The 57,093-nt window shown below is 69.1% G+C and carries 50 protein-coding genes (2 of these 50 cut by a window edge); 26 read left to right on the top strand and 24 right to left on the bottom strand.

The genetic code is table 11. From position 1 onward, the window contains the following. Positions 1-4,479 carry the 5' portion of a DNA translocase FtsK gene (locus HWX14_RS36665; protein WP_244130384.1) on the bottom strand. It extends 57 nt beyond the left edge of the window, so the window shows 4,479 of its 4,536 coding nt (coding positions 1-4,479); its start codon is at positions 4,477-4,479; its stop codon lies beyond the left edge, outside the window. A gap of 177 nt (positions 4,480-4,656) precedes the next feature. Beyond that, positions 4,657-5,202 carry an META domain-containing protein gene (locus HWX14_RS30735; protein WP_175886006.1) on the bottom strand — a complete coding sequence of 182 codons (546 nt, stop codon included), beginning with the start codon at positions 5,200-5,202 and terminating at the stop codon, positions 4,657-4,659. A 216-nt stretch (positions 5,203-5,418) separates the two neighbouring features. On the opposite strand from HWX14_RS30735, the gene purT reads away from it, so the two are divergent. The 4 genes from purT to HWX14_RS30715 all read left to right on the top strand — a co-directional run bounded on the left by purT (position 5,419) and on the right by HWX14_RS30715 (position 9,251). Next, positions 5,419-6,633 (top strand): formate-dependent phosphoribosylglycinamide formyltransferase, encoded by a 1,215-nt coding sequence (gene purT / locus HWX14_RS30730; RefSeq protein ID WP_175886005.1) that lies wholly within the window; start codon positions 5,419-5,421, stop codon positions 6,631-6,633. Between the two features lie 20 nt (positions 6,634-6,653). Then, a complete protein-coding gene (locus HWX14_RS30725) occupies positions 6,654-6,839 on the top strand; it encodes a DUF6726 family protein (RefSeq protein ID WP_006497052.1) in 186 nt (61 codons plus the stop codon). Positions 6,840-6,921: 82 nt separating this feature from the next. Further along, a complete protein-coding gene (locus tag HWX14_RS30720; RefSeq protein WP_175886004.1) occupies positions 6,922-7,302 on the top strand; it encodes an MliC family protein in 381 nt (126 codons plus the stop codon). 389 nt (positions 7,303-7,691) lie between these two features. Beyond that, positions 7,692-9,251, top strand: a complete 1,560-nt coding sequence (locus HWX14_RS30715) for a DEAD/DEAH box helicase (protein ID WP_175886003.1) — start codon at positions 7,692-7,694, stop codon at positions 9,249-9,251. A 259-nt stretch (positions 9,252-9,510) separates the two neighbouring features. On the opposite strand, the gene gluQRS is transcribed toward HWX14_RS30715, so the two are convergent. Both gluQRS and HWX14_RS30705 read right to left on the bottom strand, forming a co-directional pair. Then, complete coding sequence (gene gluQRS, locus HWX14_RS30710) at positions 9,511-10,407, bottom strand: tRNA glutamyl-Q(34) synthetase GluQRS (protein ID WP_175886002.1); 897 nt, start codon at positions 10,405-10,407, stop codon at positions 9,511-9,513. Positions 10,408-10,432: 25 nt separating this feature from the next. Continuing rightward, positions 10,433-11,287 carry a sulfurtransferase gene (locus HWX14_RS30705; RefSeq protein WP_175886001.1) on the bottom strand — a complete coding sequence of 285 codons (855 nt, stop codon included), beginning with the start codon at positions 11,285-11,287 and terminating at the stop codon, positions 10,433-10,435. Between the two features lie 215 nt (positions 11,288-11,502). Here HWX14_RS30705 and dnaE point away from each other — a divergent pair, with 215 nt between their 5' ends. The 3 genes from dnaE (at position 11,503) to HWX14_RS30690 (ending at position 17,770) form a co-directional block, all read left to right on the top strand. After that, entirely contained in the window at positions 11,503-15,036 is a 3,534-nt protein-coding gene (gene dnaE, locus HWX14_RS30700) for a DNA polymerase III subunit alpha (RefSeq protein ID WP_175886000.1), read from the top strand. Between the two features lie 310 nt (positions 15,037-15,346). After that, positions 15,347-16,438 (top strand): glycosyltransferase family 9 protein, encoded by a 1,092-nt coding sequence (locus tag HWX14_RS30695; RefSeq protein WP_175886163.1) that lies wholly within the window; start codon positions 15,347-15,349, stop codon positions 16,436-16,438. A gap of 153 nt (positions 16,439-16,591) precedes the next feature. After that, a complete protein-coding gene (locus HWX14_RS30690; RefSeq protein WP_175885999.1) occupies positions 16,592-17,770 on the top strand; it encodes a glycosyltransferase family 9 protein in 1,179 nt (392 codons plus the stop codon). A 139-nt stretch (positions 17,771-17,909) separates the two neighbouring features. Here HWX14_RS30690 and HWX14_RS30685 read toward each other — a convergent pair whose 3' ends face one another. The 3 genes from HWX14_RS30685 to HWX14_RS30675 all read right to left on the bottom strand — a co-directional run bounded on the left by HWX14_RS30685 (position 17,910) and on the right by HWX14_RS30675 (position 21,036). Then, positions 17,910-19,190, bottom strand: a complete 1,281-nt coding sequence (locus HWX14_RS30685) for an O-antigen ligase family protein (protein ID WP_175885998.1) — start codon at positions 19,188-19,190, stop codon at positions 17,910-17,912. Positions 19,191-19,328: 138 nt separating this feature from the next. Beyond that, entirely contained in the window at positions 19,329-20,171 is an 843-nt protein-coding gene (locus HWX14_RS30680; protein ID WP_175885997.1) for a glycosyltransferase, read from the bottom strand. A gap of 112 nt (positions 20,172-20,283) precedes the next feature. Further along, entirely contained in the window at positions 20,284-21,036 is a 753-nt protein-coding gene (locus HWX14_RS30675; RefSeq protein WP_175885996.1) for a glycosyltransferase family 2 protein, read from the bottom strand. A gap of 225 nt (positions 21,037-21,261) precedes the next feature. Here HWX14_RS30675 and msbA point away from each other — a divergent pair, with 225 nt between their 5' ends. After that, positions 21,262-23,013, top strand: a complete 1,752-nt coding sequence (msbA, locus tag HWX14_RS30670) for a lipid A export permease/ATP-binding protein MsbA (RefSeq protein ID WP_175886162.1) — start codon at positions 21,262-21,264, stop codon at positions 23,011-23,013. A gap of 93 nt (positions 23,014-23,106) precedes the next feature. After that, complete coding sequence (locus tag HWX14_RS30665) at positions 23,107-23,496, top strand: RcnB family protein (RefSeq protein ID WP_175885995.1); 390 nt, start codon at positions 23,107-23,109, stop codon at positions 23,494-23,496. Positions 23,497-23,576: 80 nt separating this feature from the next. Here the strand turns inward: HWX14_RS30665 and HWX14_RS30660 are convergent, their stop codons facing one another. From HWX14_RS30660 to HWX14_RS30645, 4 genes are all read right to left on the bottom strand, one after another. Next, positions 23,577-24,146 (bottom strand): FUSC family protein, encoded by a 570-nt coding sequence (locus HWX14_RS30660; protein WP_175885994.1) that lies wholly within the window; start codon positions 24,144-24,146, stop codon positions 23,577-23,579. Positions 24,147-24,187: 41 nt separating this feature from the next. Then, on the bottom strand, positions 24,188-25,447 hold the full coding sequence (locus HWX14_RS30655; RefSeq protein ID WP_175885993.1) for an MFS transporter: 1,260 nt from the start codon (positions 25,445-25,447) through the stop codon (positions 24,188-24,190). Further along, the gene (locus HWX14_RS30650) at positions 25,444-26,415 is read right to left on the bottom strand and encodes a PRC-barrel domain-containing protein (protein WP_175885992.1); all 972 of its coding nucleotides are present in this window, start codon (positions 26,413-26,415) and stop codon (positions 25,444-25,446) included. Before HWX14_RS30650 ends, HWX14_RS30655 begins: the two co-directional genes overlap by 4 nt. 393 nt (positions 26,416-26,808) lie before the next feature. After that, complete coding sequence (locus tag HWX14_RS30645) at positions 26,809-27,144, bottom strand: 50S ribosome-binding protein YggL (protein WP_069618124.1); 336 nt, start codon at positions 27,142-27,144, stop codon at positions 26,809-26,811. A gap of 391 nt (positions 27,145-27,535) precedes the next feature. Between HWX14_RS30645 and HWX14_RS30640 the strand changes: the two genes are divergently transcribed. Continuing rightward, positions 27,536-27,916: a DUF1493 family protein gene (locus HWX14_RS30640; protein WP_175885991.1), complete on the top strand. Its 381-nt coding sequence runs from the start codon at positions 27,536-27,538 to the stop codon at positions 27,914-27,916. A gap of 79 nt (positions 27,917-27,995) precedes the next feature. On the opposite strand, the gene rng is transcribed toward HWX14_RS30640, so the two are convergent. From rng to upp, 9 genes are all read right to left on the bottom strand, one after another. Then, the gene (rng, locus tag HWX14_RS30635; RefSeq protein ID WP_126362651.1) at positions 27,996-29,465 is read right to left on the bottom strand and encodes a ribonuclease G; all 1,470 of its coding nucleotides are present in this window, start codon (positions 29,463-29,465) and stop codon (positions 27,996-27,998) included. An 8-nt stretch (positions 29,466-29,473) separates the two neighbouring features. Then, positions 29,474-30,106 carry a Maf family protein gene (locus HWX14_RS30630; protein ID WP_175885990.1) on the bottom strand — a complete coding sequence of 211 codons (633 nt, stop codon included), beginning with the start codon at positions 30,104-30,106 and terminating at the stop codon, positions 29,474-29,476. A gap of 51 nt (positions 30,107-30,157) precedes the next feature. Next, positions 30,158-30,628, bottom strand: a complete 471-nt coding sequence (rlmH, locus tag HWX14_RS30625; RefSeq protein WP_034208007.1) for a 23S rRNA (pseudouridine(1915)-N(3))-methyltransferase RlmH — start codon at positions 30,626-30,628, stop codon at positions 30,158-30,160. Between the two features lie 18 nt (positions 30,629-30,646). After that, positions 30,647-31,093: a ribosome silencing factor gene (rsfS, locus tag HWX14_RS30620; protein ID WP_175885989.1), complete on the bottom strand. Its 447-nt coding sequence runs from the start codon at positions 31,091-31,093 to the stop codon at positions 30,647-30,649. Between the two features lie 4 nt (positions 31,094-31,097). Next, the gene (locus HWX14_RS30615) at positions 31,098-31,823 is read right to left on the bottom strand and encodes a nicotinate-nucleotide adenylyltransferase (RefSeq protein ID WP_175886161.1); all 726 of its coding nucleotides are present in this window, start codon (positions 31,821-31,823) and stop codon (positions 31,098-31,100) included. Positions 31,824-31,837: 14 nt separating this feature from the next. Continuing rightward, on the bottom strand, positions 31,838-32,761 hold the full coding sequence (gene hemF, locus HWX14_RS30610; RefSeq protein ID WP_175885988.1) for an oxygen-dependent coproporphyrinogen oxidase: 924 nt from the start codon (positions 32,759-32,761) through the stop codon (positions 31,838-31,840). A 118-nt stretch (positions 32,762-32,879) separates the two neighbouring features. Then, positions 32,880-34,160: a phosphoribosylamine--glycine ligase gene (gene purD / locus HWX14_RS30605; RefSeq protein WP_175885987.1), complete on the bottom strand. Its 1,281-nt coding sequence runs from the start codon at positions 34,158-34,160 to the stop codon at positions 32,880-32,882. 105 nt (positions 34,161-34,265) lie between these two features. Beyond that, positions 34,266-34,994 carry a YebC/PmpR family DNA-binding transcriptional regulator gene (locus HWX14_RS30600; RefSeq protein WP_006478227.1) on the bottom strand — a complete coding sequence of 243 codons (729 nt, stop codon included), beginning with the start codon at positions 34,992-34,994 and terminating at the stop codon, positions 34,266-34,268. A 228-nt stretch (positions 34,995-35,222) separates the two neighbouring features. After that, complete coding sequence (gene upp, locus HWX14_RS30595; RefSeq protein ID WP_006478229.1) at positions 35,223-35,873, bottom strand: uracil phosphoribosyltransferase; 651 nt, start codon at positions 35,871-35,873, stop codon at positions 35,223-35,225. Positions 35,874-36,081: 208 nt separating this feature from the next. Here upp and HWX14_RS30590 point away from each other — a divergent pair, with 208 nt between their 5' ends. Beyond that, on the top strand, positions 36,082-36,861 hold the full coding sequence (locus tag HWX14_RS30590) for an SDR family oxidoreductase (RefSeq protein WP_175885986.1): 780 nt from the start codon (positions 36,082-36,084) through the stop codon (positions 36,859-36,861). A 52-nt stretch (positions 36,862-36,913) separates the two neighbouring features. After that, positions 36,914-37,306 carry a methylglyoxal synthase gene (locus tag HWX14_RS30585; protein ID WP_006478230.1) on the top strand — a complete coding sequence of 131 codons (393 nt, stop codon included), beginning with the start codon at positions 36,914-36,916 and terminating at the stop codon, positions 37,304-37,306. A gap of 116 nt (positions 37,307-37,422) precedes the next feature. Here the strand turns inward: HWX14_RS30585 and HWX14_RS30580 are convergent, their stop codons facing one another. Next, entirely contained in the window at positions 37,423-37,914 is a 492-nt protein-coding gene (locus tag HWX14_RS30580) for a T6SS effector amidase Tae4 family protein (RefSeq protein ID WP_175885985.1), read from the bottom strand. Continuing rightward, positions 37,905-38,258 (bottom strand): Rap1a/Tai family immunity protein, encoded by a 354-nt coding sequence (locus tag HWX14_RS30575; RefSeq protein ID WP_175885984.1) that lies wholly within the window; start codon positions 38,256-38,258, stop codon positions 37,905-37,907. Before HWX14_RS30575 ends, HWX14_RS30580 begins: the two co-directional genes overlap by 10 nt. Before the next feature lie 451 nt (positions 38,259-38,709). Here HWX14_RS30575 and HWX14_RS30570 point away from each other — a divergent pair, with 451 nt between their 5' ends. From HWX14_RS30570 to HWX14_RS30505, 14 genes are all read left to right on the top strand, one after another. Further along, the gene (locus HWX14_RS30570) at positions 38,710-39,684 is read left to right on the top strand and encodes a quinone oxidoreductase (protein ID WP_175885983.1); all 975 of its coding nucleotides are present in this window, start codon (positions 38,710-38,712) and stop codon (positions 39,682-39,684) included. A 304-nt stretch (positions 39,685-39,988) separates the two neighbouring features. Continuing rightward, entirely contained in the window at positions 39,989-40,081 is a 93-nt protein-coding gene (kdpF, locus tag HWX14_RS30565; RefSeq protein ID WP_006752209.1) for a K(+)-transporting ATPase subunit F, read from the top strand. After that, entirely contained in the window at positions 40,078-41,883 is a 1,806-nt protein-coding gene (gene kdpA / locus HWX14_RS30560) for a potassium-transporting ATPase subunit KdpA (RefSeq protein WP_175885982.1), read from the top strand. Before kdpF ends, kdpA begins: the two co-directional genes overlap by 4 nt. A gap of 54 nt (positions 41,884-41,937) precedes the next feature. After that, positions 41,938-44,022, top strand: coding sequence for a potassium-transporting ATPase subunit KdpB (gene kdpB, locus HWX14_RS30555; RefSeq protein ID WP_175885981.1), 2,085 nt, complete (start codon positions 41,938-41,940; stop codon positions 44,020-44,022). A gap of 25 nt (positions 44,023-44,047) precedes the next feature. Continuing rightward, positions 44,048-44,629: a potassium-transporting ATPase subunit KdpC gene (gene kdpC, locus HWX14_RS30550; protein WP_175885980.1), complete on the top strand. Its 582-nt coding sequence runs from the start codon at positions 44,048-44,050 to the stop codon at positions 44,627-44,629. A 149-nt stretch (positions 44,630-44,778) separates the two neighbouring features. Beyond that, positions 44,779-47,622, top strand: a complete 2,844-nt coding sequence (locus tag HWX14_RS30545; RefSeq protein ID WP_175885979.1) for a DUF4118 domain-containing protein — start codon at positions 44,779-44,781, stop codon at positions 47,620-47,622. Further along, entirely contained in the window at positions 47,615-48,313 is a 699-nt protein-coding gene (gene kdpE, locus HWX14_RS30540) for a two-component system response regulator KdpE (RefSeq protein WP_175885978.1), read from the top strand. The genes HWX14_RS30545 and kdpE overlap by 8 nt, the downstream gene beginning before the upstream one ends. Positions 48,314-48,465: 152 nt before the next feature. Next, positions 48,466-48,747 (top strand): DUF333 domain-containing protein, encoded by a 282-nt coding sequence (locus tag HWX14_RS30535; RefSeq protein WP_175885977.1) that lies wholly within the window; start codon positions 48,466-48,468, stop codon positions 48,745-48,747. A gap of 153 nt (positions 48,748-48,900) precedes the next feature. Beyond that, complete coding sequence (gene sugE / locus HWX14_RS30530; protein WP_124554853.1) at positions 48,901-49,221, top strand: quaternary ammonium compound efflux SMR transporter SugE; 321 nt, start codon at positions 48,901-48,903, stop codon at positions 49,219-49,221. Between the two features lie 217 nt (positions 49,222-49,438). After that, positions 49,439-50,056 (top strand): DUF4126 domain-containing protein, encoded by a 618-nt coding sequence (locus HWX14_RS30525; RefSeq protein WP_089468041.1) that lies wholly within the window; start codon positions 49,439-49,441, stop codon positions 50,054-50,056. Then, positions 50,053-52,668 (top strand): FtsX-like permease family protein, encoded by a 2,616-nt coding sequence (locus HWX14_RS30520; RefSeq protein WP_175885976.1) that lies wholly within the window; start codon positions 50,053-50,055, stop codon positions 52,666-52,668. The genes HWX14_RS30525 and HWX14_RS30520 overlap by 4 nt, the downstream gene beginning before the upstream one ends. A 44-nt stretch (positions 52,669-52,712) precedes the next feature. Then, positions 52,713-53,123, top strand: a complete 411-nt coding sequence (locus tag HWX14_RS30515; protein ID WP_006488211.1) for a group II truncated hemoglobin — start codon at positions 52,713-52,715, stop codon at positions 53,121-53,123. A gap of 103 nt (positions 53,124-53,226) precedes the next feature. Further along, positions 53,227-53,958, top strand: a complete 732-nt coding sequence (locus HWX14_RS30510; protein ID WP_175885975.1) for an alanyl-tRNA editing protein — start codon at positions 53,227-53,229, stop codon at positions 53,956-53,958. After that, positions 53,955-54,572, top strand: coding sequence for a DUF924 family protein (locus HWX14_RS30505; protein ID WP_175885974.1), 618 nt, complete (start codon positions 53,955-53,957; stop codon positions 54,570-54,572). The genes HWX14_RS30510 and HWX14_RS30505 overlap by 4 nt, the downstream gene beginning before the upstream one ends. 166 nt (positions 54,573-54,738) lie before the next feature. Here the strand turns inward: HWX14_RS30505 and HWX14_RS30500 are convergent, their stop codons facing one another. Next, positions 54,739-56,631 carry a glycosyl transferase gene (locus tag HWX14_RS30500; RefSeq protein ID WP_175885973.1) on the bottom strand — a complete coding sequence of 631 codons (1,893 nt, stop codon included), beginning with the start codon at positions 56,629-56,631 and terminating at the stop codon, positions 54,739-54,741. A gap of 228 nt (positions 56,632-56,859) precedes the next feature. Next, a protein-coding gene (locus HWX14_RS30495) for an SDR family oxidoreductase (RefSeq protein ID WP_175885972.1) crosses the window boundary here: on the bottom strand, positions 56,860-57,093 show its 3' end. The gene runs 528 nt beyond the window's last position; only the last 234 of its 762 coding nucleotides appear in the window; the start codon falls outside the window, past its right edge — the gene reads right to left on this strand; its stop codon occupies positions 56,860-56,862.

Below are 57,093 nucleotides of genomic sequence, written 5' to 3'. Positions count from 1 at the left end.
CACGAGGCCGGCCGCTTCCATCTGCTCGACGAGCCGCGCCGCGCGGTTGTAGCCGATGCGCAACTGCCGCTGCACCGACGAGATCGACGCGCGCCGCGTGCGCACGACGAACGCGACGGCTTCGTCGTACAAGGGATCGGCTTCCGCATCCGGCGCATCGCCGAACAGGTCCTGCGTCGCGCCGTCGGCGGCCGGGCCATCGAGAATCCCTTCCTCGTACTGCGGCTCGCCGAACTGCTTCAGGTACTCGACGATCCGGTGCACTTCCTCGTCGGCGACGAACGCGCCGTGCACGCGCTGCGGATAACCGGTGCCCGGCGGCAGGAACAGCATGTCGCCCATCCCGAGCAGCGACTCGGCGCCCATCTGGTCGAGGATCGTGCGCGAGTCGATCTTCGACGACACCTGGAACGCGACGCGCGTCGGGATGTTCGCCTTGATGAGGCCCGTGATCACGTCGACGGACGGCCGCTGCGTCGCGAGGATCAGGTGGATGCCGGCCGCGCGCGCCTTCTGCGCGAGGCGGGCGATCAACTCCTCGATCTTCTTGCCGGCGACCATCATCAGGTCGGCCAGCTCGTCGATCACGACGACGATCAGCGGCAGTTTCGACAATGGCTCCGGATCCTCGGGCGTCAGCGAGAACGGGTTGCCGATCTTCTTTTCCTTCGCTTCCGCGTCGCGGATCTTCTGGTTGAAGCCCGCGAGGTTGCGCACGCCGACGGCCGACATCAGCCGGTAGCGCTTCTCCATTTCGCCGACGCACCAGTTCAGCGCGTTCGCCGCGAGCTTCATGTCGGTGACGACCGGCGCGAGCAGGTGCGGGATGCCTTCGTAGACCGACAGCTCCAGCATCTTCGGGTCGATCATGATGAGCCGCACGTCTTCCGGCGTCGCCTTGTACAGCAGCGACAGGATCATCGCGTTGATCGCGACCGACTTGCCCGAACCGGTCGTGCCGGCCACGAGCATGTGCGGCGCCTTCGCGAGATCGGTCACGACCGGATGGCCGGTGATGTCCTTGCCCATCGCGATCGTCAGTTGCGACGGCGAATGCTGGTACTGGCGCGATTCGAGGATCTCCGACAGGCGGATCATCTGACGCTTCGCGTTCGGCAGTTCGAGGCCCATGCAGGTCTTGCCGGGGATCGTCTCGACGACGCGGATCGACGTGAGGCCGAGGCCGCGCGACAAGTCCTTCATCAATCCGACGATCTGGCTGCCGCGCACGCCGAGCGCGGGTTCGATCTCGAAGCGCGTGATCACGGGGCCGGCCGATGCGCCCACCACCGTCACCGGCACCTTGAATTCCTGCAGCCGCTGTTCGATCACCTGCGCGGTTTGCGCGAGGTGTTCCTCGGTGATCGTTTCGACGTCGTCGGACGCGGGCTCGAGCAGGTCGAGCGTCGGCAGTTCGACGTTGAACGACGCGGGCGCGTGGAATTCGAACGCGTTCGGGCGCGGCTGGCGGGCGGGGGTGTCGGCTACGGCGGGTTCGGCTGCCTCGATGGGCTCCGTGGCCGGTGCGCCGATCGGCGGGATAGCGGGCGACAGCGGTGCGGAAACGATGGTTGCCGGCGTCGGTGCCAGAGTTGCGCCGGGGACGGGGGTAGCCGGCGGTGTCGCGGTCGGCGGCGTTGTGATCACGTCATCCGACGTGGACCAGTTTGCCGACGAGACGGCAGGGGCGGGTTGTGTCGTGAACGTCTGGATTGCGACTGCGGCAGGGACGGGCGCGATCGACGGAGCCTGCGTCGCGGCGGTCGCGCCGATGGACGTGGGCGATCCGGCTGCAGCGGCAGGCGAGCCTGCGATCGAATGGGCCGGAGTCGCGGCGGCCGTGGTCGTCGGCGCGATCACGCCGAAGGACGGCGACGCCGGGGCGGACGCGGTCGGCGACTCGGGCAGGCTGATCGCCGGCTGCGGAGCGACTGCGCCCGATGAGCCGGATGTCGCGAAGGTCGTCGTACCGGTCGACGTGGTCGCCGTGCCGGTTGGATGCGTCGATGCCGGCGCGGCAGACGGTGCAGCGATGGGCGCGGACGTGAAAGTCGCGAGTGTCGCGGTGGCGGGCGCCGGCGTTGCGGGTGCAGTCGAGCCGAACGTCGAACCCGACGCGCCGGTCGTCGAAGGCGTCACGGCGTACGCATCGGTCGATGCGGGCGTCGAAGCGCGGGACAGCGAACCGTAAGTCATGCCTGTGACACCCGATGCCGACGCGGCGGAAGTAACGGGCGATGCCGATGCAGCCGGTTGCGACGGCGAAGCGGACCCGGTGCCGGTTACGCCGACCGACGAAACGGCAGGGGCGACGGGTGCGACGCTCGACGCGGAGGCGGGTGCTTGTGCAGCCGAACCATGATCCGTGCCGGCCAGCGGCGTCGCAGCGGCGGTCGAAACCGTCGATGCTGCGGCAAACGGCTGAACCGCCGGCGACTTCGGCAATTCCGCGGCGACGGCCGTCGGTGTCGCTGCGGGCGGCATCGTCGGCGCTGTCCAATACGTGGCGGATGTCGCGCCTCGATCCACGTCCGACAGCGGTGCCGCGTCGATCGGCTTGGCAGCGTCCGGTGCGGGATTCGATACAGCCGGTGCGGACGTTGCCGCGATCGACGTGGTCCCCGAAAGTGCGTGTGCCGACGTTCCGGCGATCGACGAAGAGGGCAGGGCAGCGAACGGAACGATGCCATCGGCCGGCTTCACGCCGGCGTGTGCATCGGCAGCCGGTTGAGGCAAGTGGGTCGGTGCAGCGCGATCGATCGCAGGCGCCGGTTGCGCATCGTCCTTGTCGTCGAGATCGACGAACCCGGTCGGCTTGCTGGTGCCGAGGTCGCGAACCGCTGCATCGCCTGCTTGAGCGAATGCTGAATGAGCGGATCCCGATCCCGCGGTGTGTGCCGGCGACGCGGCGATCGCATTTTCGCTCGACACGTCGAGCGCAGAAACCCGCGGGCTGACGACGTCTTCCCAAGGCGCGAGGTCGATGGGTGCGTCGATCGGCGGCGCGGCGGGCGCTTCGTCGACGTGATGGGTCTCGTCGTCGGTGCGATGCGCGAATGCGGCATCGTCGATGCCGGTATTCGACCGTGCGTTCGGTTCGGCGTCATCGAATGCAGGCGCGGACAAATCGCCCACCGAAGCCTGCGCGATGCCGGATTCCGCCGGCATGAAGGCGTCGAGCACGATCGGCGCGGCATCGTCGTAAGCGGGCGCGGCATCGTGTCCGGCCGGAACATGGGTGTCCTGGGCTGCGATGCCATGCGCCGCGGAGACGAACGCGTTCGACGTCGCTGCCGATGCCGGCGCGGCCACGCTGCCTGCTGCCGCGGCTACGCCGGCGACGCCGGCGACGGTGGCGGCTGCGGCCGCCGCGTGCGTCGCATCGCCCGACGGCGCGCCGCCGAGCGTCGCCCATTGCGCGGTGCTGGCCTCGATCGAGCGCAGCGTGTCGTGAACGCTCGGCGCCGGCGTAATCGGCGCAGCCGGCTTCTCGTTCCACGCATAGAGCGGCGCGCGCGCCGGCGCGGGCGGCGCCGGGCGGCGTCGTGCCGCGTCCGGCGACAGGCCGGCCGCCGTCGTGCCCGCGACCGGGCGCACCGGCGGACGTTGCTGCTGCGTACCGGCCGGCCGTGGCGTGACCGTGACGCGCGGCGCCGTCGGTGTTTGCGTCAGCGCGGCGGTGGCCGGCCGCGCGACGGTCGGACGCGGCCGGACGGGTTCGAATCCGACCGGAAGCGGAGCGGGCGCGGGGCGCGGCACTTGCGCGTTCGCTGCGGCGCGCGCGAGGCTGGCGGTGCTGCCGGTGGTCGGCGGCGGCATCGCGCTGGCCGGGATCGGCGCGGACGGCGCCGGCGTGCGCTGCGGCGCGCTCGGCTTCAGCCAGCCCGACGGCGCGACGGGCTCCGCCAGGGGGCGCGCCGGCGTCTTGCTGCGCGGCTTCGGTCGCGCCTGCGGATCGGGTTTCCACACCGTCGGACGCGAATACCGGCCGTTCTGGCGCGGCGCCATCGAGTTGACGGTGTGGGCGGTGGTCGGCTGTACGACGTCGTCGTCGCGATGCAGCGCACTGCGCGGCAGGTCGGCGATCCCGCGCGCGTCGTCGTCGCCGCCGTCGCGCGACAGCTTGACGCCGAACGACGTGTCGACCCACGCGGCGAACTGCCGCCAGCCGATGCCGGTCAGCCAGGGCAAACCGGCGAGGAACAGCACGACCATCGCGACCGGCGTGCCGATCGGGCCGAGCACGTGGGCGAAGCCGGCCGAGAACGCATGGCCGAGCGCGTTCGTGTCGGGGCCCGACAGCGGGCTCGTCAGCGTGCAACTGGCGACGAATACCGCGGCGAAGCCGAGCCACAGGCGGATCGAGCCGCGGCCGGCAAGCCCGCCGCCGCCGGGCAGCATCGCCTGCACGAGACGCCAGAAGAGAAGGAGGAACCAGACGGCGGAGATGCCGAACCAGCCGAAGACAACCGTGTGCATGCTTTGAAACAGGAGTGGGGAGGGGCGCGCGGGGCGCGACCCGCCGAGTTTAACCGGCTGGCGACCAAGACTCTAACGCGGCGTGATTCCGATTCACGCCGCGCGACGCACGTGGGTCGCACATGCGCGTGGCGCGCCACGCGAAGGCGGTCGGTCGACCTTCGCGCGCGCCGTGCATCAGGGGCTCCGGTGCGTGAACGTCAGCGTTGCGCCGGCCTGGGTCACGATCTGCAATTGCTGGGGCGCGCGCATCTGCACGCCGGTCTTCTCGACGTGGGCGAGCGCGTCGAGGTACGCGGCTTCGAGCTGGCCGCCCAGCGTGTTCGGGCAGGCCATTCGCGTGCCGGCGAGCGGGCCGAAGCTCAGCAGGCCGTTCTTGACCGCGTAGGTGCCCATGTAGCGGTTGCAGCCCGAGAAGCCGCTCGCGCGCCGGATGCCGGAATCGGTCGACAGCGCGAGCTTGATCGGCTCGCCGTTGTCGCCGTGCGGGATCGCGCGTTGCGTGCCGTCGGCGTTCACCCAGCTGGTGAGTTCCCAGCTCGTGTCGTCGAGCAGTTGAACGGCGGCCGGGTTGTACGGGTCGGGCGCGGGGGCGGCGGAATCGGGATGGGTCGGCATCGCGCAGGCGGCGAGAAGCGTGGCAAGCGTCAACGCGCAGAGCGGCGCGCGCAACGGGCGAAGCAGGCCGGTGCGTGCGCGTGCGGCGGCGGACAGGTGGGACATGAGCCTCGTTCCTCTTCGGATTCTGATCAAGGCGTAAGAGTAACGCACCCGCCCCGCGGCAGGCGAGCCGACACTTCGCGCGTGAAAACGTTCGCAGGCCGCCCACGGGCCTCGCGCGACCGGGCGCGGGCGCGGCCAAACCGCCCGAACCGGCCCGGATGCCCGTGTTAACATCGAAGCCGTTTTCGTCCTCCAACAGAACCAGCGGGAAATCACATGCAGATCGGTCAGCGGCTCGGTACGCCGCTTTCACCCTCGGCCACGCGCGTCATGCTGCTCGGCGCGGGCGAGCTCGGCAAGGAAGTCATCATCGCGTTGCAGCGTCTCGGCGTCGAAGTCATTGCGGTCGATCGCTATCCGGACGCGCCCGGCCATCAGGTCGCGCATCGCGCGCACGTGATCGACATGACGGACCCGGCCGCGCTGCGGGCGGTCGTCGAGGCCGAGCGCCCGCACCTGATCGTCCCCGAGATCGAGGCGATCGCCACCGACGCGCTCGCGGCGATCGAGGCGGCCGGCCTCGCCGAGGTGATCCCGACCGCGCGCGCGACGCAGCTCACGATGAATCGCGAAGGGATCCGCCGGCTCGCGGCCGAGGCGCTCGGCCTGCCGACTTCCCCGTATGCATTCGCGGATTCGTTCGAGGCCTTCAGCGCGGCCGTCGCGAAGATCGGCATGCCGTGCGTCGTGAAGCCCGTGATGTCGTCGTCGGGCAAGGGGCAGTCGGTCGTGAAGACCGACGCCGACGTGAAACCCGCGTGGGACTACGCGATGGCGGGCGGGCGTGTGAACCATGGCCGCGTGATCGTCGAGGGCTTCGTCGATTTCGACTACGAGATCACGCAACTGACCGTGCGCGCGATCGACCCGGCGACGTTCGACACGCATACCTATTTCTGCGACCCGGTCGGCCACGTGCAGGTGGCGGGCGACTATGTCGAGTCGTGGCAGCCGCAGCCGATGAGCGCGGCGGCGCTCGAGAAATCGCGCGAGATCGCGCACAAGGTGACCGAGGCGCTCGGCGGGCGCGGGCTGTTCGGCGTCGAGCTGTTCGTGCGCGGCGACGACGTATGGTTCTCCGAGGTGAGCCCGCGGCCGCACGATACGGGCCTCGTCACGCTCGCGTCGCAGCGCCAGTCGGAATTCGAGCTGCACGCGCGGGCGATTCTCGGGCTGCCGGTCGATCCGGCGCTCGGCACGCCGGCCGCGTCGGCGGTGATCTACGGCGGGCTCGACGAGCGCGGGATCGCGTTCGAGGGCGTGCGCGACGCGCTCGCGGTGCCGGGCGCGGACCTGCGCCTGTTCGGCAAGCCGGAAAGTTTTGCGAAGCGGCGCATGGGCGTCGCGCTGGCAACCGGCGCGACCGTCGACGAAGCCCGCGAACGCGCGAAGCGCGCCGCCGCGGCCGTGCGGCCCGTGTCGGCGCGCTGACGGAACGAGGAGAGAGGGCGATGGCGTCGAGATGGTTGCGTATCGGAAAGCTGGGCGCCGCGCTGGCGCTCGTCGCGAGTCTCGCGGGCTGCGGCCTCGCGGCCGCGCCGTGCCGGGTGGCGTCGGCCGGACTCAAGATCGTGCCGCTCGTCGGCCATGTCGCCGCCGCGCCGACCGATGCGTGCGCAGATGTGATCGACCCCTGATTCCGTTCGCCGCGCATTTTTCCACTGACAATAACCGCGCCGTACGACGGCGCGTTTCCCCCCGTCTCGTGAGAGGACCTGCATGATTCGCCCAACCCTCGCCGCGCTGGCGCTCGCCGGCAGCGCCGTTTCCGTCGCGCATGCCGCGCAACTGACCGTCGAAGAAATCGACGCCGACGCGCGCCAGCCCACCGTCTACCAGTGCGCGAACCACAAGGCGCCGGTGCGCGTGTCGTACTGGCTCGCCGGCAACGGCCAGAGCTTCGCGCTCGTGCCGGTCGACGGCAAGCAGATGCTGTTCGTCGACACGGTGTCGGCGTCGGGCGCGCGCTACCAGGCCGGCCGCTATACGTGGTGGACGAAGGGCAAGGAAGCGACGCTGCGCGACGAGATCGCCGGCCCGAAGTCGCCGCCGCTGCTGGGCGACTGCGTGCAGGTCGAGAAGAAAAAGAAGAAGGGCTGAGCGGCGGGCGCGGGCGCGGAACGTATTCGCCCGGGTGGACCGGCTGCGCTGGGCTGAAGGCCGGTAGCGCGTGGCCGACGGCAGACATGCTGATGCGAGATTCCTCGATCGAGCCCCTAATATTGTTCACCGGCCGATACGGCTACCCCGGTCGGCCAACCGCTCGCCCGCACGGGCCTGCGCAGACCCGCTGCACGAGCCGCCGTCGGGCCGTTCGCGGCGTTGTCACGGACAGATGCCCGCACGGTGCTACAATACGGCCCTTTCCGCCGGCATTCGCGCCGAACGGAGTCCGCACGGCCTGGCGTCCAGCGTTCGCATTGAACCGGTCCCAAGCGCCAGAGCGGCGCCGCGCGGCGCGCCGCGGCTCCGTCTATTTCCGAATTGTGATGAGCGCAGGCCCGGCCGGCCTGACGCACGATGTCCCCGCCGCGCCTTTTGAGCGAAACGCCACCATGTCCGATTCTGTCGCCAAGCCCGTCGACGCAACCTTCGATCAATTCGGCCTTGCCCCCGATATCCTGAAAGCCATTGTGGAGCAGGGCTATACGACGCCGACGCCGATCCAGGCGCAGGCCATTCCGGTCGTGCTCGCCGGCCGCGACGTCATGGGCGCCGCGCAAACGGGTACCGGCAAGACCGCGAGCTTCTCGCTGCCGATCATCCAGCGCCTGTTGCCGCAAGCCAACACGAGCGCGTCCCCGGCGCGCCACCCGGTGCGGGCGCTGATTCTCACGCCGACCCGCGAACTCGCCGACCAGGTCGCCGCGAACGTGCACGCGTATGCGAAGCACACGCCGCTGCGCAGCGCGGTGGTGTTCGGCGGCGTCGACATGAACCCGCAATCGGCCGAACTGCGCCGCGGCGTCGAGATCCTGATCGCGACGCCGGGCCGCCTGCTCGACCACGTGCAGCAGAAGACGGCGAACCTCGGCCAGGTGCAGATCCTGGTGCTCGACGAAGCCGACCGGATGCTCGACATGGGCTTCCTGCCCGATCTGCAGCGCATCCTGAACCTGCTGCCGAAGGAGCGTCAGACGCTGCTGTTCTCGGCCACGTTCTCGGGCGAAATCAAGAAGCTTGCATCGACCTACCTGCGCAACCCGCAGACGATCGAGGTCGCGCGCAGCAACTCGACGAACGCGAACGTCACGCAGATCGTCTACGACGTCGCCGAAGGCGACAAGCAGGCGGCCGTCGTGCAACTGTTGCGCGATCGCGGCCTCAAGCAGGTGATCGTGTTCTGCAACAGCAAGATCGGCGCGAGCCGCCTCGCGCGCAATCTCGAGCGCGACGGCGTGGTCGCGTCGGCGATTCACGGCGACAAGACCCAGCTCGAGCGGATGCAGGCGCTCGACGCGTTCAAGCGCGGCGAGATCGAGGCGCTGGTCGCGACCGACGTGGCCGCGCGCGGCCTCGACATCGCCGAGCTGCCGGCCGTGATCAACTTCGACCTGCCGTTCAGCGCGGAAGACTATGTGCACCGGATCGGCCGTACCGGCCGCGCGGGTGCGACGGGCGACGCGCTGTCGCTGTGCAGCCCGAACGAGCGCAAGCAGCTCGCCGATATCGAGAAGCTGATCAAGCGTCCGCTCGACGTGCAGACGCTTACGATCGACAAGCCGGCACGCCAGCGTCACGACGAGCGCGGCGGCGAACGCAACAGCGAGCGCGGTGGTGAACGCAGTGGCGAACGCGGCGGTCGGCGCGAACGCGACGAGCACCGCGGCGCAGCGGGTCGCCGGTCGGGCAGCCCCGAGCGCAGCGGCCATCATCGCCGCCACGAAGCGCCGGTCGACGATTTCTTCCTGAAGCCGTACGAGCCGTCGGCGTCGGCGAAACAGCCGGACGACGCGCAGCCCGCGCAGCACCCCGAGAAGAAAGGGCCGAAGCGCCAGGTCGCCGCGCTGCTCGGCGGGTTCGGGATGCCGCGCAAGCCGTCGGCGTAAGCCGGGCGGAGCGCAGGGGCGGCGCGTCAGCGCTGCCGGACAAGCGGGTGCATGCGACGAGCATGTGCCCGTTTTTCATTGGGGGACGCGATCGGGGACGGGGCGTGCGCGGGGGAGATTGCTTGCCGCGCGGGGCGGGGCTTTTCGATGCCGACTCGTCAGCGGACGCGGGCTCAGGCTTCCGTCACGCTTTCATGCGATCGGATTCGCCGCTGACGGATGCAGGAACGGAGTCGCCACGCCGGTGTCGTGCAAGCGGTCAACCGGCGCGCGGCCCGAAGCGACGCGCCCACGCATCGGTCGCGGCTGCATAAAACGCGTCGATCGTATGGCCCGGTAGATCGCCATCATCCGTCAGACCGAGATGCGCGGCCGCGGCCCGCAGCGCCGGCAGCGGATCGTTGCGTTCGAGCGCCGTCGCGCCGGTCTGCTTACTGAGCTTTTCTCCGTTCGCATCGACGACGACAGGCACGTGCAGATACTCGGGAGTCGGCACACCAAGGCAGCGCTGCAGATGGATCTGCCGCGCGGTCGAATCGAGCAGGTCGGCGCCGCGCACGACGTGCGTGATGCCGGCGTCGGCATCGTCGACGACGACCGCGAGCTGATACGCCCATTGGCCGTCCGCGCGTTTCAGCACGAAATCGCCGACTTCGGTCGCGAGATTCTGCGATTGCGTGTGCTGCCAGCGGTCGTCGAACGTGACGATCGCGTCGTCGCCGTCCGGCACGCGCAGCCGCCATGCGCGCGCGGACTTGCCGTGCAGGCCGGTGCGACAGGTGCCCGGATACGCGAGCGTCGTGTGGCGTTCATGGGCGGCGCGCAGCGAATCGGCGATTTCCTTGCGCGTGCAGCCGCACGGATACACGAGCCCGGCCGCGACGAGCCGCTCGAGCGCGGCCGTGTAGGCCGCATCGCGCGCGCTCTGCCAGACGGGCGGTTCGTCGGGCGTCATGCCGAAATGCGCGAGCGTCGCGAGGATGTCCTCGGCCGCGCCGGGCACCGTGCGCGGGCCGTCGAGATCCTCGATGCGCACGAGCCAGGTGCCGCCGTGCGCGCGTGCGTCGAGCCAGCTCGCGAGCGCGCCGACCAGCGAGCCGAAATGCAGCGGGCCGGTGGGCGACGGCGCGAAGCGGCCGCGATAGCCGGGGTTCATCGGCGGGGCGCGGTGCGGCGCGCCGTTACGCGGCGCTGGCTGCCTGCGCGCAGGCCGGGCACGACTTGCCGGGCACGTAGCTCGGCGATTGTTGGGCGTCCGGCGTGACGACCGCGCGGCACGCGAAGCACGTGACGTTCTCGGTGGGCTGGAGTTGCGGATTCAGCGCGGTGCGGTAGTCGAACACGAAGCAGTCGCCGTGATAGTGCGCGCCGCCGACTTCCTCGAAGTACTTCAGGATCCCGCCTTCGAGCTGGTACACGTTGTCGATGCCGATTTCCTTCATGTGGATCGCGGCCTTCTCGCAGCGGATGCCGCCGGTGCAGAACGACACGACCGTCTTGCCTTCGAGGTCGGCGCGGTTCGCGTCGATCACTTCCGGGAATTCGCTGAACTTGTCGATCCGGTAGTCGAGCGCGTTGTCGAACGTGCCGACGTCGACTTCGAACGCATTGCGCGTGTCGAGCATCACGACCGGACGGCCCGCGTCGTCGTGGCCGCGGTCGAGCCACGCCTTCAGCGTGCGCGCGTCGACGAACGGCGCGCGGCCGAGCTCCGGCTTGATCGCGGGCTTCTTCATCGTGATGATCTCGCGCTTCAGGCGCACCAGCATGCGGCGGAACGGCTGCGAGTCGGACAGGCTTTCCTTGAACTGCAGCGTCGCGAACTTGCCTTCGAACAGCGGATCGTGGCGGATGTACGCGATGAATGCGTCGGCGGCTTCGCGCGTGCCGGCGATGAACAGGTTGATGCCTTCCGGCGCGAGCAGGATCGTGCCGCGCAGGCCGAGTTCGTTGCAGCGGGCGGTGACGAGCGGGCGCCATTGCTCGTTCGCGTCGAGCGAGACGAAGTGGTAGGCGGCGAGGTTGACGATGGTCATGATGGTCCGACGGGAAACGGCCGCACGGCGGCCCGCAAAAAAGGGTGCGAAGCCGGGGCGTTGATTCGAAAAACCGTATTATCCCGCAAACGGCGCGGGCACCGGTACCCGGCCGAACGGCCAGCCGCGCGACGCGTCGCCGCGTGCATCGGCCGAACGGCCAAAGCGGGCATTTTTTGGGCAGCCTGCGCGGCGACGCGGCTACAATAGCGCCCATGTCAGATCCTCGCTTCGTCCATCTTCGCGTTCACTCCGAGTTCTCGATCGCCGACGGCATCGTGCGCATTGACGACATCGTCAAGGCGGCGGCCGCGGACGGTCAGGGCGCGCTCGCGCTCACCGATCTCGGCAACGCCTTCGGTCTCGTCCGTTTCTACCAGGAAGCCCGCGGCAAGGGCATCAAGCCGATCGCCGGCTGCGACGTCTGGATCGCCAATCCGGACGACCGCGACAAGCCGTCGCGGCTGCTGCTGCTGGTCAAGGACAAGGTCGGTTACCTGAATCTCTGCGAGCTGCTGTCGAAGGCGTGGCTCACGAACCAGTACCGCGGCCGCGCGGAACTCGACGCGAGCTGGCTCGACGGCGAGCTCGCGCAGGGGCTGCTCGCGCTGTCCGGTGCGCAACAGGGCGATATCGGGCTCGCGCTGGCCGCGGGCAACGAAGAAGCCGCGCGCCGTCACGCCGAGCGCTGGGCGAGGGTGTTTCCGGGCGGCTTCTACATCGAGCTGCAGCGTTACGGCCAGCCGGGCGCCGAGGCGTACATCCAGCAGGCCGCGACGCTCGCCGCGTCGCTGAAGCTGCCGGTGGTCGCGACGCACCCGACGCAGTTCATGACCGACGACGATTTCACCGCGCACGAGGCGCGTGTGTGCATCTCGGAAGGCGACATCCTCGCGAACCCGCGGCGCCAGAAGCGTTTCACGACCGACCAGTATTTCCGCACGCAGGCCGACATGGCCGCGCTGTTCGCCGACCTGCCGTCGGCGATCGCGAACACGGTCGAGATCGCGAAGCGCTGCAACCTGAAGCTCGAACTCGGCAAGCCGAAACTGCCGCTGTTCCCGACGCCGGACGGCATGTCGCTCGACGACTACCTGGTCCAGCTGTCGAAGGAAGGGCTCGAGGCCCGCCTCGCGCAGTTGTATCCGGTCGAAGCCGAGCGCGACGCGCAGCGCGACATGTACTACAAGCGCCTCGAATTCGAGTGCGGGACCATCACGAAGATGGGCTTCCCCGGCTACTTCCTGATCGTCGCGGACTTCATCAACTGGGCGAAGAACAACGGCGTGCCGGTCGGCCCGGGCCGCGGCTCGGGCGCGGGCTCGCTGGTCGCGTACGCACTCGGCATTACCGATCTGGACCCGCTGCGCTACAACCTGCTGTTCGAGCGCTTCCTGAACCCGGAACGCGTGTCGATGCCCGACTTCGACATCGACTTCTGCCAGCACGGCCGCGATCGCGTGATCCAGTACGTGAAGGAGAAATACGGCGCGGACGCCGTGTCGCAGATCGCCACGTTCGGCACGATGGCCGCGAAGGCGGCCGTGCGCGACATCGGCCGCGTGCTCGACCTCGGCTACATGTTCACCGACGGCATCGCGAAGCTGATTCCGTTCAAGCCCGGCAAGCACGTGACGATCGCCGACGCGATGAAGGAAGAGCCGCAGCTGCAGGAGCGCTACGACCACGAGGACGAAGTGCACCAGCTGCTCGACCTCGCGCAGCGCGTCGAGGGCTTGACGCGTAACGTCGGGATGCACGCGGGCGGCGTGCTGATCGCGCCCGGCAAGCTGACCGATTTCTGCCCGCTGTACACGCAGGGCGACGACGGCGGCGTGGTCAGCCAGTACGACAAGGACGACGTCGAAGCCGTCGGCCTCGTGAAGTTCGACTTTCTGGGTCTCACGACGCTGACGATCCTCGACTGGGCCGAGCGCTACATCCGCCGCCTCGATCCGTCGAAGGCCGACTGGTCGCTCGCGCAGGTGCCGCTCGACGATCCGGCGTCGTTCCAGATCCTGAAGAAGGCCAACACGGTCGCGGTGTTCCAGCTGGAAAGCCGCGGGATGCAGGGCATGCTGAAGGATGCGCAGCCCGACCGCTTCGAGGACATCATCGCGCTCGTGTCGTTGTACCGTCCGGGCCCGATGGACCTGATCCCGAGCTTCTGCGCACGGAAGCACGGCCGCGAGAAGGTCGACTATCCGGATCCGCGCGTCGAGCCCGTCCTGAAAGAGACCTACGGCATCATGGTCTATCAGGAGCAGGTGATGCAGATGGCGCAGATCATCGGCGGCTACTCGCTCGGCGGCGCGGATCTGCTGCGTCGCGCGATGGGCAAGAAGAAGCCCGAGGAGATGGCCAAGCATCGCGAGATCTTCGCCGAAGGTGCGGCGAAGAACGGCCTCACGCGCGAGAAGTCCGACGAGATCTTCGACTTGATGGAGAAGTTCGCGGGCTACGGCTTCAACAAGTCGCACGCGGCCGCGTATGCGCTGCTCGCGTATTACACCGCGTGGCTCAAGGCGCACCATCCGGCCGAATTCATGGCGGCCAACATGACGCTCGCGATGGACGACACCGACAAGGTGAAGATCCTGTTCGACGACTGCGTCGTGAACAACCTCGCCGTGCTGCCGCCGGACATCAACCAGTCGCATTACCGGTTCGAGCCGGTCGCGGAAGCCGACGGCAAGCGCTCGCGCACGCTCCGCTACGGTCTCGGCGCGGTGAAGGGCAGCGGCCAGAACGCGATCGAGGAAATTCTGCGTGCGCGCGAGGAAAAGGCGTTCACCGACCTGTTCGACTTCTGTGAACGGATCGACCGGCGCGTCGTCAACCGCCGTACGGTCGAGGCGCTGATCCGCGCCGGTGCGTTCGATTCGCTGAACCCGAACCGAGCGCAGATGCTCGCATCGGTGCCGCTCGCGATGGAAGCGGCCGATCAGGCCGAAGCGAACGCGATGCAGGCCGGCCTGTTCGACATGGGCGCCGAGTCGCCGCATGCGCACGCACTCGTCGACGAACCCGCGTGGGACGACAAGCGCCGCCTGCAGGAAGAAAAGGCCGCGCTCGGTTTCTACCTGTCCGGCCACCTGTTCGACGCGTATCGCGACGAAGTGCGCCGCTTCGTGCGGCAGAAGGTCGGCGACCTGAAGGAAGGGCGCGACAAGCTCGTCGCCGGCATCATCGCGTCGCTGCGCACGCAGATGACGCAGCGCGGCAAGATGCTGATCGCGTTGCTCGACGACGGCTCGGGGCAGTGCGAGATCACGATCTTCAACGAACACTTCGAGGCGAACAAGGCGCTGTTCAAGGAAGACGAGCTGCTGATCGTGCAGGGGCAGGCGCGCAACGATGCGTTCACCGGCGGCATTCGCTTCACCGCCGATACCGTGATGGACCTCGAACGCGCACGCAGCCGCTATGCGCAGGCCGTGCGGCTGACGATGAACGGCAACGCCGACGCGCTCGCGCTGCGCCGCGTGCTCGAGCCGCACGTGTCGAAGGACGATCCGGCCGCCGCGAACGTGGTCGACGCGCCCGCGCCGCGCGGCGGCGGGCGCGATGGCGGTCGGCGCCCGCAGGCGCCGCTGCCGAACGGGCTCGCGGTCCAGATCCACTACAGCAACGCGCGCGCGCAAGGCGAAATGCGTCTGGGCGACGCGTGGCGCGTGAAGCCGAGCGACGTGCTGCTGGCGGAGCTGCGCGCGGCGTTCGACGGCAGCGTCGTCGAAATCACGTACTGACCGCGCCCTGCTTCGGCGGGTGTCGCGCATAGCGGCCCGCCGCATCGCCATCGTGCGGTGCGGCGGGCCGTTTTTACGTGCGCGGGTAGGCGGGGTCTTGGGCTGGCCATCCGGACGCTATACAATCCCGCGCTGACCGTCCGAACGCGGCGCCTGCCGCAGGTTCGCACGGCGAGCAGTGCCGCGTAGTGCGCGCGTAAACAGGGGCGGATCCATGCGGCGTGCGCCAACGCGGCATGGCAGGCCCGCGGACCAGGATGCCGTGGAACGGCCCGTCGCGACGATAAAAACTGATTGTCACCACATGACCATGGCCAATGGGAACCCGACGCAGCGGATCCTCGTGATCCGGATTGATTTTCTGGGCGACATGCTGTGCACGACGGCGTTTCTCCGCGCGCTGAAGGCGCGTTGGCCGGCGGCGGAGCTGCATGTGGTCGCGAACCGCTACAACGCGGCCGCGCTGGCCGGAAACCCGGACGTGCATACGATCCATACCTACGTGTACAGCCGCCAGTGCGAGCGCAACGACCGTCCGGGGCGGATGCGCGCATTCTTCGACCGGCTGCGCCTGGTGCGCCGTCTGCGCCGGATGCGGTTCGATCTCGTGATCGTGCCGAACGGCGGCATGCATCGCAGCAGCATGCAGTTCGCGCGTCAGCTTCGCGCGAAGGATTGCCGCTGGCACGATGCCGAGACCGAATTCGACGATCGCAAGCCCGAGCATGTCGCGCAGCGGCCGATCTGCCATGAAGCGTTGTCGGGCTTCCGCCTGATGCCCGAACTCGGCTGCGCCGATCTCGACCGGATCGAGCTGTCGGTGCATCCCGATCGCACGCTGCAGGAAACGTGGCATCGGCTGCTCGGCGCGCGCACGAAGCCGCGCGTCGGGCTGTTCGTGACGAACAAGGCGGTCGAGCGCCGCTGGCCCGCCGACCGCTGGCGCGACCTCGGCGAGCGGCTCGCGCCGGTCGCCGACGTGATCGTGTTTCGCGATCCGACCATCTGCCACGCTGCCGAAGATCAGGGTTGGCGCGACGTGAATGCGCGGCATGTCGCGCCGTCGTCGGTCGCCGAGCTGGTGGCGGCCGCGAGCCTGCTCGATGCGATCGTCTCGGCCGACAGCGCGCCCGTCCATCTTGCGTCGGCGCTCGGCGTGCCGGTGGCCGCGCTGTTCGAGGACCGTCCCGAGAAATACCTGCGCTGGCATCCGCTCGGCGTGCCGCACGTGATCCTGCGCGCGGGCCCGACCGTCGATGCGATCGGTGTCGATGCGGTCGAGCGCGCGGTCCGCCATCTGCTGCAGCAGGCCAGCCATCGTGACGCACCCGCGGCCGGCACCGTGCTGGCGCAGCCGGCCGCTGCTGTCACGACGCCCGCGAACGTGGCGAGCGCTTCGTAGCGCGATACGAGCCGCGCGGGCGCGTACTGCACGACGCCCGCCGCCGGAGCCGCATCGCGGCAGCCCGCACGGCGGATGCGCGACGCCGCGCCGCGCCGGCTGCTGCAAAATCCTGTACATTGCCAGCCTTGTTCAGCCCGCTAGACGATCGCCGTGGCCCTGTTTTCTTCCGCCCGTCCGCCCAGAACCATCCTCGTTGCCGCGCCGCGCCGTATCGGCGACGTGTTGCTGACGACACCGCTCGTACGGTCGCTGAAGGCCCGCTGGCCGGACGCGCAGATCGACATGCTGGTGTTTCGCGGCACCGAGGGCGTGCTCGAGCACAATCCGGACGTGCGGCGCGTGATCGTGGTCGCGCAGCGCGCGGGGTTCGGCGAGCGGCTGCGCGATGCGCTGTCGATGTGGCGCCGCTACGATCTCGCGTGTGCGGCGCTGAGTTCCGACCGGCCGCGTTTCTATAGCTGGTTCGCCGGCCGCAAGCGGGTCGGCCTCGTCGACCCGAACCGCGTCACGTGGCTCACGCGGATGATGCTGAACGGGATCGCGATCAATCACCACGAATCCGCGCATACGGTCGTCAGTACGCTCGCACTGGCGCCGGTGATCGGCGTCGAGCCGGTGTCCGAGGTCGTCGCGCCGGGCATCGGCGACGATCCCGCGCGGCGCGCGCGTTTCGACGCGTGGCTCGCCGAGTCGCCCGCGCTCCGCGCCGGCAAGCCGCTGGTCGTGCTGCATCCGTATCCGATGTTCCGTTACAAGCAATGGCGGCTCGACGGCTGGGTCGACATGATCGGCTGGCTGCGCGAGCAGGGTTTCGCGGTCGCGCTGTCGGGCGGTCCGGCCGACCGCGAGCGCGAGTATGCGGAGCAGGTCGTGGCCGAGGCAGGCGGCGACGTGCTGAACCTGGTCGGCCGCCTGACGTTCGGCGAGAGCGCGGAGCTGGTGCGGCGCGCGCGGCTCTTCATCGGGCCGGACACCGGCGCGACGCACGTCGCGGCCGCGACGGGCACCGACACGATCGCGCTGTTCGGGCCGTCGGACCCCGTGCGCTGGGGGCCGTGGCCGCAGCACTGGCCGGCGACCGAGAATCCGTGGTCGCTGCGCGGCTCGGGCCGGCACGGGAACGTGTGGCTGCTGCAGGGGGAGGGCGACTGCGTGCCGTGCCGGCACGAAGGCTGCGAGCGTCATGTCGACAGCCGCAGCGACTGCCTCGCCCATCTCGGGGCGCAGCGTGTGAAAGCAGCGGCAGCCGAGATGCTCGGGCTGAAGCCGCCGGGCCCGGCCGACATCGTCGTCGACACGTCGCGGCTGCACCGCGCCGGATCCGACTGACGCGCGGCAAACGCGCGTTTTTCTTCGTTCGCAAGGGGCTTGTTTCGCGGAGAGCCATGCGGCTCGTCCGCCGCGATGGTGGATGTCCGCTGCCGCCCACTTCAGCCGGGCACGGCAGCGGAACGTATGCCGGCGTGCGTTACACGCTGCGCCGGATCGCCGACGTTTCGCGCGGCAGCGCTTCGCCGCGTTCGCCGCAGCCGAGCAGGATACCAGCCAGCAGCACGATCAGGTGCCCTTCGGCGAAATCGAGCAGCAGCGAATTCGCGAGACTGCCGATCGCGAAGATCGCGAGCCATGCGAGCAGCAGGTGTCGCGAGCGCGGATCGAGCGCACGGCTGCCGCGCGCGATCTGCACGATCAGGTTGACGAACAGCAGCAGGCCGACCGTACCGAGCTGCACGGCCATGAGCAGGTATTCGTTGTGCGGATTCGACGTGAGCTGCCCTTCGGCGGCCGTCTTGCCGGCCGTGAGCTTTTCGAATTCGGATTCGAGGCCGCCCGCACCGTAGCCGATCACGGGGCGCTGGCGATACAACTCGAGCCCCTTCTTGTACCACTCGAGGCGCAGCCCGGTCGACGTGATCGCATCGCTCTGCCGGTATTGCTGCACTTCCGTCACGACCTTCGTCAGCCGGCCGTTGTGAACCGTGCATGCAGCAACCACGAGCGCGACGCCCGCCAATACGAGCATGCCGGCGGCGAGCCCTGCGCGCAGCGCGGACTGCCGGCGCAGCAACAGCACGAAGCGCACCGCGACGACGAGGATCAGCAGCAGCGCGATGACCTGTCCCGTGCGTCCCTGCAGCATCACGAACACGTTGACGAGCGACCACGCGGCGACGCCCGCATAGGCGGCGCGCGACAGCGCCGTGCGGGCCGCCAGCGCGAGATCGGCCGCCTGGTAGAAGAGCAGCGCGCCGAACATGCCGGCGGCGATATGGTTCTTGAACACCCACGCGCGCGACAGCGGCAGCTGGGTCGCATATGCCGGCCCGATGCCGGTCAGCCCGAGGTAGTTGGTCGTCGACAGCAACAGGATCACGCACAGCGTACCGAACCAGCAGCGCCGCACGATCGGCGCCCAGTTCGAATGACGGAACGCGAGCACGGCAAACGGCAGCAGCAGCAGCTTGTCGTACTTAGCGACCCAGTTCCACGCCTTGTTGTGCGGCGCGACCGTATAGGTGACGCTCATGGCCAGCGCGGCCAGGATCAGCAGCGCCGCGAGCGAAGCCGGGTCCGTGACGAACGAGCGCAGGTCGCGCCAGAATTCGGGCGAGATCACCAGCGCGGCGGCGAACAGCCCGCAGAACACGTTGGTCAGCGCGGTCGACACGGGCACCATGCAGAGTGCGGCGACGGCGAATGCACGGGCGGCGGTCAGGCGCCGCGTGGCGGGAGTGGAAAACGAAAGCATCGGAACCTGTCGTATGGACGAATGCGGCTCGCGGACAGCGTGCACCGCGCCGCGTCGCCCACCCCGGCGAGAGATCCGGGACGAACGGCGCAGTATACGCGAAGCAGGACAGGTTTCCGTGCCGTTTTCGGGGCTGGATCAGCTGAACGCGCGCTTGATCCGCGAGCGCCACAGCGCGCGCTTGAGGCGGCCTTCCACTGCCGGCGTATCGAGCGCGATTTGCGCGCCGACCGGCTCGCCGCGATGCAGGTAATAGCGGTCGAACGTCGCCTGGGTCATGCCCCATTTGTTCAGGAACTGGCGGCGGCCGTCGTTCTTGACGATCTTGCCGGTGCTCTTCTGCTGGAAGTGGTACACGAGGCTGTCGCCGACGCCGACGAAGATCCGGCAGCCGGCGTCCCAGAATTTCATCGAGAAGTCGTTGTCGCTGCTCATGCCCGGCGACAGCTCGCTGCTGTAGCCGCCGATGCGGTTCCACCAGTCGCGGTGCACGAGCGTCGGCGGCCAGGTCGAGCCGAGCCAGTCCGCGCGCGCCAGCTTCGGGGTCGCGGCGACGAGGCCTGCCGCGTCGAATTGCTCGGCGTCGCGGCCGAAATTGCTGACGACCACGCACGGGTTGCGCGTGTCGACCGGCTCGACCATCGTGCCCGACAGCATGAACAGGTCGGTCGGCATCCGTTCGATGCGGCGCACGAGCGCGGTGTCCCAGCCCGGGCAGCAGAACATGTCGTCGTTCATGTAGACGACGTAGTCGCGCGTGGCGCGCGCGGCGGCCAGGTTGACCGCATGGCAGATGCCGATGTTGGTCGGCGACGCGGTGTGTTCGATCCCTTCGTTGCGCACCCAGTCGAGCGTGCCGTCCGAGCCGTCGTTCACGTGCACGATGATCTGGTGGTCGTACGCGGAATGCCGGCGCAGGCTGTCGACGACGAGCTTGAGGTACGGCAGGTTGTTCCAGGTCGGGATGATGATGGAGAACATGGCGGTCGGATTCGGTGGTCGTCGTGGCGCGCGGCGCAGCCGCTCGGGCGGGTACGCGCGGCGTGCGCAACCCGGTATTGTAACGCCGGGCCGGCCGCGCGCCGGTGCTCGCCTAGCGGGCCGGCTCGTGACCGAGCTTCAGGAAGCGGTAGTACACGGTTTCCGCGTTGAACACCGCGATCATGAAGCCCGCGCGGCCGTCGAGGAACCCGCGCCGCAGCACGTAGGTGCGCACGAACGCCCACGCGCCGCGGCCGAGCGCCTTGCCGAAGCCGCCGCGCTGGCCGGCCGCGCGGCGCTGGCGCGCGCCGGCCGTCGAATACGCGTCGAGCTTGCGCACGACCGTTTCGAAATCCTCGTACGAGTAGTGCATCAGCTTGCCGGTCAGGCGCTGCGCGGCGGTGTCGAACACGAGGCGCTCGTGCACGAGGTCGTCCGAGAACCGCGCGGTGCCGCGCCGGAACAGCCGCGGCACCCAGTCCGGATACCAGCCGCTGTGATGGATCCACTGGCCGCAGAAGCTCGACAGCCGGTCGAGCGCATAGACCTGCGCGGCCGGCGCGCGGATCGCGTCGCGGATCGACTGCGCGAGTTCCGGCGTGACGACTTCATCGGTGTCGAGCGACAGGATCCAGTCGGTGCCGAGCGCGTCGAGCGCGCGGTTCTTCTGCGGGCCGAAGCCCGGCCAGTCGCGCTCGACGATCACGCGCGCGCCGTGCGCCTGCGCGATCGCGACGGTATCGTCGGTGCTGCCGCCGTCGATCACGACGACGTCGTCGGCGAACGACAGCGCCTCGAGACACTGCGCGAGCCGCGCGGATGCGTTGAGGGCGATGAGGGCGACGCCGAGGGAGGGTTCAGCCATGAAATCGTCGGAAAGGCGGAGAAAACGGTGAGCGGCAGTATACCTGCGGGCCGGCCGCGGGCCGCATCGGCGGCGACCGTGCCGGCGGGGGCGGTGCAGCTATAATGTTGAGCCCTTTTCAGCACCCGCCCGAGAAGGGCGAAATCCCGGGCGGCCACGCGCCGGGCGCCGCATCGCGGCTCAAGAAGGATTGCCTTGGAAACCCAGAACACTCTTCGCAAATCGATGGACGGCACCGGCACCTCGCCGGTCACGGTCCTCAAGCGCCTGTGGCCGTACATCCGGCCGCTGATCGGTATCGTCGTGCTCGCCGTGATGACGATGGGCGTCGTGGCGGCCACCGAAGCCGGTATTCCGGCGCTGCTCAAGCCGCTGCTCGACCACGGCTTCGGCGTGCACGGCAGCGACAACGCGAAATGGTACGTGCCGATCGCGGTGATCGGCCTCGCGCTCGTGCGCGGCGTCTCGCAGTACGCATCGAATTACCTGCTCAACTACGTATCGAACCGCATCCTGCTGCAACTGCGGCTCGAGATGTTCCAGCGGATGATCCACACCGGCGCGTCGTTCTTCCAGCGCGAGACCGCGAGCACGGTGATCAATGCGATCGTGTTCGAGGTCAACCAGATTCTCTCGGTGCTGACGGGCGTGATGGTCACGCTCGTGCGCGATTCGATGACGGTGATCTTCCTGCTCGGCTACCTGTTCTACCTGAACTGGCGGCTCACGCTGATCGTCGCGGTGATCCTGCCGGGGATCGGCTGGCTCGTCAGCAAGATCAACCGCCGGCTGCGTCGGCTGAACCGCGAGCACCAGACGCTGACCAACGAGCTGTCGTACATCGTCGAGGAGACGGTCGGCGGGTACAAGGTCGTCAAGGTGCACAACGGCGAAGCGTACGAGATGGACCGCTTCGCGACGATGAGCAAGCGCCTGCGCGGCTACGCGATGCGCATGACGATCTCGGGCGGCCTCGCGCAGCCGCTCACGCAGTTCCTCGCGTCGATCGCGCTCGCGGTCGTGATCACGATCGCGGTCGTGCAGTCGTCGAACGACCAGACGACGGTCGGCGGTTTCGTCGCGTTCGTCACGGCGATGCTGCTGGTGATCTCGCCGCTCAAGCACCTGATCGACGTCAACCAGCCGCTGCAGCGCGGGATGACGGCCGCCGAGCTGATCTTCGGGCTGATCGACGAGCCGGCCGAGCCGCAGGGCGGCGGGCGGCCGCTGTCGCAGGCGCGCGGCGAGATCGAGTTCCGCGCCGTGTCGTTCGACTACGGCGCGGCCGAACGGCCGACGCTCGATCGCATCTCGTTCAAGGTGTCGCCGGGTGAAATGATCGCGCTGGCCGGCCCGTCCGGGAGCGGCAAGACGACGCTCGTGAACCTGCTGCCGCGCTTCTTCGACCCGACGGACGGCACGATCCTGGTCGACGGCGTGCCGGTGTCCGACTACGATCTCCACGCGCTGCGCAGCCAGATGGCGATGGTCAGCCAGGACGTCGTGCTGTTCAACGACACGATCGCCGCGAACGTCGCCTACGGGCAGACGCCCGACCGCGCGCGCGTGCAGGCCGCGCTCGAGGCCGCGAACCTCGCCGATGCGGTCGCCGCGATGCCCGACGGGCTCGACACGCTGGTCGGCGGCAACGGGATGCGGTTGTCCGGCGGCCAGCGCCAGCGGCTCGCGATCGCGCGCGCGATCTACAAGGACGCGCCGATCCTGATCCTCGACGAAGCGACGTCGGCGCTCGATTCGGAGTCGGAGCGCCACGTGCAGGCTGCACTCGAGCGGCTGATGGAAGGCCGCACGACGCTGGTGATCGCGCACCGGCTGTCGACGATCGAGCGCGCGGACCGCATTCTCGTGCTCGAGGGCGGCAAGATCGTCGAAGAGGGCAGCCACGACGAACTGCTGCGCCACGGCGGCCTCTACGCGCACCTGCACCGGATCCAGTACCAGCAGCAGGCGGCGTGACGCGCGCTCATGGGGCCGCGATACCGTGTGCTAGTCTTCGTCGGGCAGTTCCGGTCGTTTCTTGTTCGACGTGACATCACGGAGGGAAGGACAATGAAGAAGATGCACGGCATGATGCTGGCCGCACTGATCGCGGCCGGCTGCGCCGCCACCGCGGCGATGGCGCAGGATCACGGCAACCACGGCGATCGCGATGACCGCGGCGGGCACGGCATGCAGCGCGGCCATGGTCCGAAACACGTGCCGCCCGGCCAGGCGATGCATCGCGACGACGTGCCGCCGCGCTGGGCCGACGGGCCGCGTCGCGACTGGCACAAGGGCGACCGGCTGCCGGACGAGTTCCGCGATCGCCAGTACGTGGTCGACGACTGGCGCGGCTACCGCCTGAGTGCGCCGCCGCGCGGCTATCACTGGGTCGGCGTCGGCGGCGACTACCTGCTCGTGCAGATCGGCTCGGGCATCGTGCTACGGGTCGGTCCGTAACCCGGTAACCCGCGGTCCGCAACCGCCACGCAGCATTCCGATCGTTCATCCGGCTGCCGGGCGCGTTGCCCGGCGCCGCGTCACTTTGCCGCCGCCGCGCGGCGGAACCAGCGCCGCTCGATTCTCGACATCACCCAGCACACGCCCAGCGCGCACACCGTGCCGAGCGTCACTTCGCCGAGCCGGATCAGCGGAACGTCCCACAGCGGGCCGTTGCCCGGGAACAGCAGCACGATCGTCGCGGTCACGCCGCCGAGCCGTGCCGCGCTGCCGATGTTCAGGCACCAGCAGCAGACGATCACGACCGCGACCGTGATCGCATACGCGACCAGGCGATCGCCGCCCAGCGCTGCCCCGGCGAAGCCGAGGACGCCGCCGACCATCGCGCCGATGAACTGGTCGCGCGACAGCGACATCGTGTCCGAGTAGTTGTGCTGCGTGACGGCGATCGCGGTGATCGCCGCCCACACGGCCTGCTCGCTATGCATCGCGCGGCCGATCGCATACGCGAGGCACGCGCCGCAGACGGCCTGCAGCGCCATCAGCGCGCCCTGCGCGAGCCGCTCGGTGAATGACAGCCCCTTGAACAGGTCGAAGATCGACTGCTGGATCTGCTGGCGGGCTTCGTTGAGTGTCCTGATCGTATCCATCGTGCGTCGGCCAAGAAGCGGGTAGCGGCGGCGCGCCGCCGTCAATGCGCCTGTTCGGGCGAGGCGGCCGCCGCTTCGTCGGCCGTCGCGTCGCCGTTGCCGATGCGCGTTTCGGGCATCGCGAGCCACACCAGCAGCACCGCGAGCGCGCCGGCGGCCGCGAGCCCGAAGAAGCTGACCGCGTTGCCGAAGTGATCGGCGACGTAGCCGGCCACGGCCGTGCTGAGCGTCGCGCCGATCCCGGCCGCGAGCCCGAACAGCCCGATACACAGGTTGTAGCGGCCCTTGCCGCCCGCGACGTCGGCCGCGATCAGCGGCAGCATCACGCCGAACACGGCCGCGCTGATGCCGTCGAGCATCTGCACCGGCACGAGCAGGTACGGGCTGCTGACGCCGGCGAACAGCAGCGCGCGCACCGGCAGCGCGGAGAAGCCGAGCAGCAGGATCGGCCGGCGCCCCCAGCGCTGCGCGGAGCGGCCGACCCACGGCGACAGCATCGCGACGATCGCCTGCGGCACGATGATGCACGCGGCGATCACGAGCTGCACGTTCTCGCCCATCCCGGCCGTGACTTCACCGGCCGCGAGGTTCAGCATCGCGGCGTTCGACAGATGGAACAGTACGACGCAGGCCGCGAAGATCAGCATCCGGCGGTCGCGCAGCAGTTCGAGCAGCGTCTCGCGCTCGCCGGTTTCGTCGAGGTCGTCAGGCTTCGACGACTGCGGAATCACCTGGTGCGTCGGCTGGATCATCGCGAGCGCGAACAGCGCGGGCAGCGCCAGCACGGCGGTCAGCCAGAACACCGCGCGCGCGGAGAAGTATTCGCCGGTCAGCCCCATCAGGCCCGCCGCGACCGCACTGCCGATCGACGCCCAGCGCGCGTTGCGGCCGAGCCGGTCGCCGAGGTCGGCGCGGCCGACGAGCGAGAACGAGATCGCGGCCATCGCCGGCACCAGCATGCAACTGGCGAAACCGTGGAACACCTCGGCGGCGATCACCGGCACGATCGTCGGGCTCGACGCGAGCAGCACCGCGGACAGGATGATCGCCGCGATCGCCCACGCGGCCGCGCCTTTCTTGTTCTTCAGCGCATCGACGGCCGCGCCGCCCGGCACCTGGCTGACCATCGCGCTGATCGTGCCGATCGACAGCACCATGCCGATCTCGCCCTGCGTCCATTTGTGCGACGCGAGGTAGGACGCGATGAACGGACCGAACCCGGTTTGAACGTTTGCAACGAAAAAGTTGAGCCAGTCGAGGGACCGGAGACTGCGCGCGCTGACGGAATGCTTGATCGTCATCGGGTGGCACTCGCAGATGAAGCCGGCACCGCTGCCGCCGGGGCAACGGGCGGAAAGACCGCGACGATCGGCTTGTCGGCCGCGTACGGCGGCGCTGCCTTGATCTGCGCGTCGTTCAGGTCGAGCTGCGGGTGCAGCGCCTTGTCGCGCGTGACGAAGCGCAGCGCGCCCCAGCTCGCGGCGATCGAACGGCGGTCGGTATTGACGAGCCCGCCGAGGTCGAGCACGACGGCCTGCGGCTGGGCGCCGCGGTCGATCAGCACGTCGACGATGCGGCCGATCTTCGTGCCGTTCGGGCGCTCGACGTCGCTGTCGAGCATCGGCAGCCGCGTCGCCGGCGACGCCGCGGCCGAGCCCGACAGCGGCACGGCCTTCGGCCGCGCGGCCGGCGGCAGGTCGCCCGACGGCACGTCGAGCACGATCGGCTCCTGTTTGCCGCCCGGCGTGAAGCGGAACACGTTCCACGGGAAGATGACCTTGCGGTCGCCGATCCCCATGAAGCCCTGCAGGTTGACGACCATCTCGCGCGGCTTGCCGCCCGCGTCGACCACCATGTCGACCGCGCGGCCGACCACCTTGCCGTTGCGGCGCGCGACTTCGCTGTCGAGCAGCGCATGGATCTGCGTGCGGTCGAGCGCGCGCGTCGCGACGATCGGCGGGGGCGGAGGCGGCGGCGGGGTCGGCGTTTCGGGGCGCTGCACGGGCTTTGGCCGCGCGACTTCGCGGTGCGGCTTCTTCGGCGCTTCCGGTTCCTCCGGTTGCGTCGGCGCGGGCACGGGCGGCATCGTCAGCGGCTCGCCGGCGGTTTCCTCGACAGGCTCGACGAGCGCCTCGCTGATCGGCGCGGGCGGGTTCTGGACCGGCAGCAGCCCGCAGCCGGACAGCAGCGCGGCGGCGGCGACGATCAGGAAGACCGTCGAGGACGGCAACGACTTGCGGGATGCGGGAAACGGGAGTCCGCCGCTCATTGACACTCACTCCATGGGTCGGGGCGGCCCGAGGGCACGCGGCTGGCGATGGATGGCGGGTGCGGGCGGCGCACCACGCGAGGGTGAGAGTTTAACGTGTCTTGCTTTCAGGACCGATTTCGATGGCGGGTTGCAGGCGGGCCGTCGGGAAAAGGAAGGGATCGGAAGCCGGTCGGCGGTCCGGCTGTGGCGCCTGATCGACGACGACGCGGGCGTCGGCGCTGCAGCCGCCGGTGCGCTGATTCAGCGAGCTGCGCCGCCGTACGCGGACAGCGACGCCAGCGTCGCCACGCGAGCGGCCATCATGATCATTCGGAAGAAGCGACGCCGGCCTGGCCCACCGTCTTGGCGGGCAGGCGCGGGCGCTGCCTGAAGCAGCGTGAAACCGGGCAATCAGGCGTCCGGATACCACGCGTCGGCGAATTCGCTGACCTGGACGTCCTTCAGTTCCGGACGGGCGGCCAGCCACCCGCGCACGAGTTCGCGATCGGCGTCGGTCGTCGTGCCGCGCGGCGCGCCGGAGATCACGTACGCGCCGATGCCTTCGTCCGCGGACGCGACGGTCAGCAGCCCGTTCGCTTCGACGAAGTCGATGAACGCATCGATCAACTGGCCGCGCTCGAGGTCGGTCATGTCGTTGCGGTAATGCGCGGTGGCGTTGAACGAGAGTTCCTGGAATTCGCCGATGTGGAGTTTCTTGCGCTGACGGCGGTTGTGGCCTTGGCTCATGGTGTGTGGTGAATGAATGTGAGGTGAGAAAGGATAGCGCGGCGGATGGCGCGGGCACCCTGTCGACGTGCGGCATGGGCGAGGCTGGAGGCGAAAGAGGGCGTATCGCGGGACCGTTCCCGAAACGGTTGTTAAACCATTGCGCGATGCGCTCTTCGCCGTGCGGCCTGGGCAAGCGGCCTATTACACGCCTGACCGAATGATACAGGGATGGCGAGCGCGTTCGGTTTTGCTAAGGTCTGCGGTCATTCGAACAACCACGAGGGCCTATGTCGGACGATCGCTATGCGTATGAGGGGCGCGAGGATCTCACGCCGGAGGCAGTCATCATGTTCAGCAGGGTGCGCCGGTACAACGCCGTCGCCAAAGCACAAGACAGGGAGCTTTGATCATGCCGACCGATACGTGGGAAAAGCTGGCCTCATTTACGCGTGAGGAGCTCGGTCGACCATTGTTCGGCGGTCAGTTGCGGATCGAACCATCATCGCGCCTCGACGAGGATCTGCGCATGACCGGAGCCGACGCAGTCGAGTTCATCGACAAATGGGCAGAAACGTTCGGTGTACCTGCCGCTGACTTCCCTTACGACCGCTACTTCGGTCCTGAGGGCCAGGACATGGTGACGACGTTTCTCGCGCTGTTTTCCGAGCATTATCGTAAGCCGCCGCGTGTCCCGCTCACGCTCGGCATGCTGGAAGAAGCGATGCGTCTCGGCCGATGGGATACCGAAGCGATCGAGCGCTTCGCACGGAAAGCAACCGGCGACGAATAGCCGTTCGGCAATGCATGCGGGTTGCGCGAAAGCCGCGCCGCACCGGGCCGAAGTCGCGCAACCGCCAAAGAACGCACCGTTACATCAGCACGATATCGTACTGCTCCTGGCTCAGATTCGACTCGACCTGCAGCGACACCGGTTTGCCGATGAAGTCGATCAGCATCGCCAGATGCTGCGACTCCTCGTCGAGGAACAGGTCGATCACCTGCTGCGCGGCGATCACGCGGAACTCGCGCGGATTGAACTGCCGCGATTCGCGCAGGATCTCGCGCAGGATGTCGTAGCACACGGTGCGCGACGTCTTCACCTGGCCCTTGCCCTGGCAGGTCGGGCACGGTTCGCACAGCACGTGCGCGAGCGATTCGCGCGTGCGCTTGCGCGTCATCTCGACGAGCCCGAGCTGCGAGAAGGTATTGACCGTCACGCGCGTGCGGTCGCGCGACAGCGCCTTCTTCAGCTCGGACAGCACGGCGTCGCGATGCTCGGCGTTCTCCATGTCGATGAAGTCGATGATGATGATCCCGCCGAGGTTGCGCAGCCGCAGCTGCCGCGCGATCGTGTGCGCGGCCTCGAGGTTGGTCTTGAAGATCGTGTCGTCGAAGTTGCGCGCGCCGACGTAGCCGCCGGTGTTCACGTCGATCGTCGTCATCGCCTCGGTCTGGTCGATCATCAGGTAACCGCCCGACTTCAGGTCGACGCGGCGCGACAACGCGCGCTGGATCTCCGTCTCGATGTTGTACAGGTCGAACAGCGGCCGCTCGCCCGTGTAGTGATGCAGCTTCGGGCTCACGGCCGGCGTGAACTCGCCCGCGAATTCCGACAGGCGCTGGTAGGTCTCGCGCGAATCGACCTGGATGCGCGTCGTGTCGTCGTTCGCGAAATCGCGCAGCACGCGCTGCGCGAGATCGAGATCCTGATACAGCAGGCTCGTCGCCGGCAGCCGCTGCGCTTGCGCGACGATCGTCGCCCAGGTCTTGCGCAGGTACGTGACGTCGCCGGCCAGCTCGTCGGAGGTCGCATCCTCGGCGATTGTGCGCACGATGTAGCCGCCTTTCTCGTCCGGCGGGATCACGGCCGTCAGGCGAGCGCGCACGGCCTCGCGCTCGGCCTCGCTCTCGATCTTCTGCGAGATGCCGATATGCGGCTCCTGCGGCAGGTAGACGAGCGTGCGGCCCGCGATGCTGACCTGCGTCGACAGCCGCGCGCCTTTAGTGCCGATCGGATCCTTGATCACCTGCACCATCAGCGTCTGGCCCTCGAACACGATCTTCTCGATCGGCTGGTGCGGCGCGCCCGACTGCGGTTCGCCCGCGAGGCGCGGATGCCAGATGTCGGCGACGTGCAGGAACGCCGCGCGCTCGAGGCCGATGTCGATGAACGCCGACTGCATGCCGGGCAGCACGCGCACCACCTTGCCGAGATAGATGTTGCCGACCCGCCCGCGCGACAGCGTGCGCTCGACGTGAAGCTCCTGCACCGCGCCTTGCTGGACGAGTGCGACGCGCGTTTCCTGCGGCGTGAGGTTGATCAGGATTTCTTCGTTCATGGTGCGGTTCAGAAGGCGACGCGTGCGGTACGCAGCAGCGCGGCAGTCTCAAAAAGGGGCAGACCCATGATACCTGAATGGGATCCGGCGATTCGCTCGATGAATTCGGCCGCGCGGCCCTGGATCGCGTACGCGCCGGCCTTGCCGAACGGCTCGCCGGTTTCGACGTAGCGCGCGAACGCGCCGCGCGACGCGTTTGAAAAGCGCACCGACGAGCGCGACAGCGCGGGCGGCAGCAGTTCGCCGTCGGCGCCGATCACGGCAACCGCGGTCAGGACTTCGTGTTCGCGGCCCGCGAGGCGGGTGAGCATCGCGAGCGCATCGTCGGCGTCGGCGGGTTTGCCGAGGATCGCGCCGTCGATCGTCACCGTGGTGTCCGCAACGAGCACCGGCGCGGCCGGCTTGCCGCTCGCGACGAGACGCGCACGCGCGGCTTCGGCCTTCGCGACGGTCACACGCCGCACGTACGCGTCGGCGGCTTCGCCGGGCAGTTCGGCCTCGAGCGCCTCGGCGTCCTCGTCGGGGCGCGGCAGCAGCAGCTCGAAGCGTACGCCGATCTGCTGCAGCAGTTCCTGGCGGCGCGGGCTTTGGGAAGCGAGGTAAAGAATCGGGAAAAGTGCGGGGGACGTGCTGGACGGCATGGTGTCGTTATCTCGTTGAGCGCGCGCGGCGCGCGTGTCGAGGACGACACGTCATGCGCGGTGGTAGGGGTGATTCTGCGTGATGCTCCACGCCCGGTAAAGCTGTTCGGCGAGCAGCACGCGCACCATGCCGTGCGGCAGCGTCATGCTGGAGATGCGCAGCAGCACGTCGGCACGCGCTTTCAGGTCCGGATCGAGCCCGTCGGCGCCGCCGATCACGAACGCGACGTCGCGGCCGTCCTGTTGCCAGCCGGGCAGCGCCTGCGCGAGCTGCATCGTGGTCCAGTCGCGGCCGCGCTCGTCGAGCGCGACGATGCGCGCGCCCTTCGGCAGCGCGGCCTCGATCTTCTGCCGCTCGGCGGCCATCACGCTTTCGGCGCTGCGGCCGCCCGAACGCAGTTCAGGCTTGATTTCGCGCAACTCGATGCGCAGTTCGGGCGGCATCCGCTTCGTGTATTCGTCGAAGCCGGATGCGATCCAGCCCGGCATCTTGTGGCCGACCGCGAGGATGAAAAGCTTCATCGGGAGGCGCGCCGCGACTCAGCGGCGGCGGGCGGCCGTCTTGCGCGCGGGGCGTGCGGGCGCTTCTTCCTCTTCTTCTTCGTCGCCTTCGCTCGCCGTCGCGAAGCCGTTGCCCTTGCCGCCGCCGAGCTTCATCCGCACGGGCTTGTCGCCCCAGATTTCCTCGAGGTTGTAGTACTGGCGCAGCGCCGGTTGCAGGATGTGCACGACCGCGTCGCCGCAGTCGACCAGCACCCATTCGCCGGTGTCCTCGCCTTCGGAGCTGACGACGTCGCCGCCGGCTTCCTTGACCTTGTCGCGCACGTTCGACGCGAGCGCCTTGGTCTGGCGGTTGGAGGTGCCCGAGGCGACGACCACGCGGTCGAACAGTTCGGTCAGGTGGCTGGTGTTGAACACCTTGATGTCTTGCGCCTTGACGTCTTCGAGGGCGTCGACGATCACGCGCTGCAGTTTGCGAATATCCATGGATTCAGGAATGGTAGAGGCGATGTTGAAGAATATAGGCCCATACGGCGGCCGGCACATGTTCGGCCGACGCGTCGGGCATTTGCGCATGGCGTGCGATGCATTCGCGCAGGTGCGCGCGGATGTCGGTCGCGGCGATGTCGAACGAAAGGGTCGTATCGATCAGCAGGCGGCCTGCCGGCGTGGCCTTCAGCACGTCGGCGCCGGCCTGCCGCGCGGCGATTTCCCGCGCGACGTCCGGCGGCGCCGCGCCGAGCTCGAAGCCCGGGCGCGTCGACACGCCGACGTGCGCGTAGTCGAACAGCGCGCGCCAGTCGCGCCACGTATCGAGGCGCACGAGCTGGTCGGCGCCGATCAGCAGCGACAGCGACGCATCCGGGCCGATCCGCTCGCGCCAGCGCGCGAGCGTCTCGACCGTATAGGTCGGGCCGGCGTGCTCGATCTCGTCGGTGGCGACGGTCACGGTCACGCCCGGCAGCACGAGCGAATCCGCGGCCGCGCGCGTCATCGCGAGCCGGTGCTCGGCGGCCGACACGTCGCGCTTCTGGTACGGCTGCCCGGCGGGCAGCAACACGAGATCGGTCAGGTCGAGCAGCGCGGCGAACCGGCGCGCGAGCGCCAGATGGCCGTCGTGGATCGGGTCGAAGGTGCCGCCCAGCAAGCCGATACGACGCGGCAGCGGGGCGGGGCGGGCGGTGGTGTCCAGAAACGCGTCCTTTCGTTGGGGCAGCGGGGCGCGCGGGCTCAGACCCAGTGGCGCGGCACGAGGAAGTCGCTGTAAAGGCGCGCTTCCGGCGAACCCGGCTCGGGTTGCCAGTTGTAGCGCCAGTTCGCGACCGGCGGCATCGACATCAGGATCGACTCGGTCCGGCCGCCGCTTTGCAGGCCGAACAGCGTGCCGCGGTCGAACACGAGGTTGAATTCGACGTAGCGGCCGCGGCGGTAGGCCTGGAAGTCGCGCTCGCGCTCGCCGTACGGCAATTCGGCGCGGCGCTCGACGATCGGCAGGTAAGCGTGCAGGAACGCATCGCCGACGCTTTGCATCATGTCAAACGAGCGTTCGAAACCGGGCTCCGAGAAATCGTCGAAGAAGATCCCGCCGATGCCGCGCGTTTCGTTGCGGTGCTTGAGGAAGAAATAGTCGTCGCACCATTGCTTGAAGCGCGGGTAGAGCTCGGCGCCGAACGGGTCGAGCGCATCCTTGCAGGTCTGGTGGAAATGCCGCGCGTCGTCCTCGAAGCCGTAAACCGGTGTCAGATCCATGCCGCCGCCGAACCAGAACACGGGGTCTTCGCCCGGTTTCGTCGCGATCAGCATCCGCACGTTCATGTGCACGGTCGGGCAGTACGGATTGCGCGGGTGCAGCACCAGCGACACACCGAGCGCCTCGAAGCCGCGGCCCGCGAGCTGCGGGCGCGCCGCGCTCGCCGACGGCGGCAGCGCGTCGCCCGCGACGTCGGAAAAGCCGATTCCCGCGCGTTCGAACACGCGGCCGCCTTCGAGAATCCGCGTGCAGCCGCCGCCGCGCAGGCGTTCGGCCGCCCCGCGCTGCCACGTGTCGGTCGCGAGCGGCGTGCCGTCGAGCGCGCCGATCGCGTCGGCGATGCGTGTCTGCAGGCCCTGGAGGTACGTGCGCACACGCGCCACGTCGTAGGTCGAATCGGTCATGTCTGGACTGGCTGCCCCCGCCTGACGCGGGAGCCGTAAAAAAAGCGTCTGCCGGGCATTCTATCGAACCCCGGCAGATGGGTCGCCGCCGCGCGGGCGCGGGGCGGCGATGGCGACGTCACGCGCTCTTGCGGTTGAGCGCGCGAAAGCCGATGTCGCGGCGGTACTGCATGCCTTCGAAATTGATCTGGTTGATCGTGTCGTACGCATGCTGCTGCGCTTCGCGCACCGAATCGGCGAGGCCGACCACGCACAGCACGCGGCCGCCCGAGGTGACCAGCTTGTCGCCTTCGGCGAGCGTCGTGCCCGCATGGAACGTCACCGCCTGTTCGGTTTCGGCCGGGATCCCGTTGATGCGGTCGCCCTTGCGCGGCGCGTCCGGGTAACCGTGCGCGGCCAGCACGACGCCCAGCGCGGTGCGGCGATCCCAGTCGAGCTCGACCGTGTCGAGCGTGCCCGCGATCGCCTGCTCGACGACCTTCGAGAAGTCGCTCTTCAGGCGCGCCATGATCGGCTGCGTTTCCGGGTCGCCCATCCGGCAGTTGAACTCGAGCGTGCGCGGATTGCCTTCCTTGTCGATCATCAGGCCCGCGTACAGGAAGCCCGTGAAGCGGATGCCGTCCTTCTCCATCCCGCGCACCGTCGGCATGATGATCTCGCGCATCACGCGTGCATGCATCTGCGGCGTGACGATCGGCGCGGGCGAATACGCGCCCATGCCGCCGGTGTTCGGGCCGCGATCCTCGTCGAGCAGGCGCTTGTGGTCCTGGCTGGAAGCCAGCGCCAGCGCATGCTTGCCGTCGACCATCACGATGAAGCTGGCTTCCTCGCCATCGAGGAATTCCTCGATCACGACGCGCGCGCCGGCATCGCCGAGCTTGTTGCCCGACAGCATCATGTCGACGGCCGCATGGGCTTCTTCGAGCGTCATCGCGACGACGACGCCCTTGCCGGCTGCGAGGCCGTCGGCCTTCACGACGATCGGCGCACCCTTCGCGTCGATGTACGCGTGGGCGGCGGCCGCGTCGGCGAAGGTTTCGTAGTCGGCCGTCGGAATGTTGTGGCGCTTCATGAACGCCTTCGCGAAATCCTTCGAGCTTTCGAGCTGCGCGGCTTCGCGGGTCGGGCCGAATACCTTCAGGCCGCGTGCGCGGAACAGGTTGACGATGCCGGCCGCGAGCGGTGCTTCCGGCCCGACGAGCGTGAACGCGACGCCTTCGCGTTCCGCGAAATCGGCGAGTTCGTCGAGCGCCGTGATGTCGACGTTCTTCAGACGCTCGTCCTGCGCCGTGCCGCCATTGCCGGGCGCGACGTAGACCATCTGGACGCGCGGCGACTGCGCGAGCTTCCACGCCAGCGCATGTTCGCGGCCGCCGGAACCGACGACGAGTAGTTTCATGGGATTCCCCGCAGACTAGAAAACAGGGCGGCCGGCACGCTCAGGCGCGCCGGCCGCGAAATCGGTCGGGCCGCCGTCGCAACGCTGCGCGCGGCGGCCGGCATCTCATTCCTCGACGATGACGGCGTTCGTATACACGTCCTGCACGTCGTCGAGGTTCTCGAGCGCGTCCAGCAGCTTCTGCATCTTCGCCGCGTCGTCGCCGGTGAATTCGACTTCGTTCTGCGGCTTCATCGTCACTTCGGCGAGTTCGGCCTTGAAGCCCGCGGCTTCGAGCGCGTCCTTCACCGCCGAGAATGCCTGCCAGTCGCACAGCACTTCGATCGAGCCGTCGTCGTTCGTGTTCACGTCGTTCGCGCCGGCTTCGAGCGCGGCTTCCATCAGCGCGTCTTCCGACGTGCCGGGCGCGAACAGGAACTGGCCGACGTGATCGAACATGAACGCGACCGAGCCGTCGGTGCCCATGTTGCCGCCGAACTTCGAGAACGCGTGGCGCACTTCCGCGACCGTGCGGGTGCGGTTGTCGGTCAGCGTGTCGACGATGATCGCCGCGCCGCTGATGCCGTAGCCTTCGTAACGGATTTCTTCGTAGTTCGCGCCGTCCGCGCCGCCGACGCCGCGGTCGATCGCGCGCTTGACGTTGTCCTTCGGCATGTTCGCGTCGGCTGCCTTGTCGACCGCGAGACGCAGGCGCGGGTTCGAGTTGACGTCGCCGCCGCCGAGGCGCGCCGCCACCTGGATTTCCTTGATCAGGCGAGTCCAGATCTTGCCGCGCTTCGCGTCGGCCGCAGCCTTCTTATGCTTGATGTTGGCCCATTTCGAATGACCAGCCATACCTTTCTCCGTGCCCGGGCGCGCGGCGCGGGCGATTGTTGCAATGTGTCGTTGAATCGGCGGCCGTGTCGGCGGGCATGAAGCCGCGGGGCCGCGCGTGTCGAGTGGATCGTGATTTTATCACGCGGCGACCGCCGGTTCGGGGCGGCCGCGCATGGCCGAACGGCCAGAGCGGCCGTCGCGGCGCGCCGGGCCGCGCGGCATGGCGGCGCCGGACGCCCGGTGCGCTCAGTTCTTGGTGCCGAACAGGCGGTCGCCGGCGTCGCCCAGGCCCGGGACGATATACGCGTGCTCGTTCAGGTGCGAGTCGAGCGACGCGACGAACAGCTTCACGTCCGGGTGCGCGTCCTGGAACACCTGCACGCCCTCGGGCGCGGCGACCAGCGCGACGAACATGATGTTCGCGGCCGGCACGTTGCGGCGCTTGAGCACGTCGACCGCATGCACGGCCGAATAGCCGGTCGCGACCATCGGGTCGCACAGGATGAAGATGCGGTCTTCCAGGTCCGGCAGGCGCACCAGGTATTCGACCGGACGGTGGTCCTCGGCGCGGTACACGCCGATGTGGCCCACGCGCGCGGACGGCACCAGGTCGAGCAGGCCGTCCGACATCCCGATGCCCGCGCGCAGCACGGGCACGATCGCGAGCTTCTTGCCGGCGATCACCGGCGCGTCGACCGCCACCAGCGGGGTTTCGACCCGCTTGGTCGTGATCGGCAGGTTGCGGGTGATCTCATAGCCCATCAGCAGCGTGATCTCGCGCAGCAGTTCGCGGAACGTGCGCGTGGACGTGTCCTTGTCGCGCATGTGCGTGAGCTTGTGCTGGATCAGCGGGTGATCGGTGATGAAGAGGTTCGGGAAACGGCTGTCCTGTTTCATGACGGGGTGCCTTGGCGGCAAAAGGGGATCGGGGGCGACGGCGGGCACGGGCCGGCCGTCGCTCATGGCCGCAATTTTACCAAGGCGCGCCGCGCGATCCGGATATTATCGACGTCTCACGACAACTCGCGTGCCGCGCACGCCCGTTTGCCCGCCGCCGGCGGCCACGCGGGGCCGCGCCGGCACGCGCGCCACCAGGGAAACGACGATGGATCTCGGCATCGAAGGAAAGACCGCGCTCGTGTGCGCGGCGAGCAAGGGCCTCGGGCGCGGCTGCGCGGAAGCGCTGGCCGCGGAGGGCGTGAACCTCGTGATCGTCGCGCGCACGCGCGACACGCTGGAGGAAACCGCGGAAGAGATCCGCGCCGGCGCGAACGTGTCGGTCACGGCGGTCGCGTGCGACATCACGACGCCGGACGGCCGCGCGGCCGCGCTCGCCGCGTGCCCGCAGCCGGACATTCTCGTGACGAATGCCGGCGGCCCGCCGCCCGGCGACTTCCGCGATTTCTCGCACGACGACTGGATCCGCGCGCTCGAATCGAACATGCTGACGCCGATCGAGCTGATCCGCGCGACGCTCGACGGGATGATCGGCCGCGGCTTCGGCCGGATCGTCAACATCACGAGCTCGGCCGTGAAGGCGCCGATCGACGTGCTCGCGCTGTCGAACGGCGCGCGCTCGGGGCTGACCGGCTTCGTCGCGGGGCTGTCGCGCAAGGTCGCGGGGCAGGGCGTGACGATCAACAACCTGCTGCCGGGGCTGTTCGACACCGACCGGATCGCGACGACGCTTGCCGCGTCGGCGCAGGCGCAGGGCGTGACGGTCGACGAGATGCGCGCGCGGCGCACCAAGGACATTCCGGCCGGGCGCCTGGGCACGCGCGCTGAATTCGGCGCGGCCTGCGCGTTCCTGTGCAGCGTGCACGCCGGCTACATCACCGGGCAGAACTGGCTGCTCGACGGCGGTGCGTATCCGGGTACGTTCTGACCGGCGCTTTTCGATTCACGATGACAACAACCGAACGACGAAGGAACTGGAGATGAGCAAACCCCGCATCGCACTGATTGCGCACGACGCGAAGAAGGACGAGATCGTCGCGCTCGCGGGCCAGTATCGCGAGACGCTCGCGCAATGCCGGCTGGTGGCGACGGGCACGACGGGCGGCCGGATCGCCGCCGCGCACGGGCTCGAGGTCGAGCGCAAGCTGTCGGGGCCGCTCGGCGGCGACCTGCAGATCGGCGCGGAACTGGCCGACGGCCGCGTCGACATCGTCGTGTTCCTGCGCGACCCGATGACCGCGCAGCCGCACGATCCCGACATCACCGCGCTGGTGCGCGCGTGCGACGTGCACGACGTGCCGGTCGCGACCAACGTCGCGACCGCGCGGATGCTGCTCGACGATCTGGCGAGGAACATGCAGGATGTTTGCTAGGTGTGGGGCGGGCGCGATTGTCGTTGTACGGCGTCGCCATGTTTGGCCACTACGGCAGGGTGACGCCGCGGGTCAAGGAGAGCGGTGTGGATGACGTAGAATCCGGATACCACCGATTACCGTAGCGGCCAGAACCACACTTCGGATGCCGTCCAGTAGCAGTCTGAACCACAGAGGGCTCGCGCACCGTCGATCAGGTCGATATGCCCGCCACGCCCGTTCATGTATCCCGGAATGTCCCAGAAGGCCGCCATGCCCTTTCTGGAGGCGATGCCGGTCACGGCGTCGTCGCGCCGAAATACTTCGGCTTTGCCGAAATACGCCGGCTCGGCCAGCATCTTGGCCAGCCGGACCTGCCCCGCCTCGATGCGGCGCCCACGGTGCGGCCCTTTCTGAATGACCAGTCCGCCGCGCAACGTTATTCCGCTTTTGACAAGTGCCACGCTGATCCGGATGGCGCACGTATTCGCATACGACGGATTCTGGATCAGGTCTTGCCAGCCCAATTCCTGAAAAAGCGCTTCCTCGAAACGGTCTTGTTGCCTGGATAGTGGCTGCTCAGTATGGAGAACGGCGGTTTCAAGCGAGCGTTCCTCGGTTAGCGGCAAGGGAATTTTTGTCGTAAGGCGTGGGCAACCAACCTCGCTGCGCTTGCTTTCAGTGCGTCTCTCGGCAGTTGGCGGAGCGCGGCGAGCACTTCCGAATCGATTTCGCCCGATTTGACGCGACCGTTGTCGCACCAGTCCTTGCCCTCAGTCGTATCGGCGACCCCGGCCAGATACCCGGCCATCGCGTGGCGTTCGGCGTCGGCGTAGGGACTGTTGTCCGATCGACTCACGCCGTCGAGTAGCCGGGTGCCGTCGACACGAGGGACCGCAGCCGCGGTTGCGCTGCCAATACTCGCTGACAACGACGCGACAACAAGCAAGTTCTGGACAAGAAAGCGTTTCATGGCGTGGGTTGGGTGAATTGGGCAAAGGGCAAAATAGCACGCTCGTCATCTCATAAATGTGCGTGGCACGGATTCGAATTGCCGGCCGACCCGTGTCGATGTCGCCGGTTCCGGGAGCGCAGTACGACAACGCGGCACGGGAGACGTGTCTCGCACGGGCGCAAGGCCAAATTCGCGGTGCGGCCAGCCTCGGTCAACGCGAACGGAGCGGAAATTCGTACGACCCAAAGGTCTTGATATGAACGTGACCAAGTGTGAACGCGGCCCATGCAATACATTTCCTGCGAAAACCCTATCAATGTGAAGGGATTGCGACGACGCGCTGCATGACCGCGCACGACGCGCGAGAATCCTCCGCTACGACCCGTGTTCACGCGCATCGCTGCAGCGGCAATGTCGATGCATTCGCCGAACCGGATTTCCAGATTCCAGACAGAAGAGGAGCAAAACGATGCCGAAAGCAATCCGATACGACCAGCCCGGCGGCCCGGACGTGATGAAGTGGGTCGATGTCGAGGTCGGCGCGCCGAAGGCGGGCGAAGTCCGCATCCGGCAACACGCGGTCGGCCTCAACTACATCGACGTGTATTTCCGCACGGGCCTCTATCCGCAACAACTGCCCGGCGGCCTCGGGATGGAGGCGGCGGGCGAGGTGACGGCCGTCGGCGACGGCGTGACCGCTTTCAAGGCCGGCGACCGCGTCGCCTATGTCGGTCAGCCGCCTGGCGCATACGCGCAGGAGCGCGTGATGCCGGCCGAGCGTCTGGTGAAGCTGCCGGACGGGATCAGCTACGACGACGCGGCGTCGGTGATGCTGCAGGGCCTGACCGCGCACTATCTGCTGCGCCGCACCTACCCGGTGAAGACCGGCGACACGATCCTGATCCATGCGGCGGCCGGCGGCGTCGGGCTGCTCGTGTGCCAGTGGGCGAAGGCGCTCGGCGCGACCGTGATCGGCACGGTCGGCTCCGACGAGAAGGCCGAGCTCGCGAAGGCGCACGGCTGCGATCATCCGATCGTCTATACGCGCGAGAACTTCACGCAGCGCGTGAAGGAGATCACGAACGGCGCGGGCGTGCCGGTCGTCTACGATTCGATCGGCAAGGACACCTACATCGGCTCGCTCGACAGCCTCGCGCCGCTCGGCTACTTCGTCAGCTTCGGCAATGCGTCGGGCCCGCTGCCGCCGATCGACTCGAAGGAATTCTCGTCGCGCGGCTCGCTGTTCTTCACGCGCCCGACGCTGTTCTCGTACATCGCGAAGCGCGCCGATCTCGAAGCCGCGGCCGCCGAGTTGTTCGACGTGATCCTGTCGGGCAAGGTGAAGACGAGCATCAACCAGCGCTATCCGCTCGCGGAAGTCGGTCGCGCGCATGCCGATCTGGAAGCACGCAAGACCACCGGCTCGACGATCCTCGTTCCCTGACCCGTCTCCGCGTGCCGGCGCCACGCCGGCACGTGCCTGTGGCGGGCGGCGCCGCGGCGCCGTCCGTCCCGCCTTGATTCGCGGCCGTCCCGTCCCTCGCGTTTACGCGTTTTTTACACCCGCCCCGACACCTTTGACCCGCCCTTTACGTGCGTTCCCATAAGGTTCTAGTCGTCCGATTTCGACGACGGAGAACAAAAATGGATGGGGTTTTCATCGGCGTACTGGTGCTCTTCACCGCGCTGATCCTCGGTTTGCTTGCCGGTTGCGACAAGCTCGCGCAATACGGTCGCGGGGGGCGCGCATGACCTGGATGCTTTGGCTAGCGGGCGCCTCGACGGCCCTGCTGTTCGCGTATCTCGTCTTTGCGCTGCTGCGCGCGGAGGACATCGAATGAACGCGAACAACCTGTTGCAGACGCTGCTGTTCATCGTCGTGCTGCTCGCGGCGGCCGTGCCGGTCGCGCGCTACCTGACCGCGGTGATGGACGGCAGTTCGCGCGTCGTGCGCGCGTTCGGCCCGCTCGAACGCGCGCTGTACCGCATCGCCGGCGTCGATGCGGGCACCGAAATGAACTGGAAGCAGTACACGGTCGCGACGATCGCGTTCAACGCGCTCGGCGTGCTGTTCCTCTACGGGCTGCTGCGCCTGCAGGGCTTCCTGCCCGGCAACCCGCAGCAGCTCGGCGCGATGACGCCCGACGGCGCGTTCAACACGGCCGTCAGCTTCGTCGCCAACACGAACTGGCAGGACTACACGCCCGAGCAGACCGTCAGCTATCTGTCGCAGATGCTCGGCCTGACGGTGCAGAACTTCCTGTCGGCGGCGACCGGCATCGTCGTCGTGATCGCGCTGATCCGCGGCTTCGCGCGCCACACCGCGCGGACGATCGGCAACTTCTGGGTCGACCTGACGCGCGTGACGCTGTACGTGCTCGTGCCGATGTCGGCGCTCGTCGCCGCGCTGCTGATGAGCCAGGGCGTGCTGCAGAACATGAAGGCGTACCAGGACGTGCCGGTGCTGCAGGCGAGCACCTACGCGGCGCCGAAGCTCGACGCGCAGGGCAACCCGGTGAAGGACGACAAGGGCAACGCGGTCACGGTGCCGACTGCGCTGACGAAGCAGACGCTCGCGATGGGCCCGGTCGCATCGCAGGAAGCGATCAAGATGCTCGGCACCAACGGCGGCGGCTTCTTCAACGCGAACTCCGCGCACCCGTACGAGAACCCGACGCCGTTCGCGAACTTCATCGAGATCTTCGCGATCCTGATCATCCCGGCCGCGCTGTGCCTCGTGTTCGGCCGCATGATCGGCGACCGCCGGCAGGGCATCGCGGTGCTCGCGGCGATGACGGTCGCGTTCGCGGTCGCGACCGTCGTCGAGGTGAACGCCGAGCAGGCCGGCAATCCGACGCTCGCCGCGCTGCACGTCGACCAGTCGGCCGGCGCGCTGCAGCCGGGCGGCAACATGGAAGGCAAGGAAACGCGCTTCGGGATCGCGCAGACCGGCATCTTCACGGTCGCGACGACGGCCGCGTCGTGCGGCGCGGTGGACGCGATGCACGATTCGCTGACGCCGGTCGGCGGTCTCGTGCCGATGCTGCTGATGCAGCTCGGCGAGGTGGTCTTCGGCGGCGTCGGCTCCGGCCTTTACGGGATGCTCGTGTTCGCGCTGCTCGCGGTGTTCGTCGCCGGCCTGATGATCGGCCGCACGCCGGAATACGTCGGCAAGAAGATCGAGTCGTACGAGATGAAGATGGTGTCGATCGTCGTGCTGCTCACGCCACTGCTCGTGCTGGTCGGCACGTCGATCGCCGTGTTGGCGGACGCGGGCAAGGCCGGCATCGCGAACCCGGGCCCGCACGGCTTCTCGGAAATCCTCTATGCGTTCAGCTCGGCCGCGAACAACAACGGCAGCGCGTTCGCGGGCCTGACGGTCGGCACGCCGTTCTACAACTGGATGACCGCGATCGCGATGTGGTTCGGCCGCTTCGGCACGATCGTGCCGGTGCTGGCGATCGCCGGTTCCCTCGCCGCGAAGAAGCGCATCGCGGTGACGAGCGGCACGCTGCCGACCCATGGCCCGCTGTTCGTCGTGCTGCTGCTCGGCACCGTGCTGCTGGTGGGCGCGCTGACCTACGTGCCGGCGCTCGCGCTCGGCCCGGGCGTCGAGCACCTGATGATGTGGCTGGGTGCGTGATGCGCGCCCGCATGGCGACACATTGAAAAGACTGAAGAGCTTGAAGAGATCGCAATGACTCAACATTCCGCAACACGGTCCATGTTCGATCCGGCGCTGCTGCGCCCGGCGATCGTGGATTCGTTCAAGAAACTCACGCCGCGCACGCAGTTCCGCAACCCGGTGATGTTCTGCGTGTACGTCGGCAGCATCCTCACCACGATCCTGTGGATCGCGGCGCTCGCCGGCCAGGCCGAGGCGCCCGCGGGCTTCATCCTCGCGATCACGCTGTGGCTGTGGTTCACGGTGCTGTTCGCGAACTTCGCCGAAGCACTCGCCGAAGGGCGCTCGAAGGCGCAGGCCGCCTCGCTGCGCAGCGCGAAGAAGGACGTGATGGCGAAGAAGCTCAACGAGCCGCATCCGAAGTCGCCGATCCGCATCACGACCGCGTCCGACCTGCGCAAGGGCGACGTCGTGCTGGTCGAGACCGGCGACGTGATCCCGGCCGACGGCGAGGTCGTCGACGGCGTCGCGTCGGTCGACGAATCGGCGATCACCGGCGAATCCGCGCCGGTGATCCGCGAGTCGGGCGGCGACTTCTCGTCGGTGACGGGCGGCACGCGCGTGCTGTCCGACTGGATCGTCGTCAAGGTCACCGCGAACCCGGGCGAGGCGTTCCTCGACCGGATGATCGCGATGGTCGAAGGCGCGAAGCGCAAGAAAACGCCGAACGAGGTCGCGCTGACGATCCTGCTCGTCGCGCTGACGATCGTGATGCTGCTCGCGACCGCGACGCTGCTGCCGTTCTCGATGTTCTCGGTCGACGCGATGAAGGCCGGTCACGTGGTGACGATCACCGCGCTCGTCGCGCTGCTCGTGTGCCTGATCCCGACGACGATCGGCGGGTTGCTGTCCGCGATCGGCGTGGCCGGGATGAGCCGGATGATGCAGGCGAACGTGATCGCGACGTCGGGCCGCGCGGTGGAAGCGGCCGGCGACGTCGACGTGCTGCTGCTCGACAAGACCGGCACGATCACGCTCGGCAACCGCCAGGCGTCGACGTTCGTGCCGGCGCCGGGCGTGACCGAGGAAGCATTGGCCGACGCCGCGCAACTGTCGTCGCTCGCCGACGAAACGCCGGAAGGGCGCAGCATCGTGGTGCTCGCGAAGGAGCGCTTCAACATTCGCCAGCGCGACATGGCGCAACTGCACGCGACGTTCCTCGGCTTTTCCGCGCAGACGCGGATGAGCGGCGTCGATCTGCCGGGCCGCGAGATCCGCAAGGGCGCGGCCGATGCGATCCGCCGCTACGTCGAGACGCACGGCAGCCGCTTCCCGGAAGAAGTGCGCCGCGCGGTGGACGACGTCGCGCGCCGCGGCAGCACGCCGCTCGTCGTGGCCGACCTTCAGGAAGGCGCGGCGCGCGTGCTCGGCGTGATCGAGCTGAAGGACATCGTGAAGGGCGGCATCAAGGAGCGCTTCGCGGAGCTGCGCAAGATGGGCATCAAGACCGTGATGGTGACGGGCGACAACCGGCTGACGGCCGCGGCGATCGCGGCGGAAGCGGGCGTCGACGATTTCCTCGCGGAAGCGACACCGGAAACCAAGCTCGCGACGATCCGCGAGCATCAGGCGGCTGGCCGGCTCGTCGCGATGACCGGCGACGGCACCAACGACGCACCCGCGCTCGCGCAGGCCGACGTCGCGGTGGCGATGAACACCGGCACGCAGGCGGCGAAGGAAGCCGGCAACATGGTCGACCTCGACTCGAACCCGACGAAGCTGATCGAGATCGTCGAGATCGGCAAGCAGATGCTGATGACGCGCGGGTCGCTGACCACGTTCTCGATCGCGAACGACATCGCGAAGTATTTCGCGATCATCCCGGCCGCGTTCGTGACGACCTATCCGCAACTGCGCGTGCTCGACATCATGCATCTGACGTCGCCGGCGTCCGCGATCCTGTCTGCGGTGATCTTCAATGCGCTGATCATCGTCGCGCTGATTCCGCTCGCACTGAAGGGCGTGACCTATCGGCCGCTCGGCGCCGCATCGCTCTTGCGCCGCAACCTGCTGGTGTACGGCCTCGGCGGCGTGCTGCTGCCGTTCCCGTTCATCAAGCTGATCGACATGACGCTCGCCGCGCTCGGCTGGGCCTGAGCCGGCCGTCCTTGAAGGAACCATCATGAAATCGTTGATTCGCCCGCTCGTCGTGCTCTTTGTCGTGCTGACCGCCGTGACGGGGCTCGCTTACCCGGCCGTGATGACCGTGTTCGGTCAGGCCGTGTTCCCGTCGCAGGCCAACGGCAGCCTGATCGAGCAGGACGGCAAGATCGTCGGCTCCGCGCTGATCGGCCAGCCGTTCGACGCGCCGAAGTATTTCTGGGGCCGGCTGTCGGCCACCGCGCCGATGCCGTACAACGCGGCCGGCTCCGGCGGCTCGAACCTCGGCCCGCTGAACCCGTCGCTCGCCGACCAGGTGAAGGCGCGCGTCGCCGCGCTGCGCGACGCGGGCACCGACCTGTCGAAGCCGGTGCCGGTCGACCTCGTGACGGCGTCGGCGAGCGGTCTCGATCCGGAGATCACGCCGGCCGCCGCCGCGTACCAGGTCGAGCGCGTCGCGAAGGCGCGCAACCTGACGCCGGACGCGGTCGCGCAACTCGTCGCCGCGAACACGACGGGCCGCCAGTTCGGCGTGCTCGGCGAGCCGCGCGTGAACGTGCTGAAGCTGAACCTCGCGCTCGACGCGGCGCAGGCCGCGCACTGAGCGCGCGTGCGTGCGGGCTCCCCGGCGCGGCTGGCCGCGCGTCGGGCCACTTTGTTTCGACGGCGCTCGCGCCGTCTTTGCCTTTTGCGGCGATTTGGAACCACAATGGCTGTATCTCGCGCGCATCCGGCGCGTCGCCCTCCTGACGCATGAACCGCCCCGATCCCGACCAACTCCTCGACAAGCTGCAGCGCGATGAAGAAAAGCAGCGGCGCGGCCAGCTCAAGATCTTCTTCGGCGCGTCCGCCGGCGTCGGCAAGACCTACGCGATGCTGCAGGCCGCGCGCCAGCGCGTGCAGGAAGGCGTCGACGTCGTCGTCGGCATCGTCGAGACCCACGGCCGCAGCGAGACCGCCGCGCTGGTCGACGGTCTCGACGTGCTGCCGCCCGCCCGCATCGACTATCGCGGCCGCACGCTGGCCGAATTCGATCTCGACGGCGCGCTCGCGCGTGCGCCGCAACTGATCCTCGTCGACGAACTCGCGCATTCGAACGTGCAGGGCGCACGGCACCTGAAGCGCTGGCAGGACGTCTACGAGCTGCTCGACGCGGGCATCGACGTGTATACGACCGTCAACGTCCAGCACCTCGAAAGCCTGAACGACGTGGTCGGCGCGATCACCGGCATCCGCGTGTGGGAGACCGTGCCCGATCGCGTGTTCGACGCGGCCGACGAAGTCACGCTCGTCGACCTGCCGGCCGAGGAACTGCTCGAGCGGATGCGCGACGGCAAGGTCTATCTCGCGCAGCAGGCCGAGCGCGCGGTGCGCAACTTCTTTCGCAAGGGCAACCTGATCGCGCTGCGCGAGCTGGCGCTGCGGCGCACGGCCGATCGCGTCGATGCGCAGATGCGCGAGTACCGCGCCGATCGCTCGATCCAGCGCATCTGGCAGGCGCGCGAGCGGTTGCTCGTCTGCGTCGGCCCGGGCGCCGAAGCGCCGACGCTCGTGCGCGCGGCGGCGCGCCTCGCCGCGAGCCTGAAGGCCGACTGGATCGCCGTGTACGTCGAGACGCCGCGCCTGCAACGACTGCCCGACGCGCGGCGGCAGCGCACGCTCGACGCGCTGAAGCTTGCGGCCGAGCTTGGCGCGGAGACGGCCACGCTCGCCGGCGCCGACGCGGTCGCCGCGCTGATCGGCTATGCGAAGGTGCGCAACGTGTCGAAGCTCGTCGCGGGCGGCTCGCCGAAGGTCGGACTCGTGCGCCGCTTCGCGCGGCCGTTCGGCGAGCAGCTTGCCGAGCGCGCGGGCGACGTCGACCTGATGCTGATCCGCGCGTCCGCGAGCGACGAGGCGCGCGCCGCGCCGCTCGACGCACGGGCGCGCGACTGGCGCGACGCGTTCGCGCAGTTCGGCACGCATCGTTCGCCGCCGCGCCACTACGCGTATGCGGCCGCGATCTGCGCGGCGATCACCGTCGTCGCGAGCGTCGTGTCCGGGCGGCTCGACCTCACGAACCTCGTGATGCTGTACCTGCTCGGCGTCGTGTTCTCGGCGGTGCGGCTCGGGCGCGGCCCGGGCGTGCTGCAGTCGTTCCTGTCGGTGGCCGCGTTCGATTACTTCTTCGTGCCGCCGCGCATGTCGTTCTCGGTCAGCGACACGCAATACCTGCTGACCTTCTTCGGGATGCTGCTGACGTCGCTCGTGATCAGCCACCTGACGTCGACGCTGACGCGCCAGGCGAGCATCGCGCAGCGCCGCGAGCGCCGCACCGGCGCGATCTACGCGATGGCGCGCGAACTCGGCGCGGCGCTGACGACCGAGCAGATCGTCGAGATCGGCAGCCGCCACGTGGGCGAGGTGTTCCGCGCGCGCGTCGCGTTCCTGCTGCCCGACAGCGCGGACCAGGTGCGGCAGAAGATCGAGGAGCCCGATGCGGCCGTCATGCTGACGGGCGCGGAGCTCGACAGCGACGTCGGCCAGTGGGTGTACGACCAGCAGAAGCCGGCCGGGCGCGGCACCGATACGCTGCCGGCGACGGCCGCGCTGTACCTGCCGCTGAAGGCGCCGATGCGCACGCGCGGCGTGCTCGCGGTCGCGTCGCGCGAGCCGCGCGAACTCGAGGTGCCCGAGCAGCAGCGGATGCTCGACGCCTTCGCCGCGCAGATCGCGCTCGCGCTCGAGCGCGTGCACTACGTCGAGATCGCGCGCGACGCGCTCGTCAACATGGAGTCCGAGCGGCTGCGCAACTCGCTGCTGTCGGCGATCTCGCACGACCTGCGTACGCCGCTCACGACGATCGTCGGCTTCTCGTCGATGCTCGCGAACGGGCGCGCGGCCGCGCAGGCCGGCGACGCCGCGGCGGCCGGGCGGCTCGCGCAGCGCGAGGGCGAACTCGTCGACGCGATTCACGACGAGGCGCTGCGCATGACGGGCATCGTCACGAACCTGCTCGACATGGCGCGGCTGCAGGCCGGCAGCCTGCAGCTCAAGCGCCAGTGGTCGCTGCTCGAGGAAACCGTCGGCGCCGCACTCGCCGCGTGCCGGCGCGTGCTCGCGCGCCATCCCGCGCGCGTCGCGCTGCCGGCCGACCTGCCGCTGCTGCAGATGGACGCGGTGCTGATGGAGCGGCTGTTCACCAACCTGTTCGAGAACGCGGCGAAGTACACGCCGCCCGATACGTCGCTCGACATCGGCGCGGAGCGCGTGACCGACGACGGGCTGCCTTTCGTTCGCGTGCACGTCGACGATCACGGCCCGGGCCTGCCGGCCGGCATGGAGGCGCGGATCTTCGACAAGTTCACGCGCGGCGAGAAGGAATCGGCGACGCCGGGCATCGGGCTCGGCCTCGCGATCTGCCGCGCGATCGTCGAGGCGCACGGCGGTAAAATCGGCGCGCTCAACCGCACCGCGCCCGACGGCCGCGTGACGGGCGCGCGTTTCTGGTTCACGCTGCCGGTCGACACGCCGCCGGCCGCGCCCGCCGTGCCCGACGACGAATCCGACCTGCCGGGCGCATCGCCCCCACCCGAGTCATTGCCCGACCATGAGTGAACCCACCCTGACCGTCGTCCTGATCGAGGACGAAAAGCAGATTCGCCGCTTCGTGCGCGCCGCGCTCGAAGAGGAGGACATCGCGGTGTTCGAAGCCGAGACGGGCAAGCAGGGGCTGATCGACGCGGCGACGCGCAAGCCCGACCTCGTGATCGTCGATCTCGGCCTGCCGGACACCGACGGCCTCGACGTGATCCGCGAGCTGCGCGGCTGGTCCGAGGTGCCGGTGATCGTGCTGTCCGCCCGCACGCAGGAAGAGGAGAAGGTCGCGGCGCTCGACGCGGGCGCCGACGACTACCTGACCAAGCCGTTCGGCGTGTCCGAACTGCGCGCGCGGATTCGCGCGCAACTGCGCCGGCGCAACCAGGGCGGCGCGAACGAGTCGCCGAAGGTGAACTTCGGCAGCGTGACCGTCGATCTCGCGCTGCGCCAGGTGTGGCGCGACGACGCGATCGTGCACCTGACGCCGCTCGAATACCGGCTGCTCGCGACGCTCGTGCGTCACGCGGGACGGGTGCTCACGCACCGCCAGCTGCTGCGCGACGTGTGGGGGCCGTCGCACGTCGAGAGCCATCACTACCTGCGCATCTACATGGCGCACCTGCGCCAGAAGCTCGAGGCCGATCCCGCGCAGCCCGAGCACATCGTCACCGAGACGGGCGTCGGCTACCGGCTCGTCGGCGCCGTGTGACGGGCGCGGTGCGCGGCGGCGCACGTGGCCGCGACGCCACGCCGGCAGGGTTGCGCCGGCGCGACAGCCGCGCGACGGGCGCCGGCCTTGCACACCGGCCGCGCAATCCCCGCTATCCTGACCGTTCCGCGAACGAAAACGAGGAGCGTGCAATGTCCGTCCGTCTGGTCGTCATCTGTGCGCTGGCGCTGGTTGCGTCCGGCGCGTTCGCCCAGCCGCTGCCGCCGGGGCAGCAGCCGCCCGCGCGGGCGGCGCTGGCCAATCCCGCGTCGGTCAACTGCGAGAAGCTCGGCGGTCGCCACGTGATCCGTAACCTGTCGAGCGGGCAGGTCGGCATGTGCGTGTTCAAGGACGGCCGCGTGTGCGAGGAATGGGCGCTGTACCGCGACGACCGCTGCGTCGGCGGCGGCGCGCCGAAGCGCGCGGCGAACTGACCGCGCCCGGACGATCCCGCCCTGTATCGGCCGCCGGCACCCCCGGCAGCCGGCAGGGCCGTAAGCCGCTTGTTATACTCGGCGCCGCCCGGGGACGACCCCGGGTCATTCGCTTCAACGGGGACGGCCCCATCCGATACGGAGTACGTCGAGATGGCGTGGGTATGGTTGTTGATCGCCGGTTTGCTGGAAGTGGCCTGGGCGGCCGGCTTGAAATCGTCGGACGGCTTCACGAAGCTCGGTCCGTCGGTGTTCACGATCGTGACGGCGCTGGCCAGCTTCGGGCTGCTCGCGGTCGCGATGCGCCAGTTGCCGCTCGGCACCGCGTACGCGGTCTGGACGGGCATCGGCGCGGTCGGCGCGTTCGTGTTCGGCATCGTGATGCTGGGCGAGGCGCTGACCGTTGCGCGCGTCGCGAGCGCGGCGCTGATCGTCGCGGGGCTGGTCGGCCTGAAGCTGTCGTCGGCCGCCTGACGACGGACTCCCGCGCGCGCATGCGCCCAGGCGGCGCCTCGCGCCGCGGAATTGCGCCGGTCGCCCGTCCAGCCTGTCTATAATGGAACGTATTCGGGCCTGAATCCCGTCGTGCTGCTTGCGGCACGCGGTGCCGGTCGCCACGCGCCGCGCGGCCGGTCTGTTTGACCCGATCCGATCAATCGGCAAAACGCACGGAAAGTGCAAGGAGAGGGCCATGATCGAAGCCATTTCGCTCGGCGCGGGACTCGCGTGGGCGAGCGGCCTGCGCCTGTACCTGACGGTGCTGATCGCCGGCGTGCTGGCGCGGTTCGGCTGGCTCCATCTGCCCGATACGCTGGCCGTGCTGATGTCGCCGTGGGTCATCGGCGCCGCGGCCGTGCTCGCCGTCACCGAATTCCTGGCCGACAAGATCCCCGCGTTCGACTCGCTGTGGGATGCCGTGCATACCTTCATCCGCATCCCGGCCGGCGCCGTGCTCGCGGCCGGCGCGCTCGGCCATGCCGATCCGACCATGCTGGCGGTCGCGGGGCTCGCCGGCGGCTCGCTCGCCGGCGCCGCGCACGTGGCGAAGGCCGGCACGCGCGCGCTGATCAACCTGTCTCCCGAACCGATTTCGAACTGGGTCGCGTCGTCGACCGAGGACGGCCTCGTGGTCGGCGGGCTCGTCCTCGCGTTCTTCGTTCCGCTCGCGTTCCTCGTGCTGCTCGCCGCGTTCATCGCGGCGTCGGCGTGGGCGCTGCCGCGTCTGTGGCGCGGCGTGTCGGGCGGTTTTCGCGGGATGGCGAACCACATGGTGTCGCGCCTCAACTCGATCGGAGGGAAACGCGATTGAAGGGGCCGCAACACGCGGCGCAGCCGCCGGCCGGGCAACCCGGCCATGACGCGCGCGCGCAGGCCGGCCGCTTCGGCCTGCGCGACCTGATCCACCAGGCGGCCCGGATGACCGCGCGCGACTGGCGCGCGGGCGAACTGACGCTGCTCGTCTTCGCGCTGGTGCTCGCGGTCGCGGCGCTGACGAGCGTCGGCTTTCTCGCCGATCGGTTGCGCCAGGGGCTCGAGCGCGACGCGCGCCAGATGCTCGGCGCCGATTTCGTCGTGCGCGCCGATCGCCCCGTCGATCCGTCGTTCGACCGGCAGGCCCGCACGCTCGGCCTGCGTACCGCGACGACGGCCATCTTCCCGAGCATGATCGCGTCCGCCACGGGCGGGCAGGCCGCCGACGCCGCGCCGTCGCGCCTCGCGGCGGTGAAGGCCGTGTCGGCCGGCTATCCGCTGCGCGGCGCGGTCGAGATCCTGCCGGCCGGTGCCGCCACCGCGCGGAAGGCGGACGCGATTCCCGCGCCCGGCACCGTGTGGGCCGACCCGGCGCTGCTCGACGCGCTGCACCTGAAGGCGGGCGATACGGTGCGCGTCGGGCTGCGCACGTTCACGGTCGCCGCGGCGATCACCCGCGAACTCGATCGCGGCTTCTCGTTCGTCAATTTTTCGCCGCGGCTGATGATGCGTGCGGACGAGCTCGCCGCGACGGGGCTCACGGGCTACGGCAGCCGCGTCACGTACCGGCTGCTGGTCGCCGGCGACGCACCGGCCGTCGCGCGCTTCGAAACCTATGCGCACGCGCGCGTCGACGGCGGGAAACTGCGCGGCGTCGGGCTCGAGTCGTTGCAGGAAGGGCAGCCGCAGGTGCGGCAGACGCTGGATCGCGCGCGCCATTTCCTGACGCTCGTCGCGTTGCTGACCGCGCTGCTCGCGGCGGTCGCGATCGCGATGGCCGCGCAGCGCTACATGCGGCGTCATCTCGACGGCTGCGCGACGATGCGCTGCCTCGGCGTGAGCCGCCGCACGCTCGGCGCGCTGTTCGCGCTCGAATTCGCCGGTATCGGCATCGTGTCGGGCGCCGCGGGCGCGCTGCTCGGCTATGGCGGCCACTGGGCGTTGCTCTCCGCGCTCGGCGGCCTGATCGACGTCGTGCTGCCGCCGCCCACGTTGTGGCCGGCGCTGATCGGCATGGGCGCCGCGCTCGTGCTGCTGCTCGGTTTCGCGCTGCCGCCGCTCGTGCCGCTCACGCGCGTGCCGCCGGTGCGCGTGCTGCGGCGCGACTGGGGCGACGCGTCGCGCACCGCGTGGGCCGCGTATGCGATCGGCGTCGTGCTGTTCGCGGGGCTGCTGATCGTGGCCGCCGGCAACCTGAAGCTCGGCCTGATCGTCGCGGGCGGCTTTGCCGGCGCGCTGGTCGGGTTCGCGCTGATCGCCCGGCTCGTGCTGTTCGCCGCCGCGCGCGCGGTGCGCAATGCGCGCGTGGCCGCGGGCGTCGGCTGGCGTTACGCGCTGGCGTCGCTGCACCGGCGCGGCACGGCCAGCGCGCTGCAGATCACCGCGCTCGCGCTCGGCCTGATGTGCCTGCTGCTGATCGCGATCACGCGCAACGACCTCGTGGCGGGCTGGCGGCAGTCGACGCCGCCCGATGCGCCGAACCAGTTCCTGATCGACATCCAGCCCGACCAGCGCGCCGATGTCGCCGCCTATCTGGCCGCGCACGGCGTGCGCGACGCGGTGCCCGCGCCGATGGTGCGCGGCCGCCTCGTCGCGATCAACGGCAAGCCGGTGAATCCGGACGCGTATCCGTCGGAAGAGGCGCGCCGGCTCGTCGATCGCGAATTCAACCTGTCGTATACGACCGAACTGCCGTCCGACAACCGGATCGTCGAAGGCGACTGGTTCGGCACCGCGGCCACGCCGCAGATCTCGATCGAGGCCGGCCTCGCGAAGACGCTGAACGTGAAACCGGGCGACACGCTGCGCTTCGACGTGACGGGGCTGACGGTCGACGCGCCGATCACCAGCGTGCGCAAGCTCGACTGGGGCTCGTTCCGCGTCAATTTCTTCGTGCTGATGCCGCCGCCGGTGCTGAAGGATTTCCCGGCCGTGTACCTGACGAGCTTCCATCTGCCGGCATCGAACGCCGCGCTGCTCGATCCGCTGATCGCGCGCTACCCGAACCTGACCGCGATCGACGTCGCGCCGATCCTCGCGCAGTTGCAGCGGATGATGCTGCAGGTGGTCGGGGCGGTGCAGTTCCTGTTCGCGTTCACGCTCGCGGCCGGCGTGCTCGTGCTGTACACGGCGCTCGCCGGCTCGCGCGACGAGCGCGTGCGCGAGGCCGCGCTGCTGCGCGCGCTCGGCGCGTCGCGCGCGCAGGTCAACGCAGTGCAGCGCGCGGAATTCGTCGTGGTCGGCGCGCTGGCCGGCACGCTGGCGTCGGCGGGCGCGATCGCGGTCGGCTGGGTGCTCGCGTCGCGCGTGTTCGACTTCCAGCTCGCCGTCGATCCGTGGCTCGTGCCGGCCGGCATCGCGGCCGGCGTCGTCTGCGCCGGTGCGGCCGGCTGGCTGAGCCTGCATAATGTGTTGCGGCGCCCCGCGCTGCAGTCGCTGCGCGACGCCTGAGCGTCGCCCGCGGCCCCGAAGATCCCGTTTTCCGACTATCCGTAATGACCGATGTGAATGACGATGCGCCGTCGCAGCCGACGGCGTTCGAGCTCGTGGGCGGCGAAGCCCGCGTGCGCGAAATGGTGGACCGCTTCTACGACCTGATGGACCTCGAGCCCGAGTTCGCGCAGATTCGCGCGCTGCATCCGCCGTCGCTCGACGGTTCGCGCGACAAGCTGTTCTGGTTCCTGTGCGGCTGGCTCGGCGGCCCCGACCACTACATCAGCCGGTTCGGCCATCCGCGGCTGCGCGCGCGGCACCTGCCGTTCCCGATCGCGTCGGTCGAACGCGACCAGTGGCTGCGCTGCATGGCGTGGGCGATGGAGGATGTCGGGTTGCCGGAGCCGCTGCGCGAGCGGCTCATGCATTCGTTCTACGACACGGCCGACTGGATGCGCAACCGGCCTGGTTGATCGACCGGTACGCCGCTGCCCGCGCGCGGGACGATCTGCGTCTGGGCGCACGTGCGGCCCGGCGCGACACTGGCCGTTTCCCCATCGATACGAGGCTCGCCCGATGACGACACAAGCGCTGTTTCGCGAAGACGCGTACCTCACGCAATGCGACGCGATCGTCGAGGCCGTCGGCGACGACGGCATCCGGCTCGACCGCACCGTGTTCTATCCGCTCGGCGGCGGCCAGGCCGGCGACACCGGCACGCTGACGCTGCCCGACGGCAGCACGATCGCGATTGCCGACACGCGCAAGGCGAAGTTCGACGGCGCGACGCCCGACGACGCCGTCCACGTGCCCGCGTCGGGCCAGGAGGCGCGCGTCGCGACGCTTGCCCCCGGCACGTGCGTGGTCGCGGAGATCGACTGGCTGCGCCGCTACCGGCACATGCGCCTGCACACGGCCGCGCACCTGATGTGCGCGGTGCTGCCGTATGCGGTCGACGGCTGCAGCGTGACGGCCGACTACGTGCGGCTCGATTTCGCGACGTCCGACGCGATCGATCGCGACGACGTCGATCGGCGCCTCGCGGGCTTCGTCGTCGGCGCGCATCCGGTCACGACCGAATGGATCACCGACGACGAGATGGCCGAGCGTCCCGAACTCGTGCGCACGATGAGCGTGAAGCCGCCGATGGGCCTCGGCCGCGTGCGGCTGCTGCGCATCGATAACGTCGACCTGCAGCCGTGCGGCGGCACGCACGTGCGCAACACGTCCGAAATCGGCGCGCTGCGGGTCGCGAAACTGGAAAAGAAGAGTGCGCGCACACGGCGCCTCGTACTGGAGTTTGCATGACGATCGATACCGGGAAAGCGGGCGCGGCGGCGCTCGATCCGCAGGCACGGGAGATTCTCGATTTCTGGTTCGGCGAGCCGGGCTCGGCCGAGTTCGGGCAGAACCGCAAGATCTGGTTCAACGGCGGCGCGGCGTTCGACGACGTGCTGCGCACGCGTTACGGCGCGCTGCTCGACGCCGCGTGCGACGGCGCCTGCGATCACTGGGCCGATTCGCCGTCGGGCGCGCTGGCGTTGATCGTCGTGTTCGACCAGTTCTCGCGCAACATCCATCGCGGTACGCCGCGCGCGTTTGCCGCCGATCCGAAGGCGCTCGCGCTGGCCCGCCGCGTCGTCGCGGCCGGCTGGGACGCGCAGTTGCCGAGCGGGCATCACCGTGCGTTCGCGTATCTGCCGTTCGAGCACGACGAGTCGGTCGACAGCCAGCGCGAGGCCGTGCGCCTGTGCGCGGGCATCCGCGACGAGGCCGGGTGCGAGCGCTATCACCGCTACGCGTTGCTGCATGCGGCGGTCGTCGAGCGCTTCGGTCGCTTTCCGCACCGGAACGCGATTCTCGGTCGCGCGTCGACCGACGAGGAAACGGCGTTTCTGCGGGAGCCCGGTTCGTCGTTCTGACGATCCGTACGTTGGCGGGATGAGGGAAGGCGGCGGCGAACCCAGGCCGCTTGCGGGTTCGTACTGGCGCCGGTATCGCAGCACACAGGCTGCGCAGCCGTCGAGCGCGGCCTGTGCCGAAGCGGAAAGCGAAGGCGGGCAGGGCAGCGCATCGCGCCGCCCTGTGTCACTGCAGATGCTGTTCGGGCGTGCGCACGTAGACGCGCAGCAGTTCCGCGTTGTCGCCCGGGCGGGCGCCGGTCCAGAACAGCTTCCATTCGTTGCCGGGCGCCGGATCGACGGCCCGCACGCCCTGCACGATCATCCACGTGCAGCGCGTCGTCTTCGCGTCGTCGATCGGCGTGTGCTCGATGCCGGAGAAGTAGTACAGCATCGGCGCTTCCGATTCGCCGAGCCCGTGCAGGCTCGCCATGCAGTCGCCGTCGTTCCATTCGAGCGCGAGATGCGCGTTCAGGTCGTCGAACACCGAGCGGTAGCTCTTCGCGACGTCGAGCCACGGCAGCAGCAGCGTATAGATGAGCCCCCACGCGACGAGTGCGCCGGCGCCCCACGACAGCGCGCCGCGCCACCGGCCCGTCGTGCGCAGCTTCGGCAGCAGCGTCAGCCAGCCGACCGTCAGCGCGAGCGCGCCGGTCACGAGCGCGGGCTCGATCGGCATCGTCCAGTCGAGCGGCAGCCAGCGGCCGAGCAGCGCGAGATCCGCGCGCGACGCGGCCGGGTCGGCCATCACCGCCCAGATCGCCCATGCGAGCACGACGACCGTGCCGAACAGGATGCGGCTCATGTAATCCCATGCGAGATGCAGCCGGCGCGGCAGCCGGTCGATCGCCTGCGCGGCGACCAGCGCGAGCGGCGCGAAGAACGGCAGGATATAGAGCTGGCGCGACGTCGCGGACACCTGCAGCACCACGAGCCCGATGCCGGCGAACAGCACGGGCAGCGCGATGCGCGGCGCGCGCCAGTCGCGCCATGCGCCGCGGGCGAGCGCGACGATCGCGAGCGGCGCGACCGGGAAGCCGACGGTCAGGAACGCGCGCAGGATGAAGAACGGCTTGTCGTTTTCCGCGCCCAGTTCGGGAACGGAGAAGCCGAAGAAGCGGCCGACGTTGTTGTCCCAGAACCACGTCATGAACAGCGTTTCCGAGCGCAGGAACAGCGCGGTCGGCCAGATCAGCGCGAACGGCGCGAACACGAGCGCGGCGACGCCGAGCGCGCGTGCGAACGAACGGGTGCGGCAGGCCGGGTAGAGCACCAGCGTGCAGACGAGCGTGGCCGCGAACACGAGCGGCACGAACAGCCCCTTCGCCATCAGCGCGATGCCGACGCCCGCGCCGAAGATCGGCGCGGCCCAGCGGCCCGCCGGATGCACGGGCAGCCCGTGCCGCATCTGCTGCGCGCGCGCGACGTGCCGCATCACGAGTTCGAGCAGCCCGCAGAACGCCATGGCGGTGCCGGCAAACAGCGCGACGTCCGTCATCATGTCGTGCACGTGCTTGATGACGACGAGCGTGCTCGCGCTCAGCACGACCGGGCCGAGCACGCGCAGGTCGAACCAGCTGTCCGCGCGGCTGGCCACGCGGGCCGCGCGCGCGATGAAGCCGAACGCGAGCGCGGCGAACAGGGCGCTCGCCAGGCGCGCCGCGTCGTGCAGCGGCATCACGCGCTGCAGCAGCCAAGCGAGGCTGGTCGCGACCCAGGCGTAAAGCGGCGGCTTTTCCATGAACGGCAGGCCGGCATTGGTCGGCACGACGAAGTCGCCGGTCTCGAGCATGTGCTGGATGATGCCGAACGTGTAGGTTTCGTCCTGTTTCCACGGATCGTGCCCGAGCACGCCCGGCAGCGTGTACGCGCACACCAGCGCGACGACGAACAGCCAGGCGCGCCAGCCGAGCAGCAGCGAGCGGTCGCGCACGGGGCTGATGGCGGCGGTCGACGCGGCGACGGGCGTGCCGGCGACGTCGAGCGTCGCGATGACGTCGGTATCGGCGGTCGAGCGGGTGTGCGCGGCCGGGGCGGGCACGGACGTGCGTCGCCGGCTGGGCGCTGCGGTTCCAGGCATGGAAAAGATCTCGGGTCGAGTCGAGCCGGTCCGGCGACATGGGCTGGACCGATAAGGGGCTACATCCGGGTCACGGACAGGGTGTTTAAGACACCTGTCTGAATGCCCGCTAGTAGAGCACGGAATTGTTACGGATGTTTACTGAAACTGTCACGGAATTGTGGAGATTTGTGGTGCCGTGACCACGACGCGTTTTCGATGGCGCGTATTGTTGCGCCGCGCGTCAGCTTAGCGGCCGCCGCCGACGTCGAGCAGGGCGCCCGTCGTATAGGACGCCGCATCGCCGAGCAGCCAGACGATCGCCTCCGCGATCTCCTGCGCTTCGCCCGCGCGGCCGAGCGGCGTCTGCGCGCCGAGACGGGCCGCCCGGCCGGGCTGGCCGCCGCTCGCATGAATATCGGTCTCGATCAGGCCGGGGCGCACCGCGTTGACGCGCACGCCATGCGGGCCGAGTTCCTTGGC

It is taken from the genome of Burkholderia sp. BCC0044, assembly GCF_902832955.1.
Classification (GTDB): domain Bacteria; phylum Pseudomonadota; class Gammaproteobacteria; order Burkholderiales; family Burkholderiaceae; genus Burkholderia.
The sequence above is the reverse complement of the archived record's forward strand: the minus strand, read 5'-3'. Positions and strand labels throughout refer to the sequence as shown.

What these genes read in the sequence shown, in the direction of transcription:
- HWX14_RS30735 (WP_175886006.1), bottom strand. Translation starts at nt 5,202, where the DNA reads ATGTCCCACCTGTCCGCCGCCGCACGCGCACGCACCGGCCTGCTTCGC.
- purT (WP_175886005.1), top strand. Translation starts at nt 5,419, where the DNA reads ATGCAGATCGGTCAGCGGCTCGGTACGCCGCTTTCACCCTCGGCCACG.
- HWX14_RS30725 (WP_006497052.1), top strand. Translation starts at nt 6,654, where the DNA reads ATGGCGTCGAGATGGTTGCGTATCGGAAAGCTGGGCGCCGCGCTGGCG.
- HWX14_RS30720 (WP_175886004.1), top strand. Translation starts at nt 6,922, where the DNA reads ATGATTCGCCCAACCCTCGCCGCGCTGGCGCTCGCCGGCAGCGCCGTT.
- HWX14_RS30715 (WP_175886003.1), top strand. Translation starts at nt 7,692, where the DNA reads ATGAGCGCAGGCCCGGCCGGCCTGACGCACGATGTCCCCGCCGCGCCT.
- gluQRS (WP_175886002.1), bottom strand. Translation starts at nt 10,407, where the DNA reads ATGAACCCCGGCTATCGCGGCCGCTTCGCGCCGTCGCCCACCGGCCCG.
- HWX14_RS30705 (WP_175886001.1), bottom strand. Translation starts at nt 11,287, where the DNA reads ATGACCATCGTCAACCTCGCCGCCTACCACTTCGTCTCGCTCGACGCG.
- dnaE (WP_175886000.1), top strand. Translation starts at nt 11,503, where the DNA reads ATGTCAGATCCTCGCTTCGTCCATCTTCGCGTTCACTCCGAGTTCTCG.
- HWX14_RS30695 (WP_175886163.1), top strand. Translation starts at nt 15,347, where the DNA reads ATGGCCAATGGGAACCCGACGCAGCGGATCCTCGTGATCCGGATTGAT.
- HWX14_RS30685 (WP_175885998.1), bottom strand. Translation starts at nt 19,190, where the DNA reads ATGCTTTCGTTTTCCACTCCCGCCACGCGGCGCCTGACCGCCGCCCGT.
- HWX14_RS30680 (WP_175885997.1), bottom strand. Translation starts at nt 20,171, where the DNA reads ATGTTCTCCATCATCATCCCGACCTGGAACAACCTGCCGTACCTCAAG.
- HWX14_RS30675 (WP_175885996.1), bottom strand. Translation starts at nt 21,036, where the DNA reads ATGGCTGAACCCTCCCTCGGCGTCGCCCTCATCGCCCTCAACGCATCC.
- msbA (WP_175886162.1), top strand. Translation starts at nt 21,262, where the DNA reads ATGGACGGCACCGGCACCTCGCCGGTCACGGTCCTCAAGCGCCTGTGG.
- HWX14_RS30665 (WP_175885995.1), top strand. Translation starts at nt 23,107, where the DNA reads ATGAAGAAGATGCACGGCATGATGCTGGCCGCACTGATCGCGGCCGGC.
- HWX14_RS30660 (WP_175885994.1), bottom strand. Translation starts at nt 24,146, where the DNA reads ATGGATACGATCAGGACACTCAACGAAGCCCGCCAGCAGATCCAGCAG.
- HWX14_RS30655 (WP_175885993.1), bottom strand. Translation starts at nt 25,447, where the DNA reads ATGACGATCAAGCATTCCGTCAGCGCGCGCAGTCTCCGGTCCCTCGAC.
- HWX14_RS30650 (WP_175885992.1), bottom strand. Translation starts at nt 26,415, where the DNA reads ATGAGCGGCGGACTCCCGTTTCCCGCATCCCGCAAGTCGTTGCCGTCC.
- HWX14_RS30645 (WP_069618124.1), bottom strand. Translation starts at nt 27,144, where the DNA reads ATGAGCCAAGGCCACAACCGCCGTCAGCGCAAGAAACTCCACATCGGC.
- HWX14_RS30640 (WP_175885991.1), top strand. Translation starts at nt 27,536, where the DNA reads ATGCCGACCGATACGTGGGAAAAGCTGGCCTCATTTACGCGTGAGGAG.
- rng (WP_126362651.1), bottom strand. Translation starts at nt 29,465, where the DNA reads ATGAACGAAGAAATCCTGATCAACCTCACGCCGCAGGAAACGCGCGTC.
- HWX14_RS30630 (WP_175885990.1), bottom strand. Translation starts at nt 30,106, where the DNA reads ATGCCGTCCAGCACGTCCCCCGCACTTTTCCCGATTCTTTACCTCGCT.
- rlmH (WP_034208007.1), bottom strand. Translation starts at nt 30,628, where the DNA reads ATGAAGCTTTTCATCCTCGCGGTCGGCCACAAGATGCCGGGCTGGATC.
- rsfS (WP_175885989.1), bottom strand. Translation starts at nt 31,093, where the DNA reads ATGGATATTCGCAAACTGCAGCGCGTGATCGTCGACGCCCTCGAAGAC.
- hemF (WP_175885988.1), bottom strand. Translation starts at nt 32,761, where the DNA reads ATGACCGATTCGACCTACGACGTGGCGCGTGTGCGCACGTACCTCCAG.
- purD (WP_175885987.1), bottom strand. Translation starts at nt 34,160, where the DNA reads ATGAAACTACTCGTCGTCGGTTCCGGCGGCCGCGAACATGCGCTGGCG.
- HWX14_RS30600 (WP_006478227.1), bottom strand. Translation starts at nt 34,994, where the DNA reads ATGGCTGGTCATTCGAAATGGGCCAACATCAAGCATAAGAAGGCTGCG.
- upp (WP_006478229.1), bottom strand. Translation starts at nt 35,873, where the DNA reads ATGAAACAGGACAGCCGTTTCCCGAACCTCTTCATCACCGATCACCCG.
- HWX14_RS30590 (WP_175885986.1), top strand. Translation starts at nt 36,082, where the DNA reads ATGGATCTCGGCATCGAAGGAAAGACCGCGCTCGTGTGCGCGGCGAGC.
- HWX14_RS30585 (WP_006478230.1), top strand. Translation starts at nt 36,914, where the DNA reads ATGAGCAAACCCCGCATCGCACTGATTGCGCACGACGCGAAGAAGGAC.
- HWX14_RS30575 (WP_175885984.1), bottom strand. Translation starts at nt 38,258, where the DNA reads ATGAAACGCTTTCTTGTCCAGAACTTGCTTGTTGTCGCGTCGTTGTCA.
- HWX14_RS30570 (WP_175885983.1), top strand. Translation starts at nt 38,710, where the DNA reads ATGCCGAAAGCAATCCGATACGACCAGCCCGGCGGCCCGGACGTGATG.
- kdpF (WP_006752209.1), top strand. Translation starts at nt 39,989, where the DNA reads ATGACCTGGATGCTTTGGCTAGCGGGCGCCTCGACGGCCCTGCTGTTC.
- kdpA (WP_175885982.1), top strand. Translation starts at nt 40,078, where the DNA reads ATGAACGCGAACAACCTGTTGCAGACGCTGCTGTTCATCGTCGTGCTG.
- kdpB (WP_175885981.1), top strand. Translation starts at nt 41,938, where the DNA reads ATGACTCAACATTCCGCAACACGGTCCATGTTCGATCCGGCGCTGCTG.
- kdpC (WP_175885980.1), top strand. Translation starts at nt 44,048, where the DNA reads ATGAAATCGTTGATTCGCCCGCTCGTCGTGCTCTTTGTCGTGCTGACC.
- HWX14_RS30545 (WP_175885979.1), top strand. Translation starts at nt 44,779, where the DNA reads ATGAACCGCCCCGATCCCGACCAACTCCTCGACAAGCTGCAGCGCGAT.
- kdpE (WP_175885978.1), top strand. Translation starts at nt 47,615, where the DNA reads ATGAGTGAACCCACCCTGACCGTCGTCCTGATCGAGGACGAAAAGCAG.
- HWX14_RS30535 (WP_175885977.1), top strand. Translation starts at nt 48,466, where the DNA reads ATGTCCGTCCGTCTGGTCGTCATCTGTGCGCTGGCGCTGGTTGCGTCC.
- sugE (WP_124554853.1), top strand. Translation starts at nt 48,901, where the DNA reads ATGGCGTGGGTATGGTTGTTGATCGCCGGTTTGCTGGAAGTGGCCTGG.
- HWX14_RS30525 (WP_089468041.1), top strand. Translation starts at nt 49,439, where the DNA reads ATGATCGAAGCCATTTCGCTCGGCGCGGGACTCGCGTGGGCGAGCGGC.
- HWX14_RS30515 (WP_006488211.1), top strand. Translation starts at nt 52,713, where the DNA reads ATGACCGATGTGAATGACGATGCGCCGTCGCAGCCGACGGCGTTCGAG.
- HWX14_RS30510 (WP_175885975.1), top strand. Translation starts at nt 53,227, where the DNA reads ATGACGACACAAGCGCTGTTTCGCGAAGACGCGTACCTCACGCAATGC.
- HWX14_RS30505 (WP_175885974.1), top strand. Translation starts at nt 53,955, where the DNA reads ATGACGATCGATACCGGGAAAGCGGGCGCGGCGGCGCTCGATCCGCAG.
- HWX14_RS30500 (WP_175885973.1), bottom strand. Translation starts at nt 56,631, where the DNA reads ATGCCTGGAACCGCAGCGCCCAGCCGGCGACGCACGTCCGTGCCCGCC.